Origin of the sequence: Corynebacterium sp. HMSC073H12, assembly GCF_001837775.1 — a bacterium.
Lineage (GTDB): Bacteria > Actinomycetota > Actinomycetes > Mycobacteriales > Mycobacteriaceae > Corynebacterium > Corynebacterium amycolatum.
The window spans coordinates 410,360-462,543 of sequence record NZ_KV834038.1 but is presented as its reverse complement, the minus strand read 5'-3'; the positions used below and the strand labels follow the sequence as shown (position 1 = coordinate 462,543).

General features: G+C 57.5%; 44 protein-coding genes and 1 tRNA gene (1 of these 45 cut by a window edge). 31 read left to right on the top strand and 14 right to left on the bottom strand.

Going from position 1 to position 52,184, the window contains the following annotated elements; genetic code table 11:
* Window positions 1-207: 207 nt before the first annotated feature.
* The 3 genes from HMPREF2708_RS11430 to HMPREF2708_RS08695 form a co-directional block, all read right to left on the bottom strand.
* On the bottom strand, window positions 208-282 hold the full coding sequence (locus HMPREF2708_RS11430; RefSeq protein WP_014300525.1) for a 50S ribosomal protein bL37: 75 nt from the start codon (window positions 280-282) through the stop codon (window positions 208-210).
* A 76-nt stretch (window positions 283-358) separates the two neighbouring features.
* On the bottom strand, window positions 359-628 hold the full coding sequence (locus HMPREF2708_RS08700; RefSeq protein WP_005511107.1) for a WhiB family transcriptional regulator: 270 nt from the start codon (window positions 626-628) through the stop codon (window positions 359-361).
* Between the two features lie 485 nt (window positions 629-1,113).
* Window positions 1,114-2,220, bottom strand: a complete 1,107-nt coding sequence (locus HMPREF2708_RS08695; RefSeq protein WP_246840397.1) for a diacylglycerol/lipid kinase family protein — start codon at window positions 2,218-2,220, stop codon at window positions 1,114-1,116.
* 100 nt (window positions 2,221-2,320) lie between these two features.
* On the opposite strand from HMPREF2708_RS08695, the gene HMPREF2708_RS08690 reads away from it, so the two are divergent.
* Window positions 2,321-2,779: a hypothetical protein gene (locus HMPREF2708_RS08690; RefSeq protein ID WP_246840396.1), complete on the top strand. Its 459-nt coding sequence runs from the start codon at window positions 2,321-2,323 to the stop codon at window positions 2,777-2,779.
* Here HMPREF2708_RS08690 and HMPREF2708_RS08685 read toward each other — a convergent pair.
* Complete coding sequence (locus HMPREF2708_RS08685) at window positions 2,776-4,107, bottom strand: Rv3212 family protein (RefSeq protein ID WP_070833904.1); 1,332 nt, start codon at window positions 4,105-4,107, stop codon at window positions 2,776-2,778. The genes HMPREF2708_RS08690 and HMPREF2708_RS08685 overlap by 4 nt on opposite strands.
* Window positions 4,108-4,176: 69 nt before the next feature.
* Window positions 4,177-5,541, bottom strand: a complete 1,365-nt coding sequence (locus HMPREF2708_RS08680; protein WP_070833903.1) for a DEAD/DEAH box helicase — start codon at window positions 5,539-5,541, stop codon at window positions 4,177-4,179.
* Window positions 5,542-5,635: 94 nt separating this feature from the next.
* On the opposite strand from HMPREF2708_RS08680, the gene HMPREF2708_RS08675 reads away from it, so the two are divergent.
* The 7 genes from HMPREF2708_RS08675 (at window position 5,636) to HMPREF2708_RS08645 (ending at window position 17,948) form a co-directional block, all read left to right on the top strand.
* On the top strand, window positions 5,636-5,860 hold the full coding sequence (locus tag HMPREF2708_RS08675) for a DUF3107 domain-containing protein (protein ID WP_070833902.1): 225 nt from the start codon (window positions 5,636-5,638) through the stop codon (window positions 5,858-5,860).
* A complete protein-coding gene (locus tag HMPREF2708_RS08670; RefSeq protein ID WP_070833901.1) occupies window positions 5,860-6,768 on the top strand; it encodes a DUF3152 domain-containing protein in 909 nt (302 codons plus the stop codon). The genes HMPREF2708_RS08675 and HMPREF2708_RS08670 overlap by 1 nt, the downstream gene beginning before the upstream one ends.
* Before the next feature lie 9 nt (window positions 6,769-6,777).
* Window positions 6,778-7,629, top strand: a complete 852-nt coding sequence (locus tag HMPREF2708_RS08665; protein WP_070833900.1) for a TIGR02569 family protein — start codon at window positions 6,778-6,780, stop codon at window positions 7,627-7,629.
* Window positions 7,630-7,728: 99 nt separating this feature from the next.
* Window positions 7,729-11,079, top strand: coding sequence for an ATP-dependent helicase (locus HMPREF2708_RS08660; RefSeq protein ID WP_246840395.1), 3,351 nt, complete (start codon window positions 7,729-7,731; stop codon window positions 11,077-11,079).
* A gap of 2 nt (window positions 11,080-11,081) precedes the next feature.
* Window positions 11,082-14,576 carry a UvrD-helicase domain-containing protein gene (locus tag HMPREF2708_RS08655; RefSeq protein WP_070833898.1) on the top strand — a complete coding sequence of 1,165 codons (3,495 nt, stop codon included), beginning with the start codon at window positions 11,082-11,084 and terminating at the stop codon, window positions 14,574-14,576.
* 115 nt (window positions 14,577-14,691) lie between these two features.
* Window positions 14,692-15,759 (top strand): potassium channel family protein, encoded by a 1,068-nt coding sequence (locus HMPREF2708_RS08650; protein ID WP_070833897.1) that lies wholly within the window; start codon window positions 14,692-14,694, stop codon window positions 15,757-15,759.
* Between the two features lie 119 nt (window positions 15,760-15,878).
* On the top strand, window positions 15,879-17,948 hold the full coding sequence (locus tag HMPREF2708_RS08645) for an ATP-dependent DNA helicase UvrD2 (protein ID WP_070833937.1): 2,070 nt from the start codon (window positions 15,879-15,881) through the stop codon (window positions 17,946-17,948).
* 26 nt (window positions 17,949-17,974) lie between these two features.
* Here HMPREF2708_RS08645 and HMPREF2708_RS11295 read toward each other — a convergent pair whose 3' ends face one another.
* Window positions 17,975-18,454, bottom strand: a complete 480-nt coding sequence (locus HMPREF2708_RS11295; protein ID WP_236658479.1) for a TOMM precursor leader peptide-binding protein — start codon at window positions 18,452-18,454, stop codon at window positions 17,975-17,977.
* A gap of 524 nt (window positions 18,455-18,978) precedes the next feature.
* Here HMPREF2708_RS11295 and HMPREF2708_RS08635 point away from each other — a divergent pair.
* Window positions 18,979-19,509, top strand: coding sequence for a YgjP-like metallopeptidase domain-containing protein (locus HMPREF2708_RS08635; protein ID WP_016422236.1), 531 nt, complete (start codon window positions 18,979-18,981; stop codon window positions 19,507-19,509).
* Between the two features lie 4 nt (window positions 19,510-19,513).
* Here HMPREF2708_RS08635 and HMPREF2708_RS08630 read toward each other — a convergent pair whose 3' ends face one another.
* A complete protein-coding gene (locus HMPREF2708_RS08630; RefSeq protein ID WP_070833896.1) occupies window positions 19,514-21,016 on the bottom strand; it encodes a zinc-dependent metalloprotease in 1,503 nt (500 codons plus the stop codon).
* Window positions 21,017-21,155: 139 nt separating this feature from the next.
* Here HMPREF2708_RS08630 and HMPREF2708_RS08625 point away from each other — a divergent pair, with 139 nt between their 5' ends.
* The gene (locus HMPREF2708_RS08625) at window positions 21,156-22,229 is read left to right on the top strand and encodes a YlbL family protein (RefSeq protein ID WP_070833895.1); all 1,074 of its coding nucleotides are present in this window, start codon (window positions 21,156-21,158) and stop codon (window positions 22,227-22,229) included.
* A gap of 37 nt (window positions 22,230-22,266) precedes the next feature.
* On the opposite strand, the gene HMPREF2708_RS08620 is transcribed toward HMPREF2708_RS08625, so the two are convergent.
* The 3 genes from HMPREF2708_RS08620 to HMPREF2708_RS08610 form a co-directional block, all read right to left on the bottom strand.
* Window positions 22,267-23,694 carry an alanine/glycine:cation symporter family protein gene (locus HMPREF2708_RS08620; RefSeq protein ID WP_070833894.1) on the bottom strand — a complete coding sequence of 476 codons (1,428 nt, stop codon included), beginning with the start codon at window positions 23,692-23,694 and terminating at the stop codon, window positions 22,267-22,269.
* Window positions 23,695-23,763: 69 nt separating this feature from the next.
* Window positions 23,764-24,189, bottom strand: coding sequence for a fluoride efflux transporter FluC (locus tag HMPREF2708_RS08615; protein WP_070833893.1), 426 nt, complete (start codon window positions 24,187-24,189; stop codon window positions 23,764-23,766).
* Complete coding sequence (locus HMPREF2708_RS08610; RefSeq protein ID WP_246840394.1) at window positions 24,186-24,605, bottom strand: fluoride efflux transporter FluC; 420 nt, start codon at window positions 24,603-24,605, stop codon at window positions 24,186-24,188. The genes HMPREF2708_RS08615 and HMPREF2708_RS08610 overlap by 4 nt, the downstream gene beginning before the upstream one ends.
* A gap of 283 nt (window positions 24,606-24,888) precedes the next feature.
* On the opposite strand from HMPREF2708_RS08610, the gene pgm reads away from it, so the two are divergent.
* The 6 genes from pgm to HMPREF2708_RS08580 all read left to right on the top strand — a co-directional run bounded on the left by pgm (window position 24,889) and on the right by HMPREF2708_RS08580 (window position 29,495).
* Window positions 24,889-26,544, top strand: a complete 1,656-nt coding sequence (gene pgm, locus HMPREF2708_RS08605; protein ID WP_070833891.1) for a phosphoglucomutase (alpha-D-glucose-1,6-bisphosphate-dependent) — start codon at window positions 24,889-24,891, stop codon at window positions 26,542-26,544.
* A 54-nt stretch (window positions 26,545-26,598) separates the two neighbouring features.
* A complete protein-coding gene (locus tag HMPREF2708_RS08600) occupies window positions 26,599-27,039 on the top strand; it encodes a MauE/DoxX family redox-associated membrane protein (RefSeq protein WP_070833890.1) in 441 nt (146 codons plus the stop codon).
* Between the two features lie 131 nt (window positions 27,040-27,170).
* Complete coding sequence (locus HMPREF2708_RS08595; protein ID WP_070833889.1) at window positions 27,171-27,902, top strand: DsbA family protein; 732 nt, start codon at window positions 27,171-27,173, stop codon at window positions 27,900-27,902.
* A 174-nt stretch (window positions 27,903-28,076) separates the two neighbouring features.
* Window positions 28,077-28,152, top strand: a tRNA-Ala gene (locus HMPREF2708_RS08590).
* 134 nt (window positions 28,153-28,286) lie between these two features.
* Window positions 28,287-28,721 (top strand): pyridoxamine 5'-phosphate oxidase family protein, encoded by a 435-nt coding sequence (locus HMPREF2708_RS08585; RefSeq protein WP_070833888.1) that lies wholly within the window; start codon window positions 28,287-28,289, stop codon window positions 28,719-28,721.
* Between the two features lie 246 nt (window positions 28,722-28,967).
* Window positions 28,968-29,495 carry a TetR/AcrR family transcriptional regulator gene (locus HMPREF2708_RS08580; protein ID WP_070833887.1) on the top strand — a complete coding sequence of 176 codons (528 nt, stop codon included), beginning with the start codon at window positions 28,968-28,970 and terminating at the stop codon, window positions 29,493-29,495.
* Between the two features lie 128 nt (window positions 29,496-29,623).
* On the opposite strand, the gene nadE is transcribed toward HMPREF2708_RS08580, so the two are convergent.
* Complete coding sequence (gene nadE / locus HMPREF2708_RS08575) at window positions 29,624-30,475, bottom strand: ammonia-dependent NAD(+) synthetase (RefSeq protein WP_070833886.1); 852 nt, start codon at window positions 30,473-30,475, stop codon at window positions 29,624-29,626.
* Between the two features lie 38 nt (window positions 30,476-30,513).
* On the opposite strand from nadE, the gene HMPREF2708_RS08570 reads away from it, so the two are divergent.
* The 11 genes from HMPREF2708_RS08570 (at window position 30,514) to HMPREF2708_RS08520 (ending at window position 44,393) form a co-directional block, all read left to right on the top strand.
* Complete coding sequence (locus HMPREF2708_RS08570) at window positions 30,514-31,995, top strand: sugar porter family MFS transporter (protein WP_141762936.1); 1,482 nt, start codon at window positions 30,514-30,516, stop codon at window positions 31,993-31,995.
* 251 nt (window positions 31,996-32,246) lie between these two features.
* A complete protein-coding gene (gene ykgO / locus HMPREF2708_RS08565) occupies window positions 32,247-32,369 on the top strand; it encodes a type B 50S ribosomal protein L36 (RefSeq protein WP_005511141.1) in 123 nt (40 codons plus the stop codon).
* A 754-nt stretch (window positions 32,370-33,123) separates the two neighbouring features.
* A complete protein-coding gene (gene nrdH, locus HMPREF2708_RS08560; protein ID WP_005511161.1) occupies window positions 33,124-33,348 on the top strand; it encodes a glutaredoxin-like protein NrdH in 225 nt (74 codons plus the stop codon).
* A gap of 85 nt (window positions 33,349-33,433) precedes the next feature.
* Window positions 33,434-33,856 (top strand): class Ib ribonucleoside-diphosphate reductase assembly flavoprotein NrdI, encoded by a 423-nt coding sequence (nrdI, locus tag HMPREF2708_RS08555; RefSeq protein ID WP_070833884.1) that lies wholly within the window; start codon window positions 33,434-33,436, stop codon window positions 33,854-33,856.
* 174 nt (window positions 33,857-34,030) lie between these two features.
* Window positions 34,031-36,175 carry a class 1b ribonucleoside-diphosphate reductase subunit alpha gene (nrdE, locus tag HMPREF2708_RS08550; protein ID WP_181895394.1) on the top strand — a complete coding sequence of 715 codons (2,145 nt, stop codon included), beginning with the start codon at window positions 34,031-34,033 and terminating at the stop codon, window positions 36,173-36,175.
* Window positions 36,176-36,409: 234 nt separating this feature from the next.
* Window positions 36,410-37,135 carry a purine-nucleoside phosphorylase gene (deoD, locus tag HMPREF2708_RS08545; protein ID WP_070833883.1) on the top strand — a complete coding sequence of 242 codons (726 nt, stop codon included), beginning with the start codon at window positions 36,410-36,412 and terminating at the stop codon, window positions 37,133-37,135.
* Window positions 37,136-37,185: 50 nt separating this feature from the next.
* Window positions 37,186-38,631, top strand: a complete 1,446-nt coding sequence (locus tag HMPREF2708_RS08540; protein ID WP_083321903.1) for an MFS transporter — start codon at window positions 37,186-37,188, stop codon at window positions 38,629-38,631.
* A 338-nt stretch (window positions 38,632-38,969) separates the two neighbouring features.
* The gene (gene nrdF, locus HMPREF2708_RS08535) at window positions 38,970-39,986 is read left to right on the top strand and encodes a class 1b ribonucleoside-diphosphate reductase subunit beta (RefSeq protein ID WP_016422253.1); all 1,017 of its coding nucleotides are present in this window, start codon (window positions 38,970-38,972) and stop codon (window positions 39,984-39,986) included.
* 328 nt (window positions 39,987-40,314) lie between these two features.
* Window positions 40,315-42,015 carry an aa3-type cytochrome oxidase subunit I gene (ctaD, locus tag HMPREF2708_RS08530; protein WP_070833882.1) on the top strand — a complete coding sequence of 567 codons (1,701 nt, stop codon included), beginning with the start codon at window positions 40,315-40,317 and terminating at the stop codon, window positions 42,013-42,015.
* Between the two features lie 288 nt (window positions 42,016-42,303).
* The gene (gene serB / locus HMPREF2708_RS08525; protein ID WP_070833934.1) at window positions 42,304-43,596 is read left to right on the top strand and encodes a phosphoserine phosphatase SerB; all 1,293 of its coding nucleotides are present in this window, start codon (window positions 42,304-42,306) and stop codon (window positions 43,594-43,596) included.
* Window positions 43,596-44,393, top strand: coding sequence for an aminoacyl-tRNA hydrolase (locus HMPREF2708_RS08520; RefSeq protein ID WP_070833881.1), 798 nt, complete (start codon window positions 43,596-43,598; stop codon window positions 44,391-44,393). Before serB ends, HMPREF2708_RS08520 begins: the two co-directional genes overlap by 1 nt.
* Here HMPREF2708_RS08520 and HMPREF2708_RS08515 read toward each other — a convergent pair.
* The 3 genes from HMPREF2708_RS08515 to HMPREF2708_RS08505 form a co-directional block, all read right to left on the bottom strand.
* Window positions 44,390-45,973 (bottom strand): AMP-binding protein, encoded by a 1,584-nt coding sequence (locus HMPREF2708_RS08515; protein WP_070833880.1) that lies wholly within the window; start codon window positions 45,971-45,973, stop codon window positions 44,390-44,392. The two genes, HMPREF2708_RS08520 and HMPREF2708_RS08515, sit on opposite strands and share 4 nt — an antisense overlap.
* A 182-nt stretch (window positions 45,974-46,155) precedes the next feature.
* Complete coding sequence (locus tag HMPREF2708_RS08510; protein WP_070833879.1) at window positions 46,156-48,249, bottom strand: ATP-dependent DNA helicase; 2,094 nt, start codon at window positions 48,247-48,249, stop codon at window positions 46,156-46,158.
* A 14-nt stretch (window positions 48,250-48,263) separates the two neighbouring features.
* Window positions 48,264-49,574 (bottom strand): nicotinate phosphoribosyltransferase, encoded by a 1,311-nt coding sequence (locus HMPREF2708_RS08505; RefSeq protein WP_016422259.1) that lies wholly within the window; start codon window positions 49,572-49,574, stop codon window positions 48,264-48,266.
* Window positions 49,575-49,655: 81 nt separating this feature from the next.
* On the opposite strand from HMPREF2708_RS08505, the gene clpS reads away from it, so the two are divergent.
* From clpS to HMPREF2708_RS08485, 4 genes are all read left to right on the top strand, one after another.
* Window positions 49,656-49,949, top strand: a complete 294-nt coding sequence (gene clpS / locus HMPREF2708_RS08500) for an ATP-dependent Clp protease adapter ClpS (RefSeq protein WP_005511165.1) — start codon at window positions 49,656-49,658, stop codon at window positions 49,947-49,949.
* A gap of 30 nt (window positions 49,950-49,979) precedes the next feature.
* Window positions 49,980-50,531 (top strand): DUF2017 domain-containing protein, encoded by a 552-nt coding sequence (locus tag HMPREF2708_RS08495; RefSeq protein WP_070833878.1) that lies wholly within the window; start codon window positions 49,980-49,982, stop codon window positions 50,529-50,531.
* Between the two features lie 85 nt (window positions 50,532-50,616).
* Window positions 50,617-51,720, top strand: a complete 1,104-nt coding sequence (locus HMPREF2708_RS08490; protein ID WP_070833877.1) for a P1 family peptidase — start codon at window positions 50,617-50,619, stop codon at window positions 51,718-51,720.
* Window positions 51,721-51,736: 16 nt separating this feature from the next.
* On the top strand, window positions 51,737-52,184 hold the 5' portion of the coding sequence (locus HMPREF2708_RS08485; protein WP_070833876.1) for a rhomboid family intramembrane serine protease. 227 nt of this gene lie beyond the right edge of the window; only the first 448 of its 675 coding nucleotides appear in the window; its start codon is at window positions 51,737-51,739; its stop codon lies beyond the right edge, outside the window.

The window sequence follows — 52,184 nt, the reverse complement described above, 5'->3', positions numbered from 1 at the left end:
CATGATGCAATGACCGCCTGACCCTACCGCGGGTGAATTCAATTCACGTGTCATAAACCTAGTCACTTTTAGCCCTGTCACCCGTTGAGCTCTCCATTGGAGACACAAAAAACTCCACCCCGTCCTTCGGTGCAATACCGAGTTGTGTCGGGGTGGAGTGAGATGTCTTAGTCGGTGATGGCTAAGACTGCTGCAACTAAGGGCAACTTAGCTGTTCGGACGCTTGCCGTGGTTAGCCTTGTTCTTACGGCGGTCCTTGCGCTTACGGCCACGCTTGCTCATAGCTGGGCTCTCTTTCTATCGGGTTAAACAGGTATCAACCGGTATAGATTACACGGTAAGGGGGTAAGTCTTTTAATTAGACTGCGGTGCTGGTGCGAGTGCGGCGAGTACGGCCGCGGTTGCGACGGCGCTTCAGTGCGCGACGCTCGTCCTCGCTCATGCCGCCCCAGACACCTGCATCCTGGCCGGTCTCAAGTGCCCAAGCCAGGCACTGAGCGGTAACGGGGCAGCGGTTGCAAACGACCTTGGCCTTAGCAATCTGGGCGAGAGCCGGGCCGGAGTTACCGACCGGGAAGAAAAGCTCCGGATCCTCTTCACGACAAACGGCCTTGTGACGCCAATCCATGACAAACTCCTGAAACATTACGAGCCCCGGGTGAGGGCAGGGTTAAATTTCCTTGCGGGAAGGCAGCTCCGGAAATGGATTTCGTCAGACACGACAAATCGCCGTATCTCAACGAGGGTTGGGGTTCATTCCCGGTTGCCCAGGGGTATTAGGCATCTTGGGAGGGGCTACCTGTTGCATCGCCTATGTGACGTGAAAGGTAGTGGGGACTCACCAAAGAGTTTGCGCCTAAAAAGGCGAGACTTGCATGGTTGCACATCCAGTGAACTGCGTGCCTGTCTCGCTGACGATTTACATGTTTTCACGACTGGAGCGGTTCGTAAAGAGCAAAATGAATAAAAGTGCCAAACCTCACAGAAAAGTGAAGTTTTGGTTAAAACGCCAGGTCAAAACTAGCCCCTTGTGGGGGTGATTTTAGTTTTGGTAATTGCAGTAGTAAGGGTGTATAGCGCGTTTTTGTTGGCTTGTCAGTGAACAGTTGCAGCTTAAGCCGGGTTTGCCTCGGTCTTTTGGCTAGTACTGAACAGGCGGCGTGTGCGATCCATGGCCTTTTTGGTCACCACAACGAGCAAGCGCTCGTCCACGGGGCGGGTAGCGACCTTCTTGGTGAACTGGTCCTCGGTGTAATCGTCGGCACGCGCCACAAAATTGATTGCGCCTTGCTTAACGCGGATGTTGAGGCAGTCGCACTGATCGATGTACTCGCCGTCCAGCTGGAGACGAAGTGGAGCAGTAGCGGTGAGCTGGATGCGCTGAGCGTTGTCAACGCGTCGTTCGCGGGCTTCTATGTGGAAGGGGGAGCGCAGTCGGGTGAAGAAACCGGCCAAATTGGCTGCGGCGACAAGCCCCGTCACTCCCTTTAAAGAAGTGAAGCCATAAAACCCCAGACCCCTGCGCAGTGACACAGTGGGGTTGGTGACGATGGGGAGGTCGCCGAGGAATGTCCATGGATTGGAGTTGGACACCACAGCCATTGCGAGATCGCGGCCAAATTCCTTGCCGTCGATAGTTGCGGTGATTTGTGGCGGGCTTTTGCGCAACTCGTTCCATGCGGTGAAAATTGCCGGCAAATAGCGCACGGCTTTGGCGCGGGTACCGTTATGTCGGAGCTGTTCCATGGTGGAAATGACTTCCGCATCGATGCCGATACCGGCATTGACGACGAAGCATCGCTCTGCTGCATGTCCAACGCTAATAGCGCTCCGGGTTCGGGAGCGCAGCAGGCTTGCGATGTACCACGCGGCATCTACGGGGTCGCGGGGAATGCCCAACGCACCTGCCAAGACGTTGGCGCTGCCGGTGGGAATTGTCGCGATGGCAGGCAGTTCCGTGGCAGACAGTGCGGAGAATGGGTTGGAGTCCATGAGCCCATTGACAATCTCGTTAATGGTTCCGTCGCCGCCGAGAGAAATAATGACGTCGTAATCGCGAACCGTTATTCCCGCCACCATTTCCTCAGCATGGCCGGAGTAAGCGGTGAACATGGATGTCAAGCGGATCCCCTCGACTGAGCGAAGCGCCCGCACAATGCTGGGCATGCGTCGAGCAGAGTTACTGGTCGAATTCGGATTGGAGATTAGCAACGCACGCACAGGCACCAAGAGTAGTGCATGAACAGACTTGTGATGGATGCATTGGCCGACTTGCCTCCAGGGTGTATTCATCGGTTCCCGCCGGGCTAACATGTAGGGCGTGAGTAACCAGAAAAACAGCAGCAATGCGTCCAAATCGCGTACTACTGACCAGCTTGCGGTAGCTGACGGACCGATGGCCGCACCTCAGGTTGTCATGGCCGGTGCGTGGATCGGCGTCGCCGAATGTGCCCTCGGTCTGGGCTACGGAGTCTTCCTTCTGATTCGTGATTTGATGGGGTACCGCGACGAGGCCGCGGTCATTTCCGGTTGGGGTACCGCGCTGTGGTTCTTTCTCATTTTTGGCTCGGTTCTCGCTGGTGCGATTATGTTGCTGCGTGGCGCCCGTTGGGGGCGCGGACCGATTATTATGCTCAACCTCTGCTTGCTGGGTGTGGCCTATTACATGTTCCGCTCGAGCGCTTTTCTGCTGGCTCTGCCGACAGCGGCAGCTTCAATTGCGGCGCTGGTCTGTATGTTTAGTCCGAAGGCGATTGACTGGGCTGCCCGCTCTTTTTAAATTTCGATGACGAACGCGTCGACTGACTCACCGCGTTGAACCAGTAGCGTGTCACCGACAACCGCAAGGCGCACGGGCAGTTCCGGCTTGTCCGCATCATTTGCTTGAGTGGACTTCGCAGCTGCAGGCAACGGGAGTGTGCCGATAATTTCGAGAGTTGAGGCATTCAATACCGCGACTCCGTCAGCGACTGGCATGAAAACATGCTCACCCCATGGAGCTGGGGTCCCTGTGGCCTCAGGAAACTCGAAATCCGGTGCCAGGGTGCTCGGACGGAAGCCAAGTAATCCACGTGGCGACCACCACGTCATGTGATGGGGGAGATCCGTTGTAAAAGGCGCACGCGGGGCATCGCCGTCGGAGTTAGCTTCAGCCGGTGCTGGACGCAGGGTAGTCTCACCCAGCGCCAATTCAGTTAGCATCGTGCCGTCCATACGAAAAACGCGGATGCGATTGTCTGCCAGTACCGCTGCCGTGTCCTGGCCAATCGATACCAGCGACATATCTGCAGTTACTGGACCAAGGTCAATATCACTCTTGACCTCTGGTTTCCGCGATTCCTCCGGATTTGCCACCTGCATGACCAGACGTCCGTGACCATCGCAGTTGTTTACAACGGCCAGCAGCTCCACGCGTGTGAGCGCACTGATAATCGAACACTCTGGATGTGGCTGCATCTTCGGTTCCGGAGATGCTGGAACCTTGCCGTACTCGACTACGCGGACCAAGTCAGAGCGCCACAGCTCCAGGAATCCAGAGTCGTAGACGCCCGCGTATGAATTCGAGCGCACGACGGCAGGGCTGTCAGCAGCAATCGATTTTCGGGTCGCGACATACTGCCCCGAGTCGGGTTTGAGTGCAACGGTCTCACCGCAGTCAGCTGCCCCACGAAAAGTCGCGAAAACTTGGCCATCACTGCCCGAGAGCGCACACAGCGGAATATCTCGCCGATAGTGCCAGCGCTCCGTGCCGTCGTTAAGCGAGATAGCACGCACGCCCCGGTCCTCAGCAACGATGAGAGAGTTGTCCATCACCAGTGGCGCCGGAGAGATGGTGTGCGTGCTTGTGCTTGCCGACGATTCGGCGGACCACACCGGCCGGAGAGTATGTGGCATTGCCTCCGGATCGTTCGCAGCCGGGGCTTGCATTGCCGAGCCGACAGAAGCCGTCGTTTCAGTGCGATCGACCTTGCGGGCCGGGGAAGCGACCCATGTCCAACCGATGACTAGCACTACGGCGATGATGAGAATGACTGATGCGATTCGATTTCGACGCAGTCGGGTCTCTGCAGTAGTGGGCTCAGCGTTGGCTTGTGGTGACTGCAGCACGGTTGGAATGTCCTGTCGACGAGTGGTCGTGGAGAGAAGTGAGGCGGGGGAGTCGGCACGCGCAGCAGTTTAGCTGCGACGATGAGAATTGGAGTGGCCGTCCCGCCTTGAGTTTCGTCCGTGGCCGCGATTCCGATGATGAGGCTGTGAGCGGTTGTTTCGCGGACCTCTTCCGCCATGCCCGCGAGGTGGTCGGGAACCCAACACCGGGCGGGCTGGCCCGACTTTCTCATCGATTCCCTCGGGGATGTCAAGAGCTTCGGCGAGCTCGGGGGAGGTGGAAAACCACGTCGGAATCTCGGCCATGTCCAGGTCGAGAGCATCTGAAATAGCCTTCCACTTTGCGGTCTCATCCCAGCCGACGAGTGTAACGGCGACACCACTGTGTCCCGCGCGTCCGGTGCGGCCGATGCGGTGGACATAGGTCATTTCGTCATCGGGCACCTGGTGGTTGATGACGTGGGTGACATCGTCGATGTCGATACCGCGAGCCGCGACATCGGTTGCGACCAGGACGTCGACGTCGCCATTGCGGAACGCCGTCAGTGAGCGCTCACGTGCAGGCTGACCCATATCGCCGTGGACGGCGGTGACCAGGAAGCCCCGCTCGCCGAGCTGCTCAGCAACGGAAGCGGCACCACGCTTCGTACGAGCAAAAATGATGGTGCGACCACGACCGTTGGCTTGCAGGATGCGGGCAATGACTGAAACCTTATCCATTTGGTGCGATTGGAAAACAATCTGCTTAGTGGTCTCATGGACAGTGGCCTCTTCCTCGCCTGATTCAGCGCGGATGTGCACCGGGCGATTCATAAAGGTACGTGCGAGAGTCAGAATTGGGCCCGGCATTGTTGCCGAGAAGAGCATGGTCTGACGTTCATCCGGCACCGCAGCCAGAATCTTCTCGATGTCCGGCAGGAAACCCAAGTCGAGCATTTCGTCGGCCTCGTCGAGAACCAAAATCTTTACGCCTGACAGCTCGAGATTATTGCGCTGGTAAAGATCGATGAGGCGGCCCGGAGTGCCGACGATGATGTCCACGCCGCGGTCTAGCTGTTCAATCTGTTCCTCATAGGGGCGGCCACCGTAAATGGTGCATACACGCAGATTGGTTGAGTGCGCAGCGCGGGCTAAGTCCTCGCCGACCTGCACGCATAGCTCACGGGTGGGAACGACGATGATTGCGCGGGCAGTGCCATCTGGTTCTGGAATGCGGGCGTCATCAAAGACGCGGTCAATGAGGGGGACACCAAAACCAAGGGTTTTTCCCATGCCAGTACGGGCTTGGCCGATGATGTCCGTGCCGTCGAGCGCCAAGGGCAGCGTCAGTTCCTGGATGGCAAATGTGCGGTTGATTCCTTCGTCGGCGAGTGCGTCGCAGATTTCCGCGGCGACCCCCAATTCGACGAATGTCGGGGACTGGGACTCTGCCACGGCGACTCCTTTGCTGTTTGTAACCTCACGTGACACGACGGCTTAATCGGTCTCTCTAATCCTAGCCGCTTTGGGAATGGTTATGATGTCACCTATGGACATCACTATTGGATTTGCAGACAATACGCGTGAGCTGAGCATTGAAAACGTCGCTGGTGGCGAGGAGGTCAAGGCTGCGATCTCCCAGAAGCTGGCTGCTGGCGAAGGTGTGATTGAGCTCAGTGACAGCGCTGGTCAGGAGTACCTGATTAATGCTGACAAGGTCGCCTACGTCCGTACCGGTAATAACGCAGACCGTAAGGTTGGCTTCTTCGCCTAATGACGCAAGAACCCTTTCTCGTACGCATTGCAAGGAGTTGGGGGTGGCGAGCCTATGCCATCCCCGTACTTGTGGTGCTCACAGTCATCATTCTCTTCGACATCTTCACTGCTGAAGATGGTTCTTCAGGTTCCGGCAATGGCACTGTCGCCTCGCAGAGTGGCAATAGTCGCCCTGGTCCGGTGCCTGGTGAGGGGTACGGTGATGGCTACGAGGGAGGACAGTTGCCGCCTGGTCCGGCCTTTGCCACGGAACCCTCGGGAAATTTTAAAGATGTCACCGTGGCGCATCCCCGTGTCGGGGAGGGGCGCCGCAATGCGATCAGGTATTCCGTGGAAATTGAAGACAACATTGATGTTCCTTCGATTGGCGGCGAGCGCGCCTTTGCGGAGACGGTGAACTCGATTCTGGCCGATCCACGTGGCTGGACAGCTGATCCAGATTTTTCCTTCGAGGCGGTACCTAGCGACCAGAATCCGACGATTGTCGTGCAGCTTTCCGCGACTGGAACCGCGCATCAGCTGTGCGGAAACACCTTGGGAATGGAGACCTCCTGTTACCTGTCTGGGCAGCGGGAAGGTGAGCCTGGGCGTGTGGTCGTCAGTATCGCCCGGTGGGTTCGAGGTGCCCTGCCTTTTGAGGGGGACATGGGACTGTATCGCCAATACCTTATTAACCACGAGGTTGGTCACGGACTTGGGTACGCGGTTCACGAGCCCTGCCCGAGGGACGGCGGTATCGCGCCAATCATGATGCAGCAGACCCTGAGTGTGTCGAACGATGAACTGCATGAAATCGACAGCAGCGAGGTCTATCAGATCGATGGCAAGACGTGTTCTGTCAACGGCTGGCCGTATCCATTTGGGGCGGACGACGATACGGCCGCACCGACTCAGAAAGCAAGGTAGTAGCAGATTATGATTGCCACTCCTCCCGACCGTGTTTTAGAGGCCTTTGGTGCCGAGGGCGAGCCGCATCGTGCCGGGCGAGCTTGGGACAATGGCTGGGTCTACGACGATTCCATTGTCCTTTCGCCGGTACATAATTCGGCGCAGGCGCTGTGGTCAGCAAAGGTTCGCAGCGCGCTAGATGTCGATGGCGTCCGAGTAGCGAAATCCGTGCGTACCAGTGACGGCCGCTTGGTCATTGCTGGGTGGCAGGCCCGTCATTTCATCCCGGGGGGATTCGCGCCACGTGCCGATGAAACCATTGTTGCCGCTGGTCGCGTGGAAGAGTCGCTTGCCAGTATTGAACGGCCGCAGTTCCTCCTTGATAAGGAGCCCGATTACTTCGTCATGTGTAATCGCGCAGCTTGGGAATCTGACCCAATCGGCATCCTCGAGCAGCTTCTTGACGCGGATAGCGTCCCCCGCGCCGATTGCGCCGAGGCTCTCACGATCTCCGGTGATCTTCTCCAGTTGCGGGCAGAGATGGTTGTGCCAACGGAGCTTCTGCAGGTCTGTCACGCAGACCTCGTCGGCACGCTGCTTTACGACGGCACGGCCGCCCCAGTTCTCACCGATATCGTGCCAGTATGGCGTGTCCGTGGTTGGACAGCTGCCTTAGCGGCAGTGGATTGTCTGTCCATGATGGGTGCTGATGAGGAGCTACTGCGGCGCTTCGATCATTTGCCGGATTTCGGTCAGTTGCTCGTTCGTGCGATGTGCTATCGACTTTTTGTCCACGCTGTTAGTCCGGAATCGCAGCCGGGTGCGTATCGCGGTCTGTTTCGCGCGGCTTCGCTGGTTCGCGCATTTGTGTCTAAGTAGCGCCGGGCAGTATTTACAGTCGTTTCGGGGCGGGGGTATTTCCCCAGTTTCGAATGGATGTTCGAGCATTGGTCCGGGGGTTGTGCCACAATGGTGCACATGAACGTAGATGGAATGCCGAAGGTTCGGTTCGTCCAGGAGGAACCTCCTCGTCGTCGGCAGTGGTTGGGTACTGCGGCAGAGGCGCTTTTCCCTTCCCATAATCAGGCGCTCGTGGTAGAGAACAAGCTTGTAAACCAGTCTGTTGTGCGCGTTTTAGGCGGCCCAGGGACTGGCAAGAGTTCGCTGCTGGCAGATCTCGCGGTGGACTACATGCAGGCGGGCATTCCGTCGGACAGCATTTTGGTGGTGTCGCAGTCAAAAGAGGCCGCCGCGGATTTGAGGCGGGATATTGACAGGCGTTTTTCCTCTGAACTGGGGGAAGACGGTTCGTTCGGGGCAGGTCAAGGTGGAATGGTGCGTGCCGTGCATTCACTTGCCTATGCAGTAGTACGTGATTCCGCCGTCAGTCGGGGAGAGCCTGAACCGTCGTTGACCACAGGTGCACGACAAGATGCTGTCGTGCGGCAGCTTTTGGCCGGTCATGCGGAAGATGGTGGTGCGTATTGGCCAGAGCGGTTGCGCCCGGCTCTTCCATTAGTCGGTTTTTCCCGTGCGGTTCGTGATTTTCTGCTGCGCGCAGCTGAGCGAGGGATTGATGCCCCGAGACTTCAGCAGCTCGGCGTGGACTATGGCATTGAGTCGTGGTGCGCGGCTGGCAAGTTTATGGCGGAGTATCAGCAGACTATGCGGTTGGCGTGGGAGCCCAGCTTGAACGCAGCAGAGATTGTCTCTGCGGCATTGATGGAGCTGGATGCAGACGCGCAAGCACTGGCTCGGTGGGGAAAGTCGGTGGTGCTGGTCGATGATGCTGAACACCTATCGCCGGAGGCTGCGCGTCTTGTGGATCGGTTTGTGTCGCAGGCGGCGGTGGCCGTCATTACTGGTGATGAAGATCAATCGGTATTTCACTTCCGCGGTGCTAATAATGACTATCTCCGGGGGATTGGTGAGGCCGAGTACAAGGCAATCCACTTGCAGCAGTCTTACCGCTGTAACGCTGAAATCGCGGATTTAGTCAACGCAGTTTCTCAGCGCTTGCCTAAGGCTCCTGCATACCGTGGCATTGTTGGTTCAGTTGGAGCACAAGAAGCTAGTGAATTCGAAGTTGGAAACAACAGCGAGACCGTCGCAGCGGAAAACTCGTACGCAGCTAAAAGTGCAGTAAAAATAGCTATTCATCCCTCTGAACGTGCACAGCGAGCCACAGTCGCGGACTACTTCCGGCGCCTTCATATTGACGAGGGGGTGGCATGGAAGGATATGGCGGTCATCGTCCGGTCCGGTGCAGGGGAGTCCTCTCTGTTCCGTGCATTGTCGCGTGCGGGTGTGCCTGTGCAGATTGACCCAACGGACATCGTGCTAAGTCATCAGCGATTGGTGCGAGCGCTGATGGTGGCGTTGCGGGCAACTATGAACCAGCTCGATGACGTGGAGTGGGACGAGTTTCTCTCCGGCCCACTGGTTAACATGGATCCGATTGTCAAAGAGCGTCTGCTGCGCGGAATCCGAAAGGCCGACCTGTTCGGTGGGGCCGCGATGACTCAGCTCATCGGAATCTTGAAGGCAGATGGTCTCACAACTGAGCAGCTGGAGCTTATTGAGTCTCTGTCGCAGCGTGAACGTCAGGCGCTGCAGGTGCCGCTGGATCTGTTGAGCGCAGCGCGTGAAGCGTTGCGTGATGGTGTGGAAGCAACTTTGTGGGCAATTTGGCAGTCCACTGGTTTGGCAGACCATCTGGTGGCGGCATCGTTGCGCGGCGGTACAGCTGGAGCATCGGCTGACCGCGACTTGGATGCTGTGATGGCACTGTTCGACTTTGCTGGTGACCGTGTGGAGCTGAATCCAAAGCTGACGGTTGACGGTTTTATCGCTTCTGTGGAAGAGCAGGAGCTGCCCATCGGCGCACGTGACCGTAGCGGGGTAGAGCGCGACGCCGTGCGCATTCTCTCAGCGCATGCGGCTCTGGGCAGGCAGTGGAAGGCAGTAGCAGTTGTCGGAGTACAGGAAGGCCTGTGGCCCAGCCTCGGTGTGACTGGCTCGGTGATGAAGCAGAACGAGTTCATCGGTCTCGTCGACCACGGGATTGAACCGCGGGAGTACATCAATTCCATGGCGGATGCGCTAGCGGAGGAACGTCGTTTGCTGCACGTCGCGGTATCACGGGCGAGCGACAGGGTACTGCTGACCGCAGTCGATTCTCCTGATGATGTTGGAGTTCCCAGTCCGTTTGTTATCGAGCTCGTTGAAAAGCTCGGTAATTCGGCGACGGAGCTGGCGAAGCAGTCGGAAGCCTCTTCGGCTGCGAACGGAGTCGGGGCTACGGCTAATGAAGCAAACGCCGGCAATTCGGATGTTGCAGAGGCAGAAGATTCCAAATGGGCCGGTGAAGGCCTGCCACGGGTGCTCTCTGTGGAGTCACTGCTGGCAGAACTGCGTGCAGCCGTAGTAGACGATGCGGAGACTGAGACGCGGCGTCGACAAGCTGCACGTCAACTCGCGCGATTGGCACAGGTTGAGGTTGCTGGCGCACATCCGGACACCTGGTGGGGGCTCCGTGCACCGTCGACCTCGAAGCCGGTAAATGACAAGAAGCCGATGAGAATCAACCCTTCCAAGGTGGAAGCAACCCTGAGTTGCCCGCTGAAGGCCATGCTGGATAAATCAGCACCGACATCGGCCATGTATTTGGGCTCTCTACTTCATCAGGCGGTAGAAGCCGTAGCCAAGGGAGTGACTGTGCCTGAGGCGCAGTCCGAAATCCGGCGTGTTTTTGGTGACCTGTCCGATGATCCGGAGTGGCGTAAGCGTACTGAGGAAGAGACCTGGTTGACAGCGCTGGAGGATTGGCAGCGGTGGATTGAGACTAAGAAAGATATCGGGACCGAGGTTCCGGTAAAAGTCACCATCAACGATGACATCGTGATTGTCGGACGAATTGACCGGTTGATTGAAGACGCTGATGGTGCAGTTCAAATCGTCGATATTAAAACCGGTAAGACAGCGCCCTCCGGTAAAGAAGTCGAAGAACACGCACAGCTAGCTACATATCAGCTGGCGTTGTCGAAGGGGAAGCTCGTTGAAAGCGGAGATGGGCTTGCTGTGGACAACGGCGAAGGCATTGAACAATCGGGGGCGTACCTGGTATTTCCGCGAAAGTCACACAATAAGACCATTATCACTAGCCGAGAACAGTCAAAGCTCACGGAAGACAAGTTGGCTGACTGGGAGCGTCGCGTGGAGCAGGTAGCACGTGCGACGTCTGGCCCGCGTGCCTTGGCGCTCGCTGGTGATCATTGCAAGTTCTGCACGCTTTCGAAGGCGTGCCCGGCAGCAGAAGGGAATCGGTAGTCATGTCGGAGGAACGAACCATCATTGATCCCGTCACCCTGTCGGAGATGATGGGCCAGGACTTTCCGCCCACCCCGCAACAAGCGGCGGTAATCGGTGCACCGATGGAACCAATGCTTGTTGTCGCCGGTGCCGGTGCTGGTAAAACAGCGACAATGGCTTCCCGTGTCGTGTGGTTGGTCGCCAATGGCTTTATCCGCCCAGAAGAAGTTCTAGGCTTGACCTTCACCAGGAAGGCAGCGCGCGAGCTCGGCGTCCGTATCCGCCAACAGCTCAATGCGCTTGCTTCCTCTGCCGCATTTCGTGCACAGGCTTCACCAGAGGTACTAGCAAGCCTCGAGGTCATTGCCCCAACCACGCTTACTTACGATGCCTATGCCTCTGAAGTCGTGAGCAATTATGGTCTTTTGCTGCCGACGGAGCCGGGGGTCACCATTATGGATGGCGCGACGCAGTGGCAGTTGGCCTGGGAAACCGCTCGTAATGTGAAGGAAATTGATGTCGATATTGCACCATCGACGCTGGCCAGCCGCATTATTGAGCTGGGGTCGAACATCGACTCAAACCTTTCGTCACCGCAGGCGATTCGCGAGGAAACCGAAGCGTTCATCAGCAATATTGAGCAGACCCCGCAGAAGGGTAAACGCGAGGGGCTAATTGGCAATCTACAGGGCATCGTCGATAAGCAGCGAGAGAGATTAGAGATTTTGCCGCTGGTAGAACAGGTTCGAGCTCGGTGCAATGAAGAAAATGTCGCCACCTTCGGTATGCAGATGGCTCGTGCGGCCCGGCTAGCCACCGACTTCGCGGAAGTCGGGGAGGAGGAGCGGCGTCGCTTTAAGATCATCATGCTCGACGAGTACCAGGACACGTCGCACACACAGCGGCTGTTCCTGCGTGCGCTGTTCTCCGGTGGTTGTGTCACCGCTGTCGGCGATCCGATGCAGGCAATTTATGGCTGGCGAGGAGCAACTGCCGAAAACCTTGTGCAGTTTGTCAATGATTTTCCGCGGTCGGATGGGCAGCCAGCGGAGAAAAAGCAACTGACCATTTCTTGGCGAAATCCGCAGTCAGTTCTGCAGCTTGCTAACGCAGTCTCCGACCGTGCTTTCGCGGGGCAGGCTCGTACGGTAGAGGCACTGGATGCCGGTCCAAAAGCAGGTCAGGGTGAAGTGCAGCTTGCTTTCACCGCAACCGGTGCGGAAGAAGTTGCATACATCGCAGATTGCATGGAGGCGCAATTACGCGAATGTGAAGCAGCTGGCAACAAGCTCGATGCCGCCATCCTAGTTCGGACAAATGCTGAATCGGCTGTCTATTTAGATGCACTGTCTGAGCGGGGTGTGCCTGCAATCATTGTGGGACTCGCTGGATTGCTGCATTTGCCCGAAGTCATGGATATCACCTCGGTGATGAAGATATTGGTCGACCCCAGTTCAGACCAGGATGCTCTGCGTCTGCTGCTCAGCCCACAGTTCAATTTGGGTGCCGCAGACGTGGAGGCGCTTCGCACTCGTGTAAACCAGCTGGCAATGGCAGGCAAGGACGAGTTGGCTCGAAAAAAGGGCAACGTCGAAGAGACTACAGACTCCTCACCGCTTTCCCAGCTCGCTCGCCAGTATGACAAGCTCGTGGAAGATGCCGAAGCAGCATCGTCCGCGGTGGGGCTGGGGCACGCCATCGCCGACCCGGATATTCGTTTTTACGACGGCACCCCGCTGGCGCGCGGCAGTGTGGAAAAAAATGGGCGGTTGGTCTGCAGCGAGTCACTGAACTACACAGATGAAGCAATGGCGCGCATCGCACAGTTGGGTGCAAGCCTACGAAAACTACGTCGGTTCTCGCTGAATAAGCCTCTGCCGGAACTGGTCGAGGACATCGCTACTGAGTTTGGAATTCGCGTAGAAGCAGCGGCTGGACAGTACGGTTCCGCTACCGCGATAACCAGGCCGACGACTGCGCATCTGGATAGGTTTGTCGATATCGCTGCGACGTATTCGCAAAATATCTCGGACGATGTGACAGGGTTTTTGAACTATCTGGAATTCGCTGTTGAACACGATGATGGTTTGGAACGGGCACCTATGAACATGCCGGAAAACTGCGTCCAAATCATGACTATGCACAAGTCAAAGGGGCTGGAGTGGGAAACGGTTGCCGTTCCGGGCATCACCACCAGCAAGTTCGACAAAGTTGATTTGTCATCGTGGCTCACCAATTCAGTTCAGCTGCCTCCTGGTGCAATTACTCAAGTGGATCCGTTAACGGCTAGTGCAGAAACAACAGAGGATGCAACACAGCTTGCAGCAAACGATTGGGCTCCCGTCGCTGATTCTGTCGATAGCAATGCCCCCGAACTGGATATATCAGGCGCAGATAACCAGACCGACCTCAACAAGGTGATCAAAGCCTACAAGGAAGAGCTACGAGAAGTGGAACGGGAAGAAAAACAGCGCCTCTTCTACGTTGCCATGACTCGCTCTGCAAAAAAGCTCATTATTACTGCAAGCAGGCGGCCTAATCCGAGCTTGAAGAACCCCACTGACGTGTCGGCAGACTTCGCAGCCATCGCCACGCAATTCAGTGACTATGTGGTGTCGTGGACTGATGGGGAGGACCCCGAGGTAGAGGAAACCGAAGTCGATCTGAACTGCGACACTGCGGTTGATGGGGTGGTCTGGCCCGTTGATACGCTGGGGAACCGCCGAGATAGGGTGCAGCGAGCAGCCGAAAGCGTCATGCAGTACATGGGCGAGAACCAGGATGAGCGTCCCATTGCAGGTGACCTGTCTGAGGTATGGGAAACGGAAACGACCATTCTCGTGGATGAAATCCTTCGGGCTAAGGCCGCGGAGATTCATCTACCAATGCCGACAAGCATGTCCACAAGCGAATACCAAGCCATGATTGCGGATCCGGTCGCGTTTGCTCGTCGGAAAGCACGCCCGGTGCCGTTTAAGCCAAACCGATTCGCCCGCCGAGGTACGGCATTCCACGCTTGGTTGGAAAATCGCTTCGGTGCACACAGCCTGCTGGACGATGAGGATCTGTTCGGGGATCAACTGGATGACTTCCTCGGCACAGAACAAGTCGCGTCCGAACGCGAACTTGAGAAGTTGAAGGCGAATTTCGAGGCATCCGAGTGGGCTGACCGCACGCCAGTGCATGTGGAAGTGCCGTTTGAAATTGCTATTGGGCAACGGCGGGTCGTCGGCCGAATCGACGCGGTGTTTAAGGACAACGGGAAGTGGAGCGTCATTGACTGGAAGACAGGCCAGATGCCACGCGGAAAGGAAAGGGAAGTAGCGGCGCTACAGCTGGCGATTTACCGCCTGGCGTGGTCGGATAGGCTGCGCGAGATGGGAATGGAAACGGCCTCCGAGGACATCGAAGCCGGGTTCTTCTACGTCTCGGCAGGACGGACGCTAATACCAGATGAAGCGCTGCTGCCAAGCAGGATAGAGTTGGACAGGAAAATGCGCGAGCTGATTGGATAATCATCTACGTATGTAACTGCCGCGTGGCCGTGGCCAGTTATCCAGGTGAAAGCAGCAGTTTGTATGCGCTATTTTTCACCTGGAGGAGTTTTCATGAAAGGCAGGCGAGGAGCGGTTGCGTAATCCAATTCGGAAATCTTCGGGATACGAAGCCGGGCTCAATGATCTTCCCGGGCATGCACTGCTGGGAGTCATTGGGCTGCCCGAGTCCGCGCCGAAGAATCCTTGGCGGCTAATCATACGTCGTTTGAACTACGCCGTATTTTTGCTGCTCATTGCATCCGTCGTGGTCTACTACGACCGCAACGGATATACGGAGCCTCTCACCTTCATCGATTCGGTGTATTACTCGGCTGTCAGCCTGTCAACGACGGGCTACGGTGACATCACGCCGGTGACACAGAGGGCTCGATTACTCAATATTTTGATCATTACGCCACTGCGTGTGGCCTTCCTTGCTCTCTTGGTCGGTACTACTCTGACCGTTTTGACCCAAGAGTCTCGGAAAACCCTGCAAATTCAGCGCTGGAGGAGACAGTTGCGCAACCACACCGTCGTTATCGGATACGGCACCAAGGGTCGTTCTGCCATTGCAGCTCTTCTCGCGGACGGCGTAGATCCGGCAGAAATCGTTGTCATTGATACGGACAAGGAAGCACTCGACCACGCTTCGAATCAAGGCTTGGCGACGGTGCATGGGTCGGCTACTAAATCCGATGTGCTGAAGTTAGCTGGTATTCAGCGTGCCCGCTCTATAGTCGTTGCACCGAACAAAGATGACACAGCGGTGCTGGTCACGTTGTCTGTCCGCGAGTTGGCACCGGGTGCCTCAATTGTGGCTTCAGTGCGTGAATCAGAAAACCGCCACTTGTTGACGCAGTCAGGTGCAGACCAAGTGGTCATTTCTTCTGAAACCGCCGGCCGAATGCTGGGGCTGGCCACGGTGACTCCTTCGGTGGTGGAGATGATGGAAGACCTCCTGAGCCCGGATGAAGGATTCTCTGTTGCAGAGAGGCTCGTCACCGAAGAGGAAATCGGTGCCAGCCCACGGCACCTCGCGGATATTGCACTCGGTGTGGTGCGCTCGGGTGAGCTGTACCGAATTGATTCACCAGAGTGTGAATCGGTGGAGCCAGGCGACCGGCTGCTGTACGTCCGCCGTGTCTACAGCAATGACGAATAGCACTCGACCAGTTTAAAAATGGGGTCTAACAACTTTTGACTTACTCAGAGGCGGATGTGAACGAGCCGGAATATCTAGCTGGGCTGGATCCAGATCAGCGCGAGGCAGCCACGGCTCCGATGGGGCCGGTGTGCATTCTTGCCGGAGCCGGTACAGGTAAGACCCGAACAATTACTCATCGCATCAAGTACCTCATTGACCAGGGGTTTGTGCAGCCGCAAAAGGTATTAGCGGTGACATTTACCTCGCGTGCCGCAGGGGAGATGCGCGACCGCCTGGCAAAGATGGGAACGCCTGGAGTCCAGGCGCGTACTTTCCACTCGGCATCACTTCGCCAGCTGCGCTACTTCTGGCCCCAAGTCGCCGGTGATATGCCCTGGCAGCTGTTGGATGACAAGAAATTCCGTGTTGTCGCCCAAGCAGTACGTCGAGTGGGCCTGGACACCTCTAAGGAAACAATCCGAGATGTCATGGGCGAGATTGAGTGGGCGAAGGCCACTCTGGCCGGTGCGGATCAGTACCAAGCCGCGCTGCGGGAGCATGGGCGCACGGCGCCTCTGTCTGCGGAGAAAATTGTCGATTGCTATCGCGCTTACGAGGACATAAAAACCACCCCGGACGGGCTATTGCTCGACTTCGACGACCTACTCATTCACACCGCCGGTGCGATGGAGAATTCCCGTGCAGTGGCGGAGGAATTCCGCAACCAGTATCGGTGCTTCGTCGTCGATGAGTACCAGGATGTCACCCCGTTACAGCAGCGAGTTCTCAACGCCTGGCTGGGAGACCGTGACAACCTGACAGTTGTCGGGGACGCCAACCAGACGATTTACTCTTTCACAGGTGCGACTCCGCAATACCTGATGAACTTCTCTCGGGACTACCCGGAAGCCACAGTGGTCCGCCTGCAGCGGGACTACCGATCGACCCCACAGGTCGTCGAGCTGGCCAACAATGTCATCGGCCGTGCGCAGGGACGTATCGCCGGCTCGCGGCTAAAGCTGATTGGGCAGCGTGAAGACGGCCCGGAGCCGACTTTCAATCAGTACGACGATGAGCCGATGGAAGCTCGCGCGACCGCGCGCAGCATCAAGCGACTTATCGACGCGGGTACGCCGGCATCGGAGATTGCCGTTTTGTACCGCATCAACGCACAGTCCGCAGTTTTTGAGCAGGCTTTGTCCGAGGTAGGAGTCGCCTACCAGGTTCGTGGCGGGGACGGTTTCTACCAGCGTCCCGAGATCCGCGATGCCATCGCAGCACTTGTGCGAGTTTCCCGTTCCTCACGGACTGTTCCGACATTGCAGGGCACGAATCTGTTGGATTTGGTCAAGCAGGTTTTCGCGGGTCTTGGCATGACTGACCAAGAGCCGGAAGGCACTGGTGCCAGGGAACGTTGGCAGTCACTGCGCGCCCTATTCGACCTGTGTAAGGACATCGTTCATGCCAACACCGAGGTCAATATCCAGGCGCTCCTCGGCCAATTGCACACTCGGCAGCAGGCCAAGCATCCGCCGACGCTGGATGGCGTGACGTTGGCTAGCCTGCATGCAGCCAAGGGGCTGGAGTGGGATGCGGTGTTCCTCGTTGGGCTTACCGACGGTTCGTTGCCTATCCAACATTCGCTGAATAAATTCGACCGATCTCCTGCACAGGGGGCGGAAGCCATCGAAGAAGAGCGCCGTCTGTTCTATGTCGGCATTACTCGAGCCCGCGAACATCTGGAGCTATCTTGGTCATTGTCGCGGACAGAAGGCGGCCGCAGGTCACGTCGCCGCACACGATTCCTCGATGAACTCGACATTGATGTCTCTGACTACTCGGCGGAGGCACAGCGAAGCTCAAGGAGCTCTAGTTCCCGTGGTAAGCGTCAGCAGTCCAAACAGTGCAAGGGCTGCACTAAACCATTGCACACCGATGCGGAGCGGATCTCAGGGCGCTGTGAAGAGTGCCCGGTCAGTGCGGATCCTGCGCTACTGGAAGCATTGCGTGCATGGCGCCTGGAAATGTCGAGGGAAATGACTGTCCCCGCATTCGTGATCTTCTCCGATGCGACCCTTCTGGCCATCGGTGAGCAGCAGCCGACTACGCCGGAGGATCTTCTGCAGATTCCCGGAATTGGAGAAGCGAAGCTCAATCATTTCGGCGAAGGCATCTTGGGAATCGTCAATTCTTTTGTGAATTCCTAGTCAGATTCTGCTCAAGGCACTTCGAATTACATGAACTGCATCTGCGAGTTGCCATGACCACACACTGGGCACTGCGGGTGGGGAGCAACCGTAGTGCGGGTGATATCGAGGCTTTCCAGATCTATGCGCACCTCTGTCGCACATAGATCTGAGAGGTCCGGTCGCCGCAGCTGCCCAACCAACAGCGGCACCGCTGTGTTCAGCCATTCCGGTGCGGTCACGGGCGTAAAAGTGCGAAGCTGTAGCGCAATCAGTGCCCGGACGGGGTCGCGGTCTCGTCGATAAGCTTCGAAACACATCGAGCAGGGCCCTTGACCTGGCTGAACAAGCGGCCCAAGAATCAGTGCTCCATCGCGGAAATGCGTGTGCAGATGCTCAATTCCACGATGAAACAGAGCGCGAACCAAGGGCATGCTCGGTACTTCCATGCCCGTGACCACCGCGAGCCCGATGTCTTCCGGCGTGGATTGAGATATTTTCAGCGTCGCATTGCGAGTGGGCGACATTGCCGTCGTCCAACTACCACAACCCGTGCGACGAAGCTCTTTTAAAAGTCCAGTGCGCAAACTGTCCCGACCGATCAGTGTAATCCGCCGCCGTGTCGGTGGTTTTTGGACCAGTGCGGCTCGGTGAAGGTCGGAGATAAGTGCTGTAATGAACTGTGGTGACAGTTTGTCGTGACTGTCAGCAAAGGCCTCGCTTAAGGTACTACCTCTATGAGCTGCAAGAAGTGCCGAGAAGACAGGCCCCGGCGGGGTGCCGTCGGAAAGCGGCAGAATCATGCTGCGCTCCGGTTCCACGCCGAACTGAATCCGCGCGCCTGGGCGCATGATAATCGGTATCTCCGGCCGCAGTGCGTAGTCCGTGGTAGGCGCGGCAAGCGTTTGTGCTGCGGGTGCGTCCGAACCTATTACGTCAGCCGTACCATCCCGCCCCCGAGAAGTATCCCTGTATTCCCCCATAAAAATATCTTTTACCCCGGGGCCAGCTTTTGCGCAATCGCAGGGCAGAGCATATACGCTTAAAAAGCATGAGCACCAAGCGACCTGAGTACGGCCCGGATGTTGAGGTTCGGCGCTCGAAGCGCCGCCGCCGTACTGTGTCCGCCCGCGCGGAGGGAAACCGGATCATTGTCATGGTTCCGGACGACCTCAGCGCCGCTGCGGAAAAACAGCAGGTCAATGAAATTGTGGCGCGAGTGCGGAAGAAAGTTGGCAGCAACCTGGATAATTCCGAGCTGGAGCGCCGCGCGCGGCTGCTCTCGCGTACGGTGCTGGAAGATCGCCCGCGGTTTGAGTCAATCAAATGGGTCAAGAACATGTCGCGCAGGTGGGCATCGGTCACCGGTGGCGTCGATAGTCCGGGGCGTATTCGCATTTCGCACCGGCTTGCCGACGTCCCGGGGTACGTCCTCGACGATGTCATTGTGCACGAACTGGTGCACACTTTCGTCGACGGTGGTCATACCGAAGAGTTCTGGTATTGGGCGGCAAAAGCCCCGTACCACGAACGGGCACGGGGCTATTTAGAGGCGTATCAGCGCTGGGGAACCCAGAGCTAACTAGCTACTTATCGTCGTCGGTGTCGCCAGAATTGTCCTCGTCGGTGTCACAGTCCTTGCCCTCAGCCGCGCGTTTTTCGGCTTCTTTGCGCAGCTGTTCTTCAAGCTCTGCGATCGGGTCGAAGTCATCGTTGTCCGAGCCGCCAAGAACCGAGTCAATAAAGGCCGCGGGTTCATCCAAATCTTCTGCTACGGGCAGGAAGTCCGGGTGATCCCAGACCTTGTCACGTCGCTCGATGCCCACAGCGGTGGTCAGGCGGTGCCACAAGTTGGTTGCCTCACGCACCTTGGGGGAGCCGAGGTCAATGCCGGTGGCCTTCTCCATCGCCTGTTCAGCACCTTCGGTGGCGCGGCGACGACGCCAGGCTTCATCGAGTTGTGCGGCACCCGGTAGACGCTCACCGAGGGCATCGGTGACAACCATGTCCACCCACCCTTCGACCAGTGCTAGCAGCGTCTGGAAACGAGTACGAGCATTCTCGTTACGAGAACGAATCTTCGGGCTCAGATCCATATTCTGCAGCTGACTCATAGCCTCCTGCATACGCTGCGGATCCTGCATGTTCTCAATATCCAGACCGCGGGCGGCCTCTTCGATCGCGGAGTAGTCGATGACGATGCCGGCGGCGTACTCCTCGACAGAGGAAATCATTCGTTCCGCCAGCCATGGCACGCGGTCGTAAAGACGTTGGTGTGCAGCTTCGCGGGCAGTGGCGTAGATAAACAGATCGCGCGCTGGAACCTCGAGTTCCTCTGCGAGAGCAACTAGATGTGTTGGCAGCAGTACCGCCGCACCAGTGGTGTGTAGCGGCAGCCCGAGGTCAGAACCCGTCAGGCTCGTCTGTGCCAAGTCAGCCAGCGCATTTCCTAGCTGAGTACCGAAACTCATCGAGTTCATCTGGCGCATGATGCCCAGCATCGGGCCCATCATCTCGCGAGCTTCCTCTGGAACGCCCTCGAGGGAGGCATCACTCATGCGGCTGGCGACGGGATCGACAAGGCGAGTCCATGTCGACTTGGTGTTCTCCAACCACTGCAGGCTATTCCACGCTTCTACGCGGTTGACACCAGCGGGAAGGGAGGTGACGTCATCTAGCCACAGTTCGGCCAGGCGCAGGGAATCAGCCAGCGCCTCGCGGGCCGAGTCCTTCACCGGAGCTGGGTTACCAAGACGGGTCCGTGCAACGCGCTCGGCCGCGTCGTAGTTGACAGGGCCAGAGTTAGACTCCTGGAATCGCTGCCCCATGCCGGAGAACATCTCGCCGAACTGGTTGAGAATATCGCCCAAGTTCGGCTGTTCTCCTTTGCCAGAGGCGCCGCTGCCGGGCTGCCCGGGGCCGCCGAAACCGAAGCCACCGGCGCCGCCCATGCCGCCGAAGGGAAACCCGAAGAAACCGAAAGGACCGCCCTGGCCGCCCTGACCGCCCTGGCCGGAGTCATTGTCGCCAGCGTCGTCACGATTGTCATCATTGTCGTTCGGACCAAAGCCAAATCCGTTAGAACTCATGCTCCCACCGTACCGGGCAATGCCCCGCGTGAGTACTTAAAAGCACCACTTTATTGGCAACTTCGCGCCCAGCGAACAGACACGGACAAGATTCATCAGGTGTCCAGTAGGCAGATAGCGAGAATGTAGGGTGTTATTTGTGAATCGTCGTACCCAAACTCTTGTTGCGGGCGCTGTGCCCATCGCCGCGTTGGCAACTGTGCTTTCGCTGCCAACGCTGACAGTGCCCTATGCCGCGCAGGGGCCTGGCCCGGTCTTCGATGTCCTCAGCGATGTCGAGGGAAAGCGCATTATCTCGGTCAGCGGCAGTGCTGCGGACTCCGAACGCTCTAAGGGCATGCTGGATATGACAACCGTCGCAGTCAGGCATAACTTGACATTGCCACAGGTCATTGGCCTGTGGTTTGATCGTGACAACGATATCGTCCCCATCGAGGCGGTCTTCCCTCCGGGCCAGAGCCAGGACGAGGTGGAAGAGGAGAACAAGGCTGCATTCACCGAGTCGGAGGCCAACGCCACCTCCGCTGCACTGGCACATCTCGGGTTGCCGATGGAAGTCACCGTCGCCTACACAGTGCCGGATAGTCCCGTTGATGGGCGACTGCATGAAGACGATGTGATTCTCGCAGTGGATGGGGTGGCAGTAAGCAAGCCCGAGCAAGTCAAGGCGATTATTGCCGGACGCAACCCGGGCGATACCGTCACGTTGAGGGTCAAGTCTGCGACCGTCGATAAGCAGAAGGCTGCTAAGGGCGAGGACTCTGCCCCCGAGAAAGCCGTCGATATTTCTGTGACACTGGCGGAAAACCCGCATCAAAAGAATGCCGCGCTGCTCGGTGTTGGGATGGGGGCACAATCTGCGGGCGACACCAAGGTTGAGTACCAGCTCAGCGGCATTGGAGGTCCGTCGGCAGGGCTCATGATGACGCTTGGAGTGATTGACAAGCTGAGTCCAGGCGATCTGACCGAGGGACAGCACCTCGCTGGCACCGGCACTATTGACGCTGCCGGCAACGTGGGCGAAATCGGTGGCATTACACACAAAATCTCGGCTGCCCGAGATGAGGGTGCCGAGATGTTCTTCGTGCCGGAAGGCAATTGCACAGAAGCTGTGACTGCCGACCGAGGCGATATGAAGTTGATAAAGGTCTCTGTGCTTGACGACGCGCTTGCGGCAATCGAAAAGCCGGAGACCGCGCAGACCTGCTCGTAGTTTTGCCGTAGGCCTTACGGGCAGCTGGTAGTTTCAGTTAGTTCTTGCTGAAAGCCTCGAAGTCTTGCTGAGACTGCCATTTGTCGATTTCCGCAGCCGTTGCACGAAGCTGAGGGTCAAATTCGAGGTATGCCTTTGTCTCACGCGCGATGAGCCCGGACAGGACAATCAGACCGATGAGGTTCGGCAGCGCCATCAGGCCGTTGAGGGCCGAGGCGACGGACCAGACGGTTTCCAGCTGAGTTACCGCGCCGACGAAGACCACGCAGGTGAAGACCGCACGGTAGAGGCCGGTGCCGCGGCGACCGACCAGGGACTCGAAGGCGCGCTCACCGTAGTAGGACCAGCCCAGCATGGTGGAGAATGCGAAGAAGACAACCGACAGCGTGACGATGGTGCCACCCCAGTGGCCCGGCAGACCGCGGGAGAATGCCTCAGCGGTCAGAGCGCCAGTGTCGACGTTGCCATCCTGCCAAACACCGGTGCTGATGATAACCAGGCCGGTGAAGGACACGACGATGATGGTGTCAATGAAGGTCTGAGTCATGGAGACCAAACCCTGACGAACTGGGTGAGTTGTCGATGCGGCGGCAGCGGCGATAGCACCGGAACCCAGGCCCGACTCGTTGGAGAACAGACCGCGGGCAACACCCATCTGCAGGGCGAGAATGAGCGTGGATCCTGCGAACCCACCAACGGCCGCGGTGCCGGTGAAAGCATCGGTGAAGATGAGCTTGAAGGTTTCGGGCAGCGCCGAGACATTGGCGACGAGCACCCACACGGCCGCACCGATGTAGAGCACAATCATCATCGGCACAAAGCTGGCGGTGATGCGGCCAATCGACTTAATGCCACCCATCAGAGCCGCACCTACCAGGATGAACATAATCATGCCGGAGAGAGTCGGATCGACGTCGAAGCTGTTTTCCAGGTTCGAGGCCACGGCATTGCCCTGGGTTAGGTTGCCGATACCAAACGCCGCCAGCGCAGCGAAGACGGCGAAGAGAATGCCCAACGTCTTACCAAAACCATTCGGGATGGCCTTGCGCAGGTAGTACTGTGGACCGCCGGACTGTTCGCCAGCTGCATCGGTCTGGCGGTACTTTACGCCCAGGAATGCCTCGGAGTACTTCGATGCCATACCTAGCAGGCCAGTTACCCACATCCAGAACAGCGCACCGGGTCCACCTAAGCCAATTGCGGTAGCGACACCGACAATGTTGCCGACACCGACAGTTGCTGCGAGAGCCGTCGCAAGCGCCTGGTAGTTGGTGATATCTCCCTCGGCGTCGTCGTCGTTACGGTCGATGAGTCCGAGGCGCAGTGCCGGGCCGAGTTTGACCAGGTGAATTGCGCCCAGGCGAATGGTCAAGATGATTCCGGTGCCGATCAGCGCGGGGATGAGGAGGTACGGACTCCAAATAAAACTATCCGCCGCTGAGGCAAAATCGCTGAAGCTTTCCATGCTGTGGAACTTTACTGGTAGAAAGCCTAAACCCAATCATTAAATTCTCAGAAAATGATTATTGTGCTACTAATTCGCCACAAGTGGGGGTAAACGCATTCCTGCGAAAGCAAAGATTATTCCGCCAATCAGTGTGAGAGCAACGTACCCACATGCCCTCCAAAAGTGTTGGTTTTTAAGGCCTGTGATCTCTCCGGCGAGTGTGGACCACGTCGACAGGCCGCCGGCGAAGCCAATCATTACCGTCGCATAGGCGAGGGCAGGTGTCATGCCATTGCTTATCGACGTTCCCCGCGACCACACCACAGCAGCGACACCGGCGACGAAGCAGGCAATCATATTCGCGGTCCACGTTCCGGGCAGTTTGGAATCAGTCCACTTCACCGCAAGCTCGGCCAGCGCATAGCGCAGCGCTCCGCCTACTGCTGCGCCAACTGCGATAGCGAGGATGGCAGAGAGCGCCGAGGAAAAAGAACTGAGGAGATTGCCGGTCATTCCGCAACCTCCCGTGCGCACTTGGTCCCCAGCCAGTAGGCGAGGGGACAGCACAGCAGGTGAATAAGCCCAACGCTCACAATCAGCACGACTGACGTGTCCGCGTGCACCAACAAGAGAATGACAAATGCGGAGAAAGTGGTGAAACCGCCACAAAAGCCAGTACCGCAGAAAGCGGAAAGCCGAGGACTAGCAAACGCGATACTGCTGACCAGGCCGAAGAGAAAGCAGCCCAACAAGTTGATGACAGTGGTCGAAACTGCGCTAATTCCCGAGCTCACAATCGCATCGATTGCCGCTCCGAGCAGAAAGCGACTTACTGCGCCAATAGCGGCGCCACCGGCCACGACCAGAGCCATGAGAACCTGCGCTCGTCCTGCTGATGGCAGTTTCGCAGCGACAGATTCCTCATTCACGGTGAAAACGCTAGCACAGTGGTTAAAAGGGGAGGTAGGCGCCGACAATTCGGAATCTTTCACGAGAAGGTGTTGCCGTCGGCACGCGACAATCTACCTACTGCACCCTATTGCAGGGGCGAGTTTGCCTTACCGAGTAGTTCTTGCCATGCGCGCTGTCCCTAAAACGGGGACACTGGAGAGAAGGAAGCGCATCTAAGTTCGGTTTCCCCATTCCGGCCGGCTGGTCGGCGGTGAAATCGGTGGTTGCGCAGTTCGCCGATTCAGCAGGAGGATACCCACAATGGCTCATGAGCGCGCCGGGCAATTGGCCCAGCCATCCGACCTTATCGATGTCGCGGAACTGGTCACTGCTTACTACACAAAGCACCCGGACCCGAATAACCCCGACCAGAAGGTTGTCTTCGGTACTTCCGGTCACCGCGGTTCCTCCCTCGACGGCGCTTTCAACGAAGACCACATTCACGCCACCACTCAGGCCATCGTGGATTACCGCAAGGGCCAGGGCATTGAAGGCCCACTGTACGTTGGCCGCGATACCCACGGCCTGTCCGAGCCGGCAATGATTTCCGCCCTCGAGGTGCTCACGGCCAACGGCATCACCGTGATGGTTGACGCGCAGGATCGCTACACGCCGACTCCGGCTGTCAGCCACGCGATTCTGACGTACAACCGCGACGTGGAGGGCGGTCCGACGGGGAGTAGCTCCGCGCGTGCCGACGGCATCGTGATTACCCCCTCCCACAATCCGCCACGGGATGGTGGTTTTAAGTACAACCCGCCGACCGGTGGTCCGGCGGATGCAGATGCGACGGACTGGATTGCAGCTCGTGCCAATGAATACCTGGCTAAGGGCCTGGATGGGGTTAAGCGCCAGCTGGTGGATAAGGCAGGAGACCTCGTCGTAAAGCACGACTACCTCAATGCGTACGTGTCGGACCTGCCGAATGTTGTCAACCTCGACGCCATCCGTGATGCCGGCGTGCGTATCGGTGCTGACCCGATGGGCGGTGCGTCGGTGGATTACTGGGGCGCAATTGGCGATGCGCATAACCTAAACCTGACTGTGGTCAATCCGCTGGTCGATGCGACCTGGCGTTTTATGACGCTGGATACCGACGGCAAGATTCGTATGGACTGCTCTTCGCCGAATGCGATGGCATCCTTGATTGGTAACCGCGATAAGTTCGACATCTCCACAGGTAATGACGCGGACTCGGATCGCCACGGAATTGTTACCCCGGACGCGGGTCTGATGAACCCGAACCACTACCTGGCCGTTGCCATTGATTACCTCTTTGCACACCGTCCGGGCTGGTCGCAGGAGACCGCGGTCGGTAAGACGCTGGTGTCTTCGTCGATGATCGACCGCGTCGTTGCCAATTTGGGCCGCAAGCTCGTGGAAGTGCCGGTCGGTTTCAAGTGGTTCGTCCCGGGTCTCCTCGGTGGCACCATCGGTTTCGGTGGTGAAGAATCCGCTGGTGCATCGTTCCTGCGTCACGACGGCACTGTGTGGTCCACCGATAAAGACGGCATCATCCTGGACCTCCTGGCCAGCGAGATTAGGGCCGTGACCGAGAAGACTCCATCGCAGCTCTACGCAGAGCTCGCCGATAAGTACGGTGCCCCGGCTTACGCCCGCACCGATGCGGACGCAACCCGTGAGCAGAAGGCAGTCCTGAAGAAGCTCTCGCCGGAGCAGGTCAAGGCCGACACCCTGGCAGGGGAGACCATTACGGCCAAGCTGACTGAGGCGCCGGGCAATGGCGCTGCGATTGGTGGCCTCAAGGTGGTTACGGAAAACGCATGGTTCGCGGCGCGTCCGTCGGGCACTGAAGATAAGTACAAGATCTACGCGGAGTCCTTCAAGGGCGCAGATCACCTGGCACAGGTTCAGGCTGAGGCGCAGGACGTGGTCTCGGCAGTTCTGAACGGGTAATCGGTAGCCGCTGGGCTAGTTGTAAACAGTTAGCCTGTACTAATATTTCTATGCATGAAGAATTTCGTAGGCGTGGTGGCACGATTCGGCCTGGCTGCAGTTTGGTTGTACTCGGGTCTTATCAAACTGCTGAACCCGCTGGAATCGCGTCAGGCAGTGCAAGCTTATGAGCTGCTGCCGAGCGATTTGGTGCCGATGGTAGCGGTTGCGCTGCCCGCCTTCGAAGTCATCCTCGGACTCTTACTGGTATTGGGGCTTTTCCTGCGTCCGGTAGCAGTGCTGTCGGGGCTGCTCTTACTGGCGTTCATCGGCGGCATCATCTCGGCGTGGGCGCGCGGCCTGCAGATTGACTGCGGTTGCTTTGGTGGCGGTGGTTACGACGAGAACGCTGGCCCCGCTACGTATCTGACGGAAATCGCCCGAGATATAGGTTTTCTGGCCTTGGCTGTATTTGTGTACGTGTGGCCGTGGAAGAAGTTTGCCATTTACGCCTAGCCCACTGGCTAGAGGGGAAGCCTAGGGGATAGGTCAGGGGGATGGACCCTAGTGATGGGACCTAGTAACCATTTCCTTTTTCTCAGGTGCAATTGTGTCATTGGCAAGAAAACACCGCTATCGTAAGCGGTGTGAGTCAGAAGATTAAGAATCCAAATGAAAAGAGCAGTGGCTTCGTCGTCGGCCTGATTGCTCTTCTTGCTGTCGTTGCAGTTGTTATTGGTGGCGTTATCTACATCGGCCGGTCGCAGCCGATTGAGGGGCTGCCAGATGAGGACGTCGACTTCTCCGTCGCACTCGACGGCGATGCCATCCGACTGAGCAAGGACGGCGCCGAAGGGGCTAAAACAGCCACGATTTTTGAGGACTTCTCGTGCCACTACTGTGCTCAGATGAGCGAAGAGGGCCACGAGGATGAGCTCAAGGCGCTAAACGACGGCAAGCTAGTCGCTGAATACCGCACGCTGAACTTCCTGGATGGTCAGGAGAAGGAGCAGCGTGACGGCCACTCCACTCGCGCCTTCGCGATTGCCCGCAAGATTGCTGAGACCGGGGATGCTCGCGCATATTGGAACTTCCACACAATGATGATGGCTGACCAGCAGAACTCCGTCACGTGGGACAATGATGAGCTGGCTGACCGTCTGGAGCAGCTCGGTGTTGCTGACAATATTGTCAGCGAAGTCCGCTCCGGCATCGACACCACCGAGGCCAAGGCAAGTGCAAACGCCAACTTCGATGACCTTGAGAAGCGCTTGGGCAAGGTTTCCTCGCCGCACGTCTTTGTCGATGGCAAGGATATTCTGGAGAACATTTCCGGTGATGGCGGACTGGGGCAGTGGGTCAAGGTGGCCCTGCGCTAGGTTCCGTGCGCGCTCACACGATTCATCTTCAGTTCATGTACGGTAGATCCCTCTGGAGTACTCGGTGAATGCGTAAAAGAGTGTTCTACATGCGGATTTGGTGATACATGACAGTGCCATGTAGCCTTTGAGGAGTCCACAGCGGAGGGTGAAAGCCACTTCGATGTTGATTCTGGGGCTATGGCGCAGCTGGTAGCGCATCACACTGGCAGTGTGGGGGTCACGGGTTCGAGTCCCGTTAGCTCCACCAGTAGGAAATCCCTCGGTCGAAATGACCGGGGGATTTCTTGTATCTACCCTGGGTAGTGTGCTCGCCGTTTACCTCAGTGATTGGTAATCCGTATGGCTGTAGCAACTTTGTCTAAACGGTGGAATACTGGGGGTATGGCATACAACGACTCCGTCATTCAGAAACTGTCCACCGAAGAGTCCCTTGAGCTGCTGGCTACGCAGACATTTGGGCGCCTCGTTGTTCGTCGTAAAGACGACATGGATCTTTTCCCGCTCAACTACGTCGTTCATGACGGGAGCATTTACTTCCGCACTGCCGAGGGGTCGAAGCTCTTTACTGTGTCTCTGAACCACGATGTTCTCTTTGAGGTCGACTTTGTTGACAAGGATGCTCAGAAGGCATGGTCGGTCATCGTAAAGGGTGACGCAGAGGTTCTCACCTCCCGCGCTGATATTAACGCTGCAGATGAGCTGCCGCTGAAGCCCTGGCTTCCGACGTTGAAGTACAACTACGTGCGCATTACCCCGAACGATGTTTCCGGTCGCCGTTTCCACCTCGGGGAGGAGCCTAATCGCTACGAAGTGTAGTGGTGGCATATGGCGCTTTGCTTTACGACGGTGGAAGCTCCGTCGTGAAGCAAAGCTAGCAGCGTGCAAAGGTAGCTTTTAACGGCTGAGCACCGCTGTTAGCTGTTTTTTAAAAATTGTTGGGTTAAATTACCCAAAAGCGCCCTAAGTGAGATTCAAGGCGTTACAGTCGCAAATGTGACGTGCACCATAGAATCGACCGATGGGGTGCCAGCGCAGCCCGATGTGCGCAGGCAGTCTCCACGTATGCAGAAGATCGTAGATGAAGCGCGCGCGATGCTGCGCGAATCGGGTTGGAGCGCAATCAGTATGCGCCGCCTAGCGGCGCGACTCGATGTGAAGGCGCCATCGCTGTACAAGCACATCAGCGGCAAGGAAGAGCTCCTCCAGCTGCTGCTGACCGAGAGTCTCGAGAATCTGGGCAAGCGTATTCATGCTGCCATTGATGAGGAATGCACTTCGGCGTCTCTGCTGCAGGCGTACCGCCAGGCAGTTCTCGACGATCCGCATGGTTACCGGCTGATGAGTCGCACCAATTTCGTGAATGTCGTCTCGCCTTCGTCATTGGATGCTTGGATTCGCGATGCATTCATTAAGGTTGCCGGCGATGAGCCTAAGGGATTGGCCATGTGGGCGTTCGCCCACGGTTTGGTGACCGCCGAGCTCGTCCAGGAAGGTTCACCTGCGCTGGAACCAAGCGCCGAAGCCGGTGCGGCAGACAGCTTGGCCGCAGTTGGAGCTATTTGGGACGCTGGCGCGGAGGCCTTCTCTTAAGGGTTTTCTCTTAAGGGGTTTGCTGCTCTGCACGGGACGTTAATCCAGCACCCCTCAGATGGGCGATAGTCGGCGGGGAAGTTTTTGGGCCGGATGGCAGTGCTAGATCGGTGGCCCGGGACAGTAGCTTAGTGCCACCAGGAATCGGCCGGTCCGGGAGGGACGGCTCGCTTGTGCCGGGAGATGGAGTAGAGATGCTCGATTCGCGCGGCATCCTCATCTGAGACGGCCTTGCCTTCGAGGTAGTCGTCGATGGCGGTATAGGCCACCCCGAGTGCAACTTCGTCGGGAAGCGCAGGGCGATCTTCTTCCAGGTCGGCCGTCGGCACCTTCTCCCACGTACTGGCTGGCGCGCCGAGGTGACGGAGTAAGGCCGCGCCCTGGCGCTTGCTCAGCCCCTGCAGCGGGACGAGGTCGCAGGCGCCGTCGCCGTGCTTGGTGTAGAAGCCGGTGACAGCCTCCGCGGCGTGATCTGTGCCGATGACCAAAGCGCCGTCAATACCCGCCACTGCGTACTGGGCAATCATGCGCATGCGGGCCTTAATATTTCCCTTGTTGAAGTCGCTGATAGCGCTGCCGGCTAGGGCATCAGTGACCTGGGCGGTCATCGCGGCGGTGGCCGGTTCGATATCGATAGTTAGCCTTTGGTCAGGCTGAATGAATTGCAGTGCCACCTGTGCGTCGTCCTCATCGGCCTGCACGCCGTGGGGGAGGCGAATGGCAATGAAGGTGGCATCCTCGCCGCCGTCGCGAAGCTTTTCGACGGCCAACTGCGCCAAGCGGCCGGCCAGCGTGGAGTCCTGCCCGCCGGAGATGCCCAGCACGAATCCCTTGGCGTGAGCGGTGCGGAAATAATCGCAGAGAAAATCGACTCGGCGGTTAATTTCCGCGGCGGCATTGATGGTGGGCTGGACGTGGAGGTCATTAATAATCTCCGACTGGAGGGGGTGTGGGAAATCCTGTGTGCCTACTGGTGTCATGAGCCTCACTCTACCGCTAGTTCAGGACAGGAAAAGGGATGATTTTCCTGCTAGAAGAGTGCCAAAACTCTCATCTTTATCGAGTAAGTGCTGTTCGGATAGGGGGTCTTTGGCCGGACGGTGGCAAGATTTCCAGCGTGAGTACAACCGAACAGAATAAGACTGGACCGAACCGGGAAACCACCACAACTCGGTCGATAGCCGTGGCTATCATCGCCGCTCTGGGCGGCCTCCTCTTTGGTTACGACACCGGTGTCATCTCGGGCGCGCTGCTGTATATTCAGCGCTCTTTTGAGCTGACTCCAGGACAGGAGTCCACTGTTACCGCCATGCTCTTGGTCGGTGCGGCTATCGGTGCGTTCCTAGGTGGTCGCGTAGCGGACTCCCTGGGGCGCCGTGGCACCATCCTGCTCGGAGCGGTCGGCTTCATCATCGGCAGCATCTGGTGTGCTTTCGCTACTAGTGCGTTTTCTCTGGGCGCTGCGCGTACTTTGCTCGGCGTCTGTATCGGTGGTGTTTCCATCGTCGTGCCGATGTACATCTCCGAAATGGCACCACCGCATGTGCGTGGACGCCTGGTGAGCCTGAACTCGCTGATGATTGTGATTGGTCAGCTGGTGGCGTTCCTCACCAACTCCGCACTAGCATCTTCCGGTAACTGGCGACTCATGCTCGGACTTGGTGCTGTTCCCGGCATCGTGTTGCTCATCGGCATGCTGGTTTTGCCTGACACGCCGGCTTACCTCGTCCGTCGAGGTCAGGAGGGCAAGGCGCTGGCAGTGCTGCGTCAGATGCAGGGGAGTCAGGCGACGTTGGCTGAGGTTGCCGTTGGTGAGGCGTCGTCTAGCGCCGATCAGCGTGCAGCTGAGCGTCTGGCCCTCAAAACCCCGTGGGTGCGACGCACGGTCATCATTGCGATGCTTATTGGTGTGACACAGCAGGTCACGGGCGCGAACGCGATTATGTATTTCGCGCCGACGATGATGAACAAGGTTGGCTTGTCGACGGAAAGCTCTGTCTATACCTCCATCATCATCGGTATCGCCTCGGTGATTTCGTGTGCAATTGGTATGAGCATCATTGACCGCATTGGTCGTCGGCGAATGCTGATTATCGGTTTGGTGGGCTGTGCGAGCTCGCTGCTCGTGCTGGCGCCCGTCTATGGTTTGTCGAGTAACTCTTCGACGGGGGCCATGATGTCGCTTCTGCTGATGACTGTATTTATCGTGTTTCAGCAGGCGGCTGTGTCGGTGGCGACCTGGCTCCTGATTTCCGAGATCATCCCGACAGAGGCCCGTGGCCTGGGTATGGGGCTGGCAGGGCTCGCACTATGGGTTGCGAACTGGTTTGTGGCGCAGGCTTTTCTTCCGATGGTGGATGCTGTCGGTGGTGCGTGGTCGTTCTTCTTCTTTGCCGCCACGGGCGCAATTGCGCTGGTATTCACCGTCAAGGCGGTGCCGGAGACCTCAGGTAAGACGCTTGCCGAGGTCCGCGAGTACATGATTGCTGCTGCCAAGTAGAGAAGTGGAAGCAGCTGCAACGTGGGGAGTCGCGATCTTGGGGTTGACTGTGAAGGAACATGTTTCCCCCGGATTTTTGGAGTTATTCCGCTTATTAGGTAGTATGGCAACTCGTGTCGTAACGCATACTCTTTGATATTTCTTCGGATTATCAGGAAGGGTGCGTTGCCAGGCAGTCACTGGGGTGATTGTCCGGGGAGAGTGCAGTGTGCACATTCCCGTTTCGGAGCCGAGTAGAAAGGAGCGCCCGAATGAAGGTCCGCAAGTCCCTTCGGTCGCTGAAGAACAAGCCGGGCGCTCAGGTCGTGCGCCGTCGTGGCAAGGTCTACGTGATCAACAAGAAGGAGCCGCGCTTCAAGGCCCGCCAGGGCTAAGCCTTATTTAGGCTAGCGCGAAGCAAATAGCTTCCTCATTTATTGCCGAAACCGCAATCTGAAGTCGCAGTTTTACTGTGGCTGAAGGTTGCGGTTTTTGGTTTTTGGAGGGGGTAGGTTCAGGCGGTGACAGCGTTTATGGCGGGGGGGGGGGGTGGGGCGATGGAAGTTACTGACTACGCTTATGTCAAAAATGGCCCGAAAAATGGCTTGAAAGTGTCATAAACTCGCACAGTTTCACATTTGCAGCCCGTGTTCACATGTGCAGCCCGTGATTTTGAGATCGCTGCGGAATCCGAAGTTGGGTAGGGGAGGGGGCAGGGCAGGGCAGGGGTGCTGCGGTGCCTGGTATCGGTGTGATTGGCCTCGAGCCGTCTTGCAGTAATTGGTTTAACCAAAATGGACCGATAGTTGTTTTTCTACGATTTTCTAGAATTTTTAGCGTGAAATTACAAGGTTGTGGTGCGTCTGTGTACAACATCTTGTGCGCCAGAGATCTCCGAACAGGGAATACCATGGTTGTGAGTACTACATCTAGTATGACTAGAGTTTTCTAGGCACCAAGTGTAGTGTTTTCGATGTCGAGCCAAGGATAGCTAAAAGGGCCTGTCTGCCACCCGTACTCGGTTTCTCATGAACCCCGGGAGCTTTCGGTCATTCAACCAATCCGCTGATTCCTCGGCCGCTTCCGTTGTTTGTATGAAGTCGATCCGATTCATTGGTCTTACCCAAAGCCAGAAAGTTTGTGAGAGTCATGGTTACCGTTTACAGCAAGCCTGCATGTGTCCAGTGCCGCGCTACCACTCGTGCCCTCGATAAGGCTGGAATTGCCTACGATATCGTCGACATCACCATGGACGATGAGGCTCGGGATTACGTCATGGCTCTCGGTCACCTCCAGGCGCCGGTCGTTGACACTGGCACTGAGACCTGGTCGGGTTTCCGCCCGGATCGCATCAAGGCTCTCCAGGCAGCTTAAGAATCACACACCTCCCCGCAGATTTCGTTAACCGCACAGGAAACGGAGATTGCGGGGGTTTTGCGATGTAAAGGGTGAATCACTCATGCTGGTGGTGTATTTCTCCTCGGCGACGGGGAATACACACAAGTTTGTTGAAAAGCTAGGTATCAAAAATGCCCGCATTCCCATCCGTCGTAATGAGCCGGAGCTTATCGTCGATGAGCCCTATGTCCTCATTTGCCCGACTTATGGTGGCGGCGTTTCCATCAGCGGTGGTAACTCAAGGCCAGTTCCTCCGCAGGTCATCAAATTTCTTAATAACGAGCACAACCGCTTTTTCATTCGAGGTGTGATTGCTGCCGGCAATCTCAACTTCGGTGAGGACTTCTGTAAAGCAGGGGATGTCATCTCCTACAAGTGCAAGGTTCCATATCTATATCGCTTCGAGCTGATGGGAACCGACCACGATGTGCGGCGAGTCCGAGAAGGGCTAGAGGAGTTCTTCCACGGTAGAGCCAGCGCTTAAGTTGGCTAGCCTCAGTGTCGAGGGAAGGGGCACTGAGGACAACCGAATGGATACGCTCGCGGAAGCCGTCGTAAAGCGGTGTGCGAGGAAAATAGCTAGATTGGATTGCTCTGGGCAGTGTTTGAACAGACCCTGCGCAGGCAAATGAAGATTAAAGGAGTCAACGTGTCGGAAATGGGCAAGCAGGTCGCGGAGCCGGTGGGTGAGGACAAGCTGGATTACCACGCGCTCAATGCGCTGCTGAATCTGTACGGTGAAGACGGCAAGATTCAGTTCGATAAAGACCGCATGGCTGCGCGGCAGTTCTTCTTGCAGCATGTCAATCAGAACACTGTGTTCTTCCACAACTTGCGGGAGAAACTCGATTATCTGGTAGAGAACCATTACTACGAGGCCGAGGTTCTGGAGAAGTACGAATTTGAGGACGTCAAGGCACTGTTTAAGCAGGCCTACGCCCACAAGTTCCGTTTTCAGACTTTCCTGGGTGCTTACAAGTACTACACCTCGTACACACTGAAGACCTTCGACGGCAAGCGTTACTTGGAGCGCTACGAAGACCGTGTCTGCATGGTTGCTCTCACGCTTGCCGACGGCGACTTGGGGCTCGCGCAGCACCTGGTTGATGAGATCATCACCGGACGCTTCCAGCCTGCTACTCCTACATTCCTCAACTCCGGTAAGGCCCAGCGCGGCGAGCCGGTGAGCTGCTTCCTGCTGCGTATCGAGGACAACATGGAGTCCATTGGTCGCGCCATCAACTCCTCGCTGCAGCTGTCCAAGCGCGGCGGTGGTGTGGCGCTGCTGCTGAGCAACCTGCGTGAACAGGGTGCTCCGATTAAGCACATCGAGAATCAGTCTTCCGGTGTCATCCCGGTTATGAAGCTGCTGGAGGACTCCTTCTCCTACGCTAACCAGCTGGGTGCTCGTCAGGGCGCTGGCGCTGTCTACCTGCACGCGCACCACCCGGACATCATGCGCTTCTTGGATACCAAGCGTGAGAACGCGGACGAGAAGATTCGCATCAAGTCGCTGTCACTCGGCGTTGTCATTCCGGACATCACGTTTGAGCTGGCCAAGCGTAACGACGACATGTACCTCTTCAGCCCGTACGATGTCGAGCGCGTCTACGGTAAGCCGTTCGCGGACATTAATATCACTGAGAACTACGCGGATATGGTCGAGGACCCGCGTATTCGTAAGCAGAAGATCAACGCGCGTCAGTTCTTCCAGACCATCGCTGAGATTCAGTTTGAGTCCGGCTACCCGTACATCATGTTCGAGGACACGGTTAACCGCGCGAACCCGATTGAGGGCCGCATTAACATGTCGAACCTCTGCTCGGAAATTCTGCAGGTCAACACGCCGTCGACCTACAATGCGGACCTGTCCTACAAGCACGTTGGTGAGGACATTTCCTGCAACCTTGGCTCGCTGAACATTGCGATGACCATGGACTCGCCGGACTTCGGTCGCACCGTTGAGACTGCCATTCGTGGCCTGACTGCGGTCAGTGAACAGACTTCTATTGACTCGGTGCCATCGATTCGCAAGGGTAACGACGGATCTCACGCGATCGGCCTGGGGCAGATGAACCTGCACGGTTACCTTGGCCGCGAGAAGATTATGTATGGCTCGGAAGAGGGCCTGGACTTCACCAACGCCTACTTCGCAGCAGTGCTCTACGCTGTCCTGCGCGCATCCAACAAGATTGCTCGCGAGCGCGGTCAGAAGTTCGTCAACTTTGAGAACTCCGACTACGCCAGCGGCAAGTACTTCGACAACTTCGATCCGGCAGAGTTCCAGCCGAAGACTCAGCACGTCAAGGAGATCTTCGCGAACTCCACCGCACACATTCCGGACGCTGAGGACTGGGCGCAGCTGAAGGCCGACGTCATGGAGTACGGCCTGTTCAACCGCAACCTGCAGGCAGTGCCGCCGACCGGTTCGATTTCCTACATCAACAACTCGACTTCGTCGATTCATCCGATTGCGTCTCAGATTGAGATCCGCAAGGAGGGCAAGATTGGCCGCGTTTACTACCCGGCTCCGCACTTGGACAATGACAACCGCGAATACTTCCAGGATGCTTACGAGATCGGCTACGAGAAGATTATTGACACTTACGCGGTCGCTACCAAGTATGTTGACCAGGGACTGTCGCTGACCTTGTTCTTCAAGGACACGGTGAGCACTCGTGACCTCAACCGTGCGCAGATTTACGCATGGCGCAAGGGTATTAAGACTCTGTACTACATCCGCCTGCGTCAGGTTGCGCTGGAGGGTACTGAGGTCGAGGGCTGTGTATCCTGCATGCTTTAAGCAAGCGTGCTTGAGGGCTAGGCGTCTAATGCTTTAGCCGTAGCGCATTGAAGGCGCGAGAATTTCCCCGAGTTTTGTCGGGAGGTTCTCGCGCCTTTTTGTCACTCCACCCAATTGGGAACAAATGTAAATATTACTATTGACGGTTGTAATGTAGGTAATTAACCTGGGCAGTGGTACACCAATGTTCGCATAATTTTCACCCACGGCTAGTGGGAGAAGGGGCTGGAAGCCATGTCCGATACCACTGGTAAGAGCACTCCACACATCAACCCAAAGGGTGCGCCGATTGCAGAAACCATTTTGTTGCCAGGTGATCCGCTGCGTGCGAAGTTCATTGCGGAGACCTATTTGGACGATGTTGTCCAGTTCAACGAAGTTCGCAACATGCTGGGCTTTACCGGCACCTACCAGGGGCAGGAAGTGTCTGTCATGGGGTCCGGTATGGGTATTCCGTCTATCTCGCTGTACTCCTGGGAACTTATCCATGTTTTCGGCTGCAAGAAGCTGATTCGCGTCGGTTCGTGCGGCGCGTTGCAGCCGGAGCTGGACCTGTATGACGTGGTTATTGGCCAGACGGCGTCGACTGACTCCAATTTTCTATCGCAGTACAACTTGCCGGGAACATTCGCCCCGTCCGCGTCTTTCCGCCTGATTGAAGATGTTCGCGATCGTGCCCGCGAGCAGGGCATCACAACACACGTCGGCAACATCTTGTCCAGCGATATTTTCTACAACTTCCAGGATGATGTGAACGACCGTTGGGCACGCATGGGTGTGCTGGCGGTGGAGATGGAATCTGCTGGCCTTTATGCCACAGCCGCCGAGGCCGGTGCGGAGGCCATGGGAATCTTCACTGTGTCGGACAACATCGTTACCGGGGGAAAGACCACTCCGGAAGAACGTGAGAAGGCCTTCACGACGATGATGGAGCTGGCATTGCCGCTGGCTCGACTCTAGTGTCCTGGTCTGTAATCAATTGGCTTGAAGTGTGAAATAGGTACAGTGCGATGAGCAATCCCGCCAGCAATACCAGCTTGAATGTGAACCCCTCTCAAAGCGCAGCGTCCAACGCTGCCGCGCCAAACCCGAAGGCCGCAGTCCCGGTCTTGCTGTTTTCCTTTGTATTCTGTTTGGTCTTGGACAATGGCTTTAAGTTCATGACCAAGCCGATTGCGGAATCTCTGGATCTCAGTGTCTCCACGGCCAGTCTGCAGGCGACACTCGCCGGTATTTTGATTGGCATTGGAGCGGTGGTGTACGCCGCATTGGCGGACAGTATCAGTATCCGCAAATTGATGATTGTCGGTATTGGCTTTGTCGCCGTGGGCTCTCTACTGGGTTATTTCTTCCAGGGCGTATGGCCAATGGTGCTTACTGCCCGCATTATTCAAACTGCCGGTCTGGCGGCGGCTGAGACACTCTACGTCATCTATGTCACCAAGTACCTAAGCCCAGAAGATCAGAAAACCTACCTCGGCTTTTCCACCGCAGCTTTCCAAGCTGCGCTGCTGATTGGAACGTTGACCTCGGGAATCGTGGCTACCTACATTTCCTGGCCGGCTATGTTCCTGATTTCGCTCATTCTGATAGTTGCCATTCCGTTCCTGATCAAGACAGTTCCGGAGGAGCAACAGAAGAAGAGTCACCTGGATATCTTTGGCTTGTTCCTCATCGCGGTCATCGCCACTGCGGTGATGCTGTTCATGCAGCAGTTCCAATGGTGGTGGCTGGCAGCTGCTGCGCTGGGTGTCGTGCTCTTTGTCTCGCACATCCGGACACACGACAACGCCGTGGTCAGCCCGTCGTTCTTTACCAATGCCCGCTACGTTTGCGCACTGATTGTTGTGCTCGTGGTTTACATGGTCCAGTTGGGGTATTCGGCCATTCTGTTGCCGTATATGGTCGACGAACTCTATGGCATCAACCTCGACGGTGCTGCCTATATTCTCGCGCCGGGCTATCTCTGCGCGGTCATCGTTGGTGTAATGTCGGGCAAGGTTGCCAAGTTCCTGTCTTCGAGGCAGGCTATTGTCGCTGCCATCAGCATTATTATCGTCGCACTGCTCATTCCTGCGGTGCTGCCGGGAGCCGGTGTCTCCACGGTTATCGTGTCTATGATTCTGTTCCCATCAGGGTTCGCGCTCATGTATGCGCCGTTGGTCGCGACCGCACTGCAGAACATTCCTGCGGCCAAGTCCGGTGTCGCAATCGGTTTCTACAATCTGACTATCAACATCGCCGTCCCGGTTGGCATTGCGTTAACGGCTATGCTTGTTGATTCTCGACCGGCCTTCTTCAGCGCCCTTTCCATAGCGCAGTCTGAAGCAGAAGGGGTCTCCGCTACCATCGCTTGGTTGCTGGCGCTCATGGCTGTCGTAGGTTTGCTGGTGTACGTCATCTCCGACCGCATCATCAACGACACCGCAGAAAACCGCGAGAAGGTCGAAGCCTAGGTTTACGCAACATCTTGCGCTTGGTGCTTGACGACGGACATTGCGTCGTCAAGCACCTTTTTCTTTGTGTGACGTGGGCGCCTGAGGGGAGAGGGTACAAATAAAAGGCGTTCATTGGAGAGATGGCCAACGGCGGTGTGCTGAAAGAGGGCAGTGTGGGTAAGCTGCTAAGGGTAGTGGCTCCTTTCATCGGGAGCCTGACGTTTTGTAGTGGGACAAGGCTGGAATAGCCACCGCTGCAGCCGCTGTTTTGAACTCACTAAGCGTGAAGGACGTTCCTTATATATAAGGTGTGTTCGAAAAACGGCAATTTCAATGAAAAAGGGAGAGGTTTCCACGTGAGTTTCGATGATTGCCCACCCTCGACTCCGGCCCACCGTGAGAAGAATCCAGAGTCGCGTGCATGCCCAGTTGCGGCTATTGACTGGAACACGATTCCTGATGACAAGGATCTCGAGGTTTGGGATCGTCTGACCGGTAACTTCTGGTTGCCGGAAAAGGTGCCGCTGTCGAATGACATCAAGAGCTGGAATACGCTCAACGCGCTGGAGCAGCGCACCACGATGCGCGTGTTCACTGGTCTGACCATGTTGGACACCATCCAGGGCACAGTTGGCGCAGTATCGCTGATCCCGGATGCGCTGACTCCGCACGAGGAAGCTGTGTACACCAATATCGCCTTTATGGAATCGGTGCACGCAAAAAGCTACTCGTCGATTTTCCAGACGCTGGCGTCGACTCCTGAAATCCAGGATGCGTTCCGTTGGGGCGAGGAGAATGAGTACCTGCAGAAGAAGGCCAAGATCATCCTCGACTACTACGAGGGCGATAACCCGCAGAAGAAGAAGGTCGCTTCCACTTTGCTGGAGTCCTTCCTGTTCTACTCGGGCTTCTACCTGCCGATGTACTGGTCCAGCCACGCCAAGCTGACCAACACCGCGGACATTATTCGCCTGATTATTCGTGATGAGGCAGTTCACGGTTACTACATCGGTTACAAGTACCAGCGCAACCTGGAGCGTCTGACCCAGGCTGAACGTGACGAGCTGAAGGATTACACCTTCGATCTCATGTTTGATCTCTACGACAACGAGATTCAGTACACCGAAGAGATGTATGACGAGCTCGGTTGGACCGAGGATGTCAAGCGTTTCCTGCGTTACAACGGCAACAAGGCTCTGAACAACTTGGGCTATGAGGGTATGTTCCCGGCCGACGAGACTCGAGTTTCGCCGTCAATCCTGTCGGCTCTGTCGCCGAATGCTGACGAAAACCACGACTTCTTCTCAGGTTCCGGTTCTTCCTACGTCATGGGTAAGGCTGAAGTAACCGAGGATGAGGACTGGGACTTCTAAAAGCACAGGTGTAGGGAACATTCCGCACCGAGCCCTACTCTGGTGACAGCACACACGGGGGTAGTAGTCCTAGCCTCGACGGTTCCTGCTAAAAAGGCGTTAGCCCAGGTTAAGACAATTCTCAGGAAACTAATAGTGTGCTTAGCTGAGTGGGGAAGTGGGCCGGAAAATCCCTTGGCCTTAACTTTTTCCAAGGTTCAGACTAGAATCTGGCACATAGTGGTAGGTGGTTTCGCCGTCGCGTACTCACCTGCACTATTCTCACAAGGACAAAACTTCAAATCCCTGTAGTGAGTTACAGGAAATCTTCGCGTAGTAAGGAGGAAGAATGACTGCAGTAGCGCCTCGTCCAGATCATGGCGTTGTAGCGCCGGAACGGCCGCAGCCGTTCGGACATGAGCGTAAGGGCAGCTGGGCGTGGGAAATGCTGACCACGACCGACCACAAGAAACTGGGCATTATGTACATCATTATGTCCTTCTCGTTCTTCTTTGTCGGCGGTCTGATGGCTCTGCTTATCCGTGCTGAGCTCTTCGCCCCAGGACTTCAGTTCCTTTCTAACGAGCAGTTCAACCAGATGTTCACCATGCACGGCACGGTGATGCTGCTTCTGTTCGGTACCCCGATTGTTTGGGGTTTTGCTAACTACATTCTGCCGCTTCAGATTGGTGCTCCGGACGTGGCTTTCCCGCGTCTGAACAGTTTCGGCTTCTGGCTGACAACTATTGGCGGCATTCTGATGTTGTCGGGTTTTCTGACTCCGGGTGGTGCTGCTGACTTCGGTTGGACTATGTACTCTCCGCTGTCTGACCCGATTCACTCCCCGGGTGTCGGTTCTGACCTGTGGATTGTCGGTGTCGGTGTCGGTGGTGTCGGTACTATCGCTTCCGCTATTAACATGACCACCACTGTCCTGTGCCTCCGCGCACCGGGCATGACCATGTTCCGTATGCCAATCTTCACCTGGAACATCCTGGTTACCTCGATTCTGGCTCTGCTGATCTTCCCGATTCTGACTGCAGCTGCTCTTGGTGTTCTGTACGACCGTAAGCTGGGCGGTCACATTTACGACCCGGCAAACGGTGGCGCCATGCTGTGGCAGCACCTGTTCTGGTTCTTCGGTCACCCAGAGGTCTACGTTCTGCTGTTGCCGTTCGTGGGCATCATTACTGAGGTTGTTCCGGTCTTCTCCCGTAAGCCGCTGTTCGGCTACGCAGGTATGGTCTTCGCAACCCTGTCTATTGCAGGTCTGTCCATGGCTGTGTGGGCGCACCACATGTTCGTGACCGGTGGCGTTCTGCTTCCGTTCTTCTCGTTCATGACCTTCCTGATTTCGGTCCCGACCGGTGTTAAGTTCATCAACTGGATGGGTACAATGTGGCGTGGCCACATGACCTTCGAGGCCCCGATGACCTTCGCTCTCGGCTTCATCGTGACCTTCCTGTTCGGTGGTCTGACCGGTATTATGCTGGCAGCCCCGCCGCTGGACTTCCACGTCTCTGACACCTACTTCGTCGTGGCACACTTCCACTACACTCTGTTCGGTACCCTGGTCTTCGCTTCCTACTCGGGCGTTTACTTCTGGTTCCCGAAGATGACCGGACGTATGCTCGATGAGAAGCTGGCAAAGGTTCACTTCTGGCTGACCTTCATCGGCTTTAACCTGACCTTCCTGGTTCAGCACTGGCTGGGTAACGAGGGTATGCCGCGTCGTTACGCCGACTACCTCGAGACTGACGGTTTCACCACCCTGAACATGATTTCCACCGTTGGTGCGTTCATCCTGGGTCTGTCTGTTATCCCGTTTGTCTGGAACGTCTTCAAGTCCTGGCGCTACGGTGAGGTCGTCACTGTTGATGACCCGTGGGGTTACGGTAACTCTCTCGAGTGGGCTACCTCTTGCCCGCCGCCGCGCCACAACTTCACCTCGATGCCGCGCATCCGCTCGGAGCGCCCGGCGTTCGAGCTGCACTACCCGCACATGGTTGAGCGTCAGCGCGCAGAAGCCCACGTTGGTCGCCAGCTCTAAGAGCTAGTGGCTACATGGCTGATGCAACTCTGAGTTAATAACTACGCGAAGCTACGGCCCCATCACGGATCTCCGTGATGGGGCCGTAGTCTTGTCTTTGAGAGTCTTTCCTATGGAAGGCGCAGTAAGGGGGCAGGGAGCGCAGGGAGCGCACCAAGGGAGCTGAAGGGGAGCGCAGCGGAGAGTAGGGGGGGGCGACAGCTAATGGCTGCGACTGACCACCCTCCGAAGTGCGGTATCCCGCAATGCGATGAGCACTCTGCCGGGGCTTCATGCGATACTGGATTGGTGAATGAACAGGTAATTACCTCTCCCAGTCAGTCCGCAGATTCCGATGCCTTGTCGGTTTCGTTAGCACCGGGACTAGCTCCGGTGCTTATTACCGCTGTTGGCCGAGACCGCCCGGGTGTCTCGGCAGCCTTCTTCCGTGTGCTCGCGGCCCACGGAGTTCAGATTCTTGATGTGGAGCAGTCGGTGTTCCGCTCTAATTTGAGTCTCGGTGCGCTTGTTGGCGTCACAGAAGAGAAGGTCGGCGTCCTGCGTGAGGGGCTCATTGAAACACTGAAGCCTCACGGCATGACAGTCAGTTTCCAGCTTGATGCCCCGATTGAGCGCAGCGATGGATCTACCCACGCACTTGTCGTATTGGGCAATCCGGTCAATGCTGAGGATATTTCCCGTATCGGCCGTACTCTCGCAGATTACGGTGCAAACATCGATTCCATTCGCGGTATTGCTGACTACCCAGTTACTGGCCTGGAGCTGCTTGTCTCTATTCCGGACCCGAAGCCGGGTGCGGGCATTCCGCTGCGTAAGGCGCTGGCCGAGCTTGCACAGGACCAGGACATTGACATCGCAATTGAACGCGCAGGTTTGCAGCGCCGATCCAAGCGCTTGATTTGCTTCGATGTGGACTCCACTTTGATTACCGGTGAGGTCATTGAGATGCTGGCCGCCCACGCTGGTCGCGAAGCGGAGGTTGCAGCGGTTACAGAGCGCGCTATGCGCGGTGAACTGGACTTCGCTGAGTCATTGCACGAGCGAGTTAAGGCTCTGGCAGGCCTGCCGGTCAGCGTCCTTGAGGAAGTTACCAACTCCATCGAGCTGACCCCTGGCGCCCGCACTACGATCCGCACGCTGAAGCGCCTCGGTTACAAGTGTGGTGCTGTCTCCGGTGGCTTTATCCAGATTCTGGAGCCACTGGCAAAGGATCTCGGCCTGGACTTTTACAAGGCCAATACCCTCGAGATTGCGGACGGAAAGCTGACTGGCCGCGTGATCGGCGGTGTCGTCGATAGGCAGGAAAAGGCCCGCAGTCTTAAGGCGTTCGCCGCGGAGTCTGGGCTTCAGATGCACCAGACCGTCGCTGTCGGCGATGGCGCCAATGACATCGATATGCTGTCAGTTGCGGGCCTCGGTATTGCTTTCAACGCGAAGCCGGCGCTGAAGGAAATCGCTGACACGTCGGTCAACGTTCCATTCATGGACTCGATTTTGTTCATGTTGGGCATTTCCCGCGATGAAATCGACGATGCCGACCGCGAAGATGGCACCTTCCGCCGCGTGCCGTTGGAGCAGTAGTGCGACGCGAGGATCACAAGAATCCCGCTGTCACGGACGCATCATCGGTGCCGGAGTGGTTCCGCATTGCCCATAGCCTCCTGCCGCAACCCGATAGGGAAGACCATGGCGAGGATGTGCCGTGGGCAATGGCTATTGTGCTTGAGATTCCGAAGAAGGAACGCCCCTCGCGCACTGCGCTGCTCCGCGCCGCCGCGATGGCTGTTGTTGCTTGTTGCCTCGACGAGCGCGCAGGCGATGACACTTCGGCCTATCAACAAGGCCTGGTGTCTTGGTACGGTGAGCGCATCCGCAAGCTCACACGTCGCGCTCGCAATATCGGCTGGCAACGCGCTCAGCTTGCACCGGGTGTCACCGTGGACGTCGACGGCGCGCAAGCTCGCGCACTAGTGCCAACTCCTGTCGACGAAACCTACCCGGACATTGCCAAACTACAAATTTCCGGCACCGATTTGCCTTACGACGACCCGGAGACCACATCTCCCGACGACTCGGGCAACCGTGGGAGTGCTGACACCTTTGCTCCGCCAGTGATTTGGGTGGACAAAAACCTGAATATGTCCGTAGGAAAGGTAGCCGCACAAGTTGGACACGGCTCAATGCTCTATGCGGCCAGCCTGTCGGTCGAGGAAGCGTGGGCGTGGGCTCGGACTGGGTATGCGCTGAAGGTGAAAGAAATACCACGCGAGCAGTGGCCAGCGCCAGAGCTCCGCGCGGTAGAGGTTCAGGATGCCGGGTTTACTGAGATTGCACCCGGTTCAGTGACTGTGGCTGTGACTCCTGGGGCGGCAGCTTAAAGCTGAGCGCGTGCTGCCTCCATGGCCTTGAGGTCCTTCCGCAGGATCTTGCCCGTTGCCGACTTCGGGATTTCCTCCATGAATTCGACGACCCGCACCTTCTTGTACGGTGCGACGCGGTCGGCGACGTAGTCCATAATCTCGTCTTCAGTCACCTGCTTGCCTGCCTTGAGGACGACGTAAGCCTTTGGAATCTCCTCGCCGTCGGAGCGAATGACACCGCTGCAGGCGGCATCGGCAATATCCGGGTGGCTGAGCAGCACGGACTCGAGCTCAGCCGGCGGAACCTGGTAGCCCTTGTACTTAATCAGTTCCTTGAAGCGGTCGACGATGTACGCATTGCCGTGTTCGTCGAGTTCCGCAACGTCGCCGGTACGCAACCAACCGTCGACAAGTGTTTCTGCCGTAGCTTCTGGGTTGTTGAGGTAGCCCTTCATGACCTGCGGACCGTAAACCCACAGTTCGCCTGGCTTCGAGCGCCCCTCGGAGGGGACTGGAATCTCCTCGAAGCCGTCGGCTTCGAGGTCCACGATTTTGTATTGGGTATTGGGCACCGCGCGGCCGATGGAATCCAGCGGGCTGTCGTGGCCTATGCGGATATGTGCGGCGGGCGAGGACTCGGTCATGCCGTAGCCCTGGGCAACGACGCAGTCGAGGCGCTTTTCCACTTGTTCTGCGAGATCGAGTTGCAGGGATGCTGCGCCGGAGAAAACTATCTCCAGGCTGGACAAGTCGAAGGAATCGACAGCAGGATGCTTGGCCAGGCCAACCGCTACCGGTGGTGCGATGAAGGCGAACTTAGCCTTGTGCTCGGCGATGATAGAGAGGAAGTCCACGAAGTCGAACTTGCCCATGGTGTACTGCGTCGTGCGACGCCACAGGGACAGGTTCAGGAGTGCAGTCAGGCCGTAGATGTGGAAGAACGGCAGGATGGTCACTGCCGGAGTGTCCTCGGTCAATGCCTCGACAGTTGCTGCTCCTGCCTGAGCCACGTTGGCAACAAGATTGCGATGCGTGAGTTGGACGCCCTTTGGCACACCAGTGGTGCCAGAAGAAAACGGAATCACGGCAACATCATCGGGTGATACCTCGACATCCGGGGCTGCGTGTCCCTCTGCAAGCAGCTCGCCCATGCCGTGGAGACCCGTCAGGCCGATAATCATCTCTTCCGGGAGACCAGCGGCCTCAGCGCCGTTAGCACCGGCCCAACCAATCGACGAAGTCGTCAGCATCATCTTGGCGTCAGAGATACGCAGCTGCTTTTCAACGTCCTCGGCAGTTGCCAGCGATGCAACCGTCGTGCAGACAGCCCCCGCGCGCAGGACACCGTGAAGAGCGACCGCGAAGGTTGTCGAGTTGGGGCAGTGGAGAGCCACAACGTCGCCCTTCTTAATCCCACGTGCTGCCAGCGCACCCGCGAACTTCTCAATGCTGGCCTTCAGATCACCGAAGGTGACCTCGGAGCCTGAGTCAACGATTGCAAGCTTGTCCTGGTGACGCGGCTCAATTTCTCCGAATAGGAACTCAAAGAGCGAGGTCTCCGGGATGTCGATGTCGGGGAGGTTGCTGGAAAGGGGCATGCAGGAAATCGCCTTTCTAATCTCGCGCACGGCTGCCAAGTGCCCTGCATCATTAGCTAGGTCGCTGCAGCAGTGCTGTGTTTCACATCACAATAATGTATTGGATAGAAAAGCGTGGGATTTTTTAAGAAATTATGCCTGATCCAGCATCACCTCGTGAGGTCAGACAGCTCCCCCCTGAATCAGCTTTGGGTCAGCCGCTGCAACGCTCCAGCCGCAATATCCAGGCTGGTTGTCCGCCAGAAGTCCGGCATCGACGCGGCAATCCAGGATCCATAGCGCGCAGTCGCCAACCGTGAATCCAGCACCGCAACAACCCCGCGGTCATCGACTTGACGTAGCAGACGACCAGAGCCCTGCGCCATCAGCAGCGCCGCATGTGTCGCCGAGACCTCCATAAAGCCGTTTCGTCCCGCCGCATTGGCGGCATCGGATCTTGCGGACAGCAGCGGATCATCAGGGCGTGGGAACGGAATGCGGTCAATAATCACACACGACAGGTTGGGGCCAGGAACATCGACGCCTTGCCACAGCGTCAGCGTGCCAAACAAACATGTCTGTGGATTAGCTGCGAAGCGATCAACCAGAGCGCCGATAGAGTCATCGCCTTGGCACAGGACGTCGTAAGGCAGGCGCTTGCGCATTTCCTCCGCCGCTGCCTCGGCGCCTCGGCGAGAAGAAAACAACCCCAGCGTTCGCCCACCAGCGGCGCGGATGAGGCGTTCCATGATCGCGAACTGCTCTGGTGTGGCGCCGTCGCGTCCCGGGCGAGGCAGGTCGCGTGCGACGTAGAGGATGCCAGATTTCTGCGGGTCAAAGGGCGTGCCGACGTCCAAGCCATCCCACCCGCCGGAGGGAAGCCCCCAGGCAGCGGCCATAGCATCGAACTTGCCACCAAGAGCAAGTGTTGCTGAGGTCAAAACGACGGTGGATTCGCCGAAGAGGCGTTCGCGAAGCAGTGCTGCGATGGACAGGGGAGCGACATAAACTGTCTTGTTCTCGCCAAGCCATACGACATCGTCGCTGCTGAACTCTAGAATCCGGACGACAGTGTCGTGCATATTCTCCACGGCTGCGCGGACGGTCTGACGTTCAGTGTTGTCAGAGTCGGAACCCGAACCACCGGGGCCCGACCCGCCAGAGTTGCCTGAGCCAGAGGTGCCCAGCGTGGTTTGCAGTTGCCACAGGCTATCGCGGAGCGAAGCTAGTGCCGCTCCCAGCTCGCCGGGAATTTCTTCGAGTGCGCCGCTGTAGGCGTCGGCAAGCAATGCGACGGTCTCGCCGAGTAGATCCGTGGCATCGGTGACATCATCGACCTGCTCTGCGGCGCCGAATTTGCGGGCGCGCCGGGCCATCATGGTGATACCGGCAGGGGAGAGCTCGTCGGTGGCAACGGAGGTGATTCGACCGTCGAGCTCGTGAGCCTCGTCAATGACGACGCAGTCGTGCTGCGGCAAGATCATGGCGTCGGAGAGCGCATCGATGGCCAACAGTGCGTGGTTGGTGACAACGATGTCGACGTTGGAGGCCTCACGGCGGGCTTGTTCGGCGAAACACTCCTCGCCGAAAGGGCAGGAAATGGCACCGACGCATTCGCGGGCCGTGACGGAGACCTGCCGCCAGGCTTCGTTGGAGACGCCCTTGTCCAGGCTGTCGCGGTCGCCGGTGTCGGTGTCATTGGCCCACTCGCGTAGCCGCATGACCTCGGCAGCGGTTCGGCTGAGCTGCGCTTCGCTGAGTAGAGCAGTTGGGCCGCCCATACCGGTCGGCTCGGATTCATCACCGTCCATGACGGGATCTTTGATGACATTTCCGACCTTGGATTTGCACAGGTAGTTTGACCGGCCTTTGAGGATTGCGAAGGTGGGCGTGCGGGACAAGTGTGGCTCTAGCGAACTGACTAGCCGCGGCAAGTCGCGTTCGACCAGCTGGCGTTGCAGCGCAATGGTCGCTGTGGAAACGATTACTGACTCGTCGGACTCCATTGCTTGCACAATGGCGGGCACCAGGTAGGCCAGTGACTTACCAGTACCGGTACCGGCCTGTACCGCTAGGTGTCGCTCGCGCGCAAAGGCGGAGGCCACCGACCGGGACATTTTGACCTGATTCGGGCGAGTTGTTCCGCCGAGTCCCTTCACTGCTGCATCGAGAAGAGCTTCGATGCTATCCGAGTCATGGACGCTGGCTCTCGGTGAAGTTAGCTCGTCTGCACCATCAACGTCCTCAAAGTCGTCCGATAGCTCAGCAAAATCTGCGTGCTCGGGAGTATCCGACACAGTTCCCCCGCCGCCTAAACGCCGTGGAAGCGGACGGACAGTACCGGCTCGTCACGGGAAAGTGCGAGCCCCTCCCACGGGAGGCTGACCAGCGCCTTAACCAAGTGATCGCGGGACTCCTCCAAGGTCGGTAGACCATCGACGACCTCGCCATCGCGCATCATCGGAATGGTTAGATCGCGGTAGTGCAGGTTGCCCACATCCGGGATTTCCGAGCCGAGCGGGAAAGCGATTTCCTCCACGGCGGTACCGGAACGGCGGCAGGTACGAATCGCCGCCTTCACGCCACCGTGGCTTCGCTTGTCCAACGAGCGCTTGGCGACGGGCACCCCATCAACTTCGACCATTTTGTAGACCAGTCCTGCAGTCGGTGCGCCCGAGCCAGTGACTACAGAGGTGCCCACACCGTAGACATCGACCGGCTCGGCCCTCAGCGCCGCAATGGCGAACTCGTCGAGGTCAGAGGACACTACGATGTTGGTGTTGTGTGCGCCCAGCGAGTCCAGCTGCTGACGCACCTGGCGAGCGAGAACTCCAAGGTCACCGGAGTCAATACGTACACCGCCGAGTTCCGGACCCGCGACCTCAATGGCCGTATTGACGCCCTCGGTGATGTCGTAGGTATCCACCAACAAAGTGGTGTCGGTCCCCAGCGTGTCAATCTGAGCTTTGAAGGCTGCAGCCTCGTTTGTCGTGCCATCTGGGTTGGTGTGTAACAGAGTCCACGCGTGCGCAGCGGTACCGGAGGCTGGGATGTTGTACCGTGCCGCTGCCTCCAAGTTGGAGGTGGCGCTAAAACCTGCCAGGTAGGCGGCGCGGGCAGCGGTCACAGCTGCTTCTTCATGAGTACGACGCGAACCCATTTCAATAATCGGACGTCCGCCGGCGGCCGTGACCATTCGGGTCGCTGCCGAGGCAATGGCGGAGTCCGCATTGAGAATGGAGAGAATAACAGTCTCCAAAATGACGCACTCGGCGAAAGTGCCTCGCACCGTCAAAATGGGCGAGGCGGGGAAGTAGAGCTCTCCTTCGCGGTAGCCGTCGACTTGGCCGCTGAAGGAATAGTTACGCAGGTAATCCAGCGTCCGGTCATCGAGGAAGTCCAGCGAAGCCAGCTGTTCCTCGGTGAAGCGGAAGTTGCGGATAGCATCCAATACACGCGCTGTACCAGCCACAACGCCATAGCGGCGCTCATTCGGCAGACGACGGCCAAACACCTCGAAGGCGACCTGGCGCTCGCCGGATCCGTCGGCAAGCGATGCCTGCAGCATCGTCAGCTCGTACTTATCGGTGAGAAGGGCGGTGGAGGAATGCTTATCAATCACGGTCAATAGTCTAGTCGGCTGAAGCTATCCGGGGCAGTCGGTTCCGGCGAGCGCGCGCCACTACGTACTATCCTGGTGCCTATGAGCATGCCAGCAGCAACACCGATGCCCACTATGGATGCCGATGTCGTGACGGAATCGAACCGACCCTGGCAGTGCATTGTGTGGGATGACCAGGTTAATTCGATGAGTTATGTCACCTACGTGTTCCAGATGCTTTTCGGCATGGACCGAAAGAAGGCGCACGCGCTGATGATGACGGTTCACACGGAGGGTAAGGCAATCGTGTCTTCCGGTGAGCGTGACAAGGTGGAGGCCGATGTGAAGAAGCTCCACAAGGCGGGCTTGTGGGCAACAATGGAGCAGGCTGACTAAGCCGATATTCGACAGCGGGAGAGAATTTACATGCGTCCTTGGAAGCGCAAGCGATCCCTTCTCGGCGGTGGCGTCAAGTACGTCACGGCTTTTGAAGGCACGGAGCGGGATTTGCTGCTGAATCTGGCTGCTACTGTGGCGGACTCGCTGATGGAGCGAGCCCGGTCGGCACCGAAGGATGAGCTCGCGGAAATGACGGGAATGCCCGTCGGACACTCCGAGGCCCCAGCCGATCCTAAGCTTGCGCGACTGTTGCCGGACTTCACCAAGCCGGGTGAGGAGAGCGTGGAGGGGGAAAACGCCCTCATGCGCCAGCTGCATGAGTCGGAGATTGTAGAGAGCAAGCTCCATTCCCTGCGTGCGATTATCGACGCCCTGGAGCCCGCCGAGTCGGGGCAGGTTTCCATTTCGGAAAGCGATGCCCATGCCTGGGTTGCAGGTATCAATGACCTACGTATTTACCTGCACGTTTCCATGGAGAACCTCAATGGCTCCATCGAGCAGATTGAGCAGACCGACGCGATGTACCAGTGGCTGTCCTACAACCAAGAGTCACTGCTGGATCAGCTCATGGGTGAGTAGCGAATCGGAGCAAAACCCCGAAAAGTTGCAGTAATCAACTGAGGCTAACTGCCATGAACTGTGGTGAAAGGTGCCGTGGTCGACAATGAATTCTGAGATTTTCGCAATCAGCCCCACCGATATTCGACACCAAGCCAGCAGTGCTGCGCTGGGCACGAGCATCGACATTGGCGCAGGATGTCTCGACTCCATTGACGGCATCTCTATCGGCCATGCTGCTGAGGGGGATACCGGAGTCACCGTCATCGCCGCTCCAGGCGGTGCTGTCGGCGCTGTCGATGTCCGCGGTGGCGGTCCCGGCACTCGCGAGACCGACCTGCTCGCACCGGAGAATACCGTCGAACGCGCCCACGCTGTCGTGTTGGCTGGCGGCTCCGCGTACGGCCTCGCAGCTGCCGACGGAGTTATGCGCGAACTGCGCGATCGCGGCATTGGCTTTGAGGTCACTCCAACTCGTCCAGATATCCTCGTGCCCATCGTTCCCGGTGCTGTCATATTCGACTTGCTGTTGGGTGAGCCGACGCTGCCCACCGCTGAACTCGGGCGCGAGGCGTTGTCGCACGCGCTTGACGACGTTCCGGAGGACACTCCCTCCGGAACAGTAGGTGTCGGTGTCGGCGCTATGGCCGGGGCAATCAAGGGTGGTTTTGGACAAGCCCGTGTGACCTCCGCCGATGGTAAGTACTTTGTGGCTGCCGCAATGGTGGTTAACTCCTTTGGTGCGGTCATTGGCCCGGAGGGACGCCTCTACGGAATGCCAGCGGCTGCCGGTGCCAGCAAGGAGGCATTGGCCCAGTTGGACCAGGTTTTCGTCGGTAGAACCAAGATTCTCGCCGATGCGGCTGGCGACGGGGAGTCGTCGGCAAGCACGCGAAACACGACGATTGGCACGTTGATAACCAATGCGCCGGTGACAACTGCGCAGTTGAAGCGGTTGGCGATGTGCGGTCATGATGGGCTGGCACGAGCGATTCGGCCGGCTCATGCACCGATGGACGGTGACACGCTGTTTGCGCTCAGCTCGGCCGAGGCAGCGGATAGCGAAAACGCTGAACCCGTGGGCTCGGATGTGGTGGCCCTGTTGGCTGCGATGGCGGCCGATGCGGTGCAGATGGCTATTGTCGATGCCGTGATGAGTGCAACGGGACGCGCGGGTGTAGCCGCGCTGTCAGAGATGCTGGACAAGTAGTGAGGGAAGTTCGCCAATGAATCCGCAATGGAGCTCGGGACAACAGCAGAATTACCAGAACTATGCGCAGTACCCGATGGGCGGTCCCGTGCAGACGCGGCGGAATAATCAGATTGTTCCACAGGATCGCGACGGCGGGCTCGGGGCGGCCATCAGTACGGCTATTGGGTACCTGGTACTTATCTGGACGGTCTTTCTTGTCAACGAATTCATCTTTGGTGGGGCGCTGAACAACTTCGGTGTGCGCCCACGCGAAACCTCGACTCTGTGGGGAATCTTGACCGCACCGCTGCTGCACGCAGATTACGGGCATATTGTGGCGAACTCTCTGCCCGGGGCGTTGTTCGCCGGTTTGATTGCAATGTCGTCGAAGCGGTTATTTTGGCAGGTCACACTCTTGATTACGGTCGTTGGTGGCGGTCTGACATGGTTGGTCGGCGGTGTAAATACCGTCCACATCGGTG

Excerpts from the sequence above, each read along its gene's own strand:
- HMPREF2708_RS08670 (WP_070833901.1), top strand. The coding sequence starts at position 5,860 with ATGACGCAAGAACCCTTTCTCGTACGCATTGCAAGGAGTTGGGGGTGG.
- HMPREF2708_RS08515 (WP_070833880.1), bottom strand. The coding sequence starts at position 45,973 with ATGCCCCTTTCCAGCAACCTCCCCGACATCGACATCCCGGAGACCTCG.
- HMPREF2708_RS08620 (WP_070833894.1), bottom strand. The coding sequence starts at position 23,694 with ATGGAAAGCTTCAGCGATTTTGCCTCAGCGGCGGATAGTTTTATTTGG.
- HMPREF2708_RS08675 (WP_070833902.1), top strand. The coding sequence starts at position 5,636 with ATGGACATCACTATTGGATTTGCAGACAATACGCGTGAGCTGAGCATT.
- HMPREF2708_RS11295 (WP_236658479.1), bottom strand. The coding sequence starts at position 18,454 with ATGTCGCCCACTCGCAATGCGACGCTGAAAATATCTCAATCCACGCCG.
- HMPREF2708_RS08615 (WP_070833893.1), bottom strand. The coding sequence starts at position 24,189 with ATGACCGGCAATCTCCTCAGTTCTTTTTCCTCGGCGCTCTCTGCCATC.
- nrdE (WP_181895394.1), top strand. The coding sequence starts at position 34,031 with ATGGGCAAGCAGGTCGCGGAGCCGGTGGGTGAGGACAAGCTGGATTAC.
- HMPREF2708_RS08600 (WP_070833890.1), top strand. The coding sequence starts at position 26,599 with ATGAAGAATTTCGTAGGCGTGGTGGCACGATTCGGCCTGGCTGCAGTT.
- HMPREF2708_RS08490 (WP_070833877.1), top strand. The coding sequence starts at position 50,617 with ATGAATTCTGAGATTTTCGCAATCAGCCCCACCGATATTCGACACCAA.
- HMPREF2708_RS08540 (WP_083321903.1), top strand. The coding sequence starts at position 37,186 with ATGAGCAATCCCGCCAGCAATACCAGCTTGAATGTGAACCCCTCTCAA.
- pgm (WP_070833891.1), top strand. The coding sequence starts at position 24,889 with ATGGCTCATGAGCGCGCCGGGCAATTGGCCCAGCCATCCGACCTTATC.
- HMPREF2708_RS08645 (WP_070833937.1), top strand. The coding sequence starts at position 15,879 with ATGGGGCCGGTGTGCATTCTTGCCGGAGCCGGTACAGGTAAGACCCGA.
- nrdH (WP_005511161.1), top strand. The coding sequence starts at position 33,124 with ATGGTTACCGTTTACAGCAAGCCTGCATGTGTCCAGTGCCGCGCTACC.
- nrdI (WP_070833884.1), top strand. The coding sequence starts at position 33,434 with ATGCTGGTGGTGTATTTCTCCTCGGCGACGGGGAATACACACAAGTTT.
- HMPREF2708_RS08635 (WP_016422236.1), top strand. The coding sequence starts at position 18,979 with ATGAGCACCAAGCGACCTGAGTACGGCCCGGATGTTGAGGTTCGGCGC.
- HMPREF2708_RS08665 (WP_070833900.1), top strand. The coding sequence starts at position 6,778 with ATGATTGCCACTCCTCCCGACCGTGTTTTAGAGGCCTTTGGTGCCGAG.
- HMPREF2708_RS08700 (WP_005511107.1), bottom strand. The coding sequence starts at position 628 with ATGGATTGGCGTCACAAGGCCGTTTGTCGTGAAGAGGATCCGGAGCTT.
- clpS (WP_005511165.1), top strand. The coding sequence starts at position 49,656 with ATGAGCATGCCAGCAGCAACACCGATGCCCACTATGGATGCCGATGTC.
- HMPREF2708_RS08580 (WP_070833887.1), top strand. The coding sequence starts at position 28,968 with ATGCAGAAGATCGTAGATGAAGCGCGCGCGATGCTGCGCGAATCGGGT.
- HMPREF2708_RS08630 (WP_070833896.1), bottom strand. The coding sequence starts at position 21,016 with ATGAGTTCTAACGGATTTGGCTTTGGTCCGAACGACAATGATGACAAT.
- ykgO (WP_005511141.1), top strand. The coding sequence starts at position 32,247 with ATGAAGGTCCGCAAGTCCCTTCGGTCGCTGAAGAACAAGCCGGGCGCT.
- HMPREF2708_RS08660 (WP_246840395.1), top strand. The coding sequence starts at position 7,729 with ATGAACGTAGATGGAATGCCGAAGGTTCGGTTCGTCCAGGAGGAACCT.
- deoD (WP_070833883.1), top strand. The coding sequence starts at position 36,410 with ATGTCCGATACCACTGGTAAGAGCACTCCACACATCAACCCAAAGGGT.
- ctaD (WP_070833882.1), top strand. The coding sequence starts at position 40,315 with ATGACTGCAGTAGCGCCTCGTCCAGATCATGGCGTTGTAGCGCCGGAA.
- HMPREF2708_RS08585 (WP_070833888.1), top strand. The coding sequence starts at position 28,287 with ATGGCATACAACGACTCCGTCATTCAGAAACTGTCCACCGAAGAGTCC.
- HMPREF2708_RS08570 (WP_141762936.1), top strand. The coding sequence starts at position 30,514 with ATGATTTTCCTGCTAGAAGAGTGCCAAAACTCTCATCTTTATCGAGTA.
- HMPREF2708_RS08495 (WP_070833878.1), top strand. The coding sequence starts at position 49,980 with ATGCGTCCTTGGAAGCGCAAGCGATCCCTTCTCGGCGGTGGCGTCAAG.
- HMPREF2708_RS08655 (WP_070833898.1), top strand. The coding sequence starts at position 11,082 with ATGTCGGAGGAACGAACCATCATTGATCCCGTCACCCTGTCGGAGATG.
- nadE (WP_070833886.1), bottom strand. The coding sequence starts at position 30,475 with ATGACACCAGTAGGCACACAGGATTTCCCACACCCCCTCCAGTCGGAG.